Source organism: Vibrio sp. 1CM23M, from assembly GCF_023161755.1.
GTDB lineage: Bacteria > Pseudomonadota > Gammaproteobacteria > Enterobacterales > Vibrionaceae > Vibrio > Vibrio coralliirubri.
On sequence record NZ_JALNTR010000008.1, the window covers coordinates 114,722 to 172,392 of the forward strand.

Annotated in this window: 52 protein-coding genes and 1 pseudogene (1 of these 53 cut by a window edge); 34 read left to right on the forward strand and 19 right to left on the reverse strand. The window is 39.1% G+C overall.

Annotation, left to right across the window (positions count from 1 at the left end; all coding sequences use genetic code 11):
- Positions 1-201 carry the 3' portion of a serine acetyltransferase gene (locus MSG35_RS19565; protein ID WP_248384811.1) on the forward strand. Its footprint begins 282 nt before the window's first position, so only the last 201 of its 483 coding nucleotides appear in the window; the start codon falls outside the window, past its left edge; its stop codon occupies positions 199-201.
- Between the two features lie 154 nt (positions 202-355).
- On the opposite strand, the gene MSG35_RS19570 is transcribed toward MSG35_RS19565, so the two are convergent.
- From MSG35_RS19570 to MSG35_RS19595, 6 genes are read right to left on the reverse strand one after another with little or no spacing between them, the layout of a single operon-like run.
- A complete protein-coding gene (locus MSG35_RS19570) occupies positions 356-1,393 on the reverse strand; it encodes a glycosyltransferase family 4 protein (RefSeq protein WP_248384812.1) in 1,038 nt (345 codons plus the stop codon).
- 3 nt (positions 1,394-1,396) lie between these two features.
- Positions 1,397-2,659, reverse strand: a complete 1,263-nt coding sequence (waaA, locus tag MSG35_RS19575; protein WP_248384814.1) for a lipid IV(A) 3-deoxy-D-manno-octulosonic acid transferase — start codon at positions 2,657-2,659, stop codon at positions 1,397-1,399.
- Between the two features lie 2 nt (positions 2,660-2,661).
- Positions 2,662-3,741 carry a lipopolysaccharide heptosyltransferase II gene (gene waaF / locus MSG35_RS19580; RefSeq protein ID WP_248384815.1) on the reverse strand — a complete coding sequence of 360 codons (1,080 nt, stop codon included), beginning with the start codon at positions 3,739-3,741 and terminating at the stop codon, positions 2,662-2,664.
- A gap of 31 nt (positions 3,742-3,772) precedes the next feature.
- A complete protein-coding gene (locus tag MSG35_RS19585; RefSeq protein ID WP_248384817.1) occupies positions 3,773-4,495 on the reverse strand; it encodes a glycosyltransferase family 2 protein in 723 nt (240 codons plus the stop codon).
- Positions 4,492-6,069: a capsular biosynthesis protein gene (locus MSG35_RS19590; protein ID WP_248384818.1), complete on the reverse strand. Its 1,578-nt coding sequence runs from the start codon at positions 6,067-6,069 to the stop codon at positions 4,492-4,494. Before MSG35_RS19590 ends, MSG35_RS19585 begins: the two co-directional genes overlap by 4 nt.
- A 2-nt stretch (positions 6,070-6,071) precedes the next feature.
- Complete coding sequence (locus MSG35_RS19595) at positions 6,072-6,443, reverse strand: HAD hydrolase family protein (protein WP_171367960.1); 372 nt, start codon at positions 6,441-6,443, stop codon at positions 6,072-6,074.
- 77 nt (positions 6,444-6,520) lie between these two features.
- Here MSG35_RS19595 and MSG35_RS19600 point away from each other — a divergent pair, with 77 nt between their 5' ends.
- Genes MSG35_RS19600 through MSG35_RS19610 form a run of 3 tightly spaced genes read left to right on the forward strand, consistent with a single transcriptional unit; the run spans position 6,521 to position 9,589 of the window.
- Positions 6,521-7,651, forward strand: a complete 1,131-nt coding sequence (locus tag MSG35_RS19600) for a glycosyltransferase (protein WP_248384819.1) — start codon at positions 6,521-6,523, stop codon at positions 7,649-7,651.
- Complete coding sequence (locus MSG35_RS19605) at positions 7,644-8,651, forward strand: WavE lipopolysaccharide synthesis family protein (RefSeq protein ID WP_248384820.1); 1,008 nt, start codon at positions 7,644-7,646, stop codon at positions 8,649-8,651. Before MSG35_RS19600 ends, MSG35_RS19605 begins: the two co-directional genes overlap by 8 nt.
- A complete protein-coding gene (locus MSG35_RS19610) occupies positions 8,648-9,589 on the forward strand; it encodes a glycosyltransferase (protein WP_248384821.1) in 942 nt (313 codons plus the stop codon). Before MSG35_RS19605 ends, MSG35_RS19610 begins: the two co-directional genes overlap by 4 nt.
- Positions 9,590-9,599: 10 nt before the next feature.
- Here MSG35_RS19610 and MSG35_RS19615 read toward each other — a convergent pair whose 3' ends face one another.
- The 4 genes from MSG35_RS19615 to rfaD all read right to left on the reverse strand — a co-directional run bounded on the left by MSG35_RS19615 (position 9,600) and on the right by rfaD (position 13,921).
- A complete protein-coding gene (locus tag MSG35_RS19615; protein ID WP_248384822.1) occupies positions 9,600-10,685 on the reverse strand; it encodes a glycosyltransferase family 4 protein in 1,086 nt (361 codons plus the stop codon).
- A complete protein-coding gene (locus MSG35_RS19620; protein ID WP_248384823.1) occupies positions 10,682-11,863 on the reverse strand; it encodes an O-antigen ligase family protein in 1,182 nt (393 codons plus the stop codon). Before MSG35_RS19620 ends, MSG35_RS19615 begins: the two co-directional genes overlap by 4 nt.
- A gap of 19 nt (positions 11,864-11,882) precedes the next feature.
- On the reverse strand, positions 11,883-12,839 hold the full coding sequence (gene lpxM / locus MSG35_RS19625; protein ID WP_248384824.1) for a lauroyl-Kdo(2)-lipid IV(A) myristoyltransferase: 957 nt from the start codon (positions 12,837-12,839) through the stop codon (positions 11,883-11,885).
- A 140-nt stretch (positions 12,840-12,979) separates the two neighbouring features.
- Complete coding sequence (rfaD, locus tag MSG35_RS19630; RefSeq protein ID WP_248384825.1) at positions 12,980-13,921, reverse strand: ADP-glyceromanno-heptose 6-epimerase; 942 nt, start codon at positions 13,919-13,921, stop codon at positions 12,980-12,982.
- Positions 13,922-14,073: 152 nt separating this feature from the next.
- On the opposite strand from rfaD, the gene MSG35_RS19635 reads away from it, so the two are divergent.
- The gene (locus MSG35_RS19635; RefSeq protein ID WP_248384826.1) at positions 14,074-15,237 is read left to right on the forward strand and encodes a nucleotide sugar dehydrogenase; all 1,164 of its coding nucleotides are present in this window, start codon (positions 14,074-14,076) and stop codon (positions 15,235-15,237) included.
- 124 nt (positions 15,238-15,361) lie between these two features.
- The gene (locus MSG35_RS19640; protein WP_248384827.1) at positions 15,362-16,000 is read left to right on the forward strand and encodes a TetR/AcrR family transcriptional regulator; all 639 of its coding nucleotides are present in this window, start codon (positions 15,362-15,364) and stop codon (positions 15,998-16,000) included.
- Positions 16,001-16,264: 264 nt separating this feature from the next.
- Here MSG35_RS19640 and MSG35_RS19645 read toward each other — a convergent pair whose 3' ends face one another.
- The 5 genes from MSG35_RS19645 to MSG35_RS19665 all read right to left on the reverse strand — a co-directional run bounded on the left by MSG35_RS19645 (position 16,265) and on the right by MSG35_RS19665 (position 20,815).
- Positions 16,265-17,416 (reverse strand): peptidoglycan DD-metalloendopeptidase family protein, encoded by a 1,152-nt coding sequence (locus tag MSG35_RS19645; RefSeq protein WP_248384869.1) that lies wholly within the window; start codon positions 17,414-17,416, stop codon positions 16,265-16,267.
- A 159-nt stretch (positions 17,417-17,575) separates the two neighbouring features.
- Complete coding sequence (gene cysE, locus MSG35_RS19650) at positions 17,576-18,397, reverse strand: serine O-acetyltransferase (protein WP_009847961.1); 822 nt, start codon at positions 18,395-18,397, stop codon at positions 17,576-17,578.
- A gap of 176 nt (positions 18,398-18,573) precedes the next feature.
- Complete coding sequence (gene gpsA / locus MSG35_RS19655) at positions 18,574-19,629, reverse strand: NAD(P)H-dependent glycerol-3-phosphate dehydrogenase (RefSeq protein ID WP_248384828.1); 1,056 nt, start codon at positions 19,627-19,629, stop codon at positions 18,574-18,576.
- Positions 19,630-19,825: 196 nt separating this feature from the next.
- Positions 19,826-20,293 (reverse strand): protein-export chaperone SecB, encoded by a 468-nt coding sequence (gene secB, locus MSG35_RS19660; RefSeq protein ID WP_009847959.1) that lies wholly within the window; start codon positions 20,291-20,293, stop codon positions 19,826-19,828.
- 87 nt (positions 20,294-20,380) lie between these two features.
- Complete coding sequence (locus tag MSG35_RS19665; protein ID WP_016786319.1) at positions 20,381-20,815, reverse strand: rhodanese-like domain-containing protein; 435 nt, start codon at positions 20,813-20,815, stop codon at positions 20,381-20,383.
- A 308-nt stretch (positions 20,816-21,123) separates the two neighbouring features.
- Here MSG35_RS19665 and cysD point away from each other — a divergent pair, with 308 nt between their 5' ends.
- The 15 genes and pseudogenes from cysD (at position 21,124) to MSG35_RS19740 (ending at position 37,271) form a co-directional block, all read left to right on the forward strand.
- Complete coding sequence (gene cysD / locus MSG35_RS19670; protein WP_248384829.1) at positions 21,124-22,038, forward strand: sulfate adenylyltransferase subunit CysD; 915 nt, start codon at positions 21,124-21,126, stop codon at positions 22,036-22,038.
- A 54-nt stretch (positions 22,039-22,092) separates the two neighbouring features.
- Positions 22,093-23,808 (forward strand): SLC13 family permease, encoded by a 1,716-nt coding sequence (locus MSG35_RS19675; protein ID WP_248384830.1) that lies wholly within the window; start codon positions 22,093-22,095, stop codon positions 23,806-23,808.
- A gap of 19 nt (positions 23,809-23,827) precedes the next feature.
- A complete protein-coding gene (gene cysC, locus MSG35_RS19680) occupies positions 23,828-24,457 on the forward strand; it encodes an adenylyl-sulfate kinase (protein ID WP_248384831.1) in 630 nt (209 codons plus the stop codon).
- 2 nt (positions 24,458-24,459) lie between these two features.
- On the forward strand, positions 24,460-25,422 hold the full coding sequence (locus MSG35_RS19685; RefSeq protein WP_248384832.1) for a DHH family phosphoesterase: 963 nt from the start codon (positions 24,460-24,462) through the stop codon (positions 25,420-25,422).
- A 53-nt stretch (positions 25,423-25,475) separates the two neighbouring features.
- Entirely contained in the window at positions 25,476-26,894 is a 1,419-nt protein-coding gene (cysN, locus tag MSG35_RS19690) for a sulfate adenylyltransferase subunit CysN (RefSeq protein ID WP_248384833.1), read from the forward strand.
- Positions 26,895-26,972: 78 nt separating this feature from the next.
- Positions 26,973-27,695 carry an ABC transporter permease gene (locus MSG35_RS19695; RefSeq protein WP_248384834.1) on the forward strand — a complete coding sequence of 241 codons (723 nt, stop codon included), beginning with the start codon at positions 26,973-26,975 and terminating at the stop codon, positions 27,693-27,695.
- Positions 27,692-28,342, forward strand: a complete 651-nt coding sequence (locus MSG35_RS19700; protein ID WP_248384835.1) for an ABC transporter ATP-binding protein — start codon at positions 27,692-27,694, stop codon at positions 28,340-28,342. The genes MSG35_RS19695 and MSG35_RS19700 overlap by 4 nt, the downstream gene beginning before the upstream one ends.
- On the forward strand, positions 28,342-30,729 hold the full coding sequence (locus MSG35_RS19705; protein ID WP_248384836.1) for a glycosyltransferase family 2 protein: 2,388 nt from the start codon (positions 28,342-28,344) through the stop codon (positions 30,727-30,729). The genes MSG35_RS19700 and MSG35_RS19705 overlap by 1 nt, the downstream gene beginning before the upstream one ends.
- Positions 30,726-31,709 carry a glycosyltransferase gene (locus tag MSG35_RS19710; RefSeq protein WP_248384837.1) on the forward strand — a complete coding sequence of 328 codons (984 nt, stop codon included), beginning with the start codon at positions 30,726-30,728 and terminating at the stop codon, positions 31,707-31,709. The genes MSG35_RS19705 and MSG35_RS19710 overlap by 4 nt, the downstream gene beginning before the upstream one ends.
- Complete coding sequence (locus tag MSG35_RS19715; RefSeq protein ID WP_248384838.1) at positions 31,702-32,511, forward strand: glycosyltransferase; 810 nt, start codon at positions 31,702-31,704, stop codon at positions 32,509-32,511. The genes MSG35_RS19710 and MSG35_RS19715 overlap by 8 nt, the downstream gene beginning before the upstream one ends.
- Before the next feature lie 5 nt (positions 32,512-32,516).
- The gene (locus MSG35_RS19720) at positions 32,517-33,716 is read left to right on the forward strand and encodes a sulfotransferase family 2 domain-containing protein (protein ID WP_282449999.1); all 1,200 of its coding nucleotides are present in this window, start codon (positions 32,517-32,519) and stop codon (positions 33,714-33,716) included.
- Positions 33,717-33,718: 2 nt separating this feature from the next.
- Positions 33,719-34,738, forward strand: a complete 1,020-nt coding sequence (locus tag MSG35_RS19725; protein WP_248384840.1) for a hypothetical protein — start codon at positions 33,719-33,721, stop codon at positions 34,736-34,738.
- A gap of 151 nt (positions 34,739-34,889) precedes the next feature.
- Entirely contained in the window at positions 34,890-35,744 is an 855-nt protein-coding gene (locus MSG35_RS19730) for a sulfotransferase family 2 domain-containing protein (RefSeq protein WP_248384841.1), read from the forward strand.
- Between the two features lie 176 nt (positions 35,745-35,920).
- Positions 35,921-36,499: a hypothetical protein gene (locus MSG35_RS19735; protein WP_248384842.1), complete on the forward strand. Its 579-nt coding sequence runs from the start codon at positions 35,921-35,923 to the stop codon at positions 36,497-36,499.
- Positions 36,500-36,507: 8 nt separating this feature from the next.
- Positions 36,508-37,271, forward strand: a pseudogene (locus MSG35_RS19740) (capsular biosynthesis protein).
- An 87-nt stretch (positions 37,272-37,358) separates the two neighbouring features.
- On the opposite strand, the gene MSG35_RS19745 reads toward MSG35_RS19740, so the two are convergent.
- Positions 37,359-39,230, reverse strand: a complete 1,872-nt coding sequence (locus MSG35_RS19745) for a nucleoside-diphosphate sugar epimerase/dehydratase (RefSeq protein ID WP_248384843.1) — start codon at positions 39,228-39,230, stop codon at positions 37,359-37,361.
- Between the two features lie 174 nt (positions 39,231-39,404).
- On the opposite strand from MSG35_RS19745, the gene MSG35_RS19750 reads away from it, so the two are divergent.
- The 11 genes from MSG35_RS19750 to MSG35_RS19800 all read left to right on the forward strand — a co-directional run bounded on the left by MSG35_RS19750 (position 39,405) and on the right by MSG35_RS19800 (position 50,815).
- Positions 39,405-40,349 (forward strand): SDR family oxidoreductase, encoded by a 945-nt coding sequence (locus MSG35_RS19750; protein ID WP_248384844.1) that lies wholly within the window; start codon positions 39,405-39,407, stop codon positions 40,347-40,349.
- Positions 40,350-40,505: 156 nt separating this feature from the next.
- The gene (locus tag MSG35_RS19755; RefSeq protein WP_248384870.1) at positions 40,506-41,051 is read left to right on the forward strand and encodes a sugar transferase; all 546 of its coding nucleotides are present in this window, start codon (positions 40,506-40,508) and stop codon (positions 41,049-41,051) included.
- 217 nt (positions 41,052-41,268) lie between these two features.
- Positions 41,269-42,360, forward strand: coding sequence for a Wzz/FepE/Etk N-terminal domain-containing protein (locus MSG35_RS19760; RefSeq protein WP_248384845.1), 1,092 nt, complete (start codon positions 41,269-41,271; stop codon positions 42,358-42,360).
- A 38-nt stretch (positions 42,361-42,398) separates the two neighbouring features.
- Positions 42,399-43,904 carry an oligosaccharide flippase family protein gene (locus MSG35_RS19765; RefSeq protein ID WP_248384846.1) on the forward strand — a complete coding sequence of 502 codons (1,506 nt, stop codon included), beginning with the start codon at positions 42,399-42,401 and terminating at the stop codon, positions 43,902-43,904.
- Positions 43,904-44,818, forward strand: a complete 915-nt coding sequence (locus MSG35_RS19770) for a glycosyltransferase family 2 protein (RefSeq protein ID WP_248384847.1) — start codon at positions 43,904-43,906, stop codon at positions 44,816-44,818. The genes MSG35_RS19765 and MSG35_RS19770 overlap by 1 nt, the downstream gene beginning before the upstream one ends.
- A gap of 2 nt (positions 44,819-44,820) precedes the next feature.
- Positions 44,821-45,810, forward strand: coding sequence for a nitroreductase family protein (locus MSG35_RS19775; RefSeq protein WP_248384848.1), 990 nt, complete (start codon positions 44,821-44,823; stop codon positions 45,808-45,810).
- Positions 45,797-46,924, forward strand: a complete 1,128-nt coding sequence (locus MSG35_RS19780; RefSeq protein ID WP_248384849.1) for a polysaccharide pyruvyl transferase family protein — start codon at positions 45,797-45,799, stop codon at positions 46,922-46,924. The genes MSG35_RS19775 and MSG35_RS19780 overlap by 14 nt, the downstream gene beginning before the upstream one ends.
- Positions 46,925-46,997: 73 nt before the next feature.
- Complete coding sequence (locus MSG35_RS19785; protein WP_248384850.1) at positions 46,998-48,173, forward strand: hypothetical protein; 1,176 nt, start codon at positions 46,998-47,000, stop codon at positions 48,171-48,173.
- A complete protein-coding gene (locus MSG35_RS19790; RefSeq protein WP_248384851.1) occupies positions 48,163-49,134 on the forward strand; it encodes a glycosyltransferase in 972 nt (323 codons plus the stop codon). The genes MSG35_RS19785 and MSG35_RS19790 overlap by 11 nt, the downstream gene beginning before the upstream one ends.
- Positions 49,135-49,198: 64 nt before the next feature.
- Positions 49,199-50,062 carry a glycosyltransferase family 2 protein gene (locus MSG35_RS19795; RefSeq protein WP_248384852.1) on the forward strand — a complete coding sequence of 288 codons (864 nt, stop codon included), beginning with the start codon at positions 49,199-49,201 and terminating at the stop codon, positions 50,060-50,062.
- A gap of 3 nt (positions 50,063-50,065) precedes the next feature.
- Entirely contained in the window at positions 50,066-50,815 is a 750-nt protein-coding gene (locus tag MSG35_RS19800; protein ID WP_248384853.1) for a glycosyltransferase family 2 protein, read from the forward strand.
- Positions 50,816-50,819: 4 nt separating this feature from the next.
- On the opposite strand, the gene wecA is transcribed toward MSG35_RS19800, so the two are convergent.
- On the reverse strand, positions 50,820-51,884 hold the full coding sequence (gene wecA, locus MSG35_RS19805; RefSeq protein ID WP_248384871.1) for a UDP-N-acetylglucosamine--undecaprenyl-phosphate N-acetylglucosaminephosphotransferase: 1,065 nt from the start codon (positions 51,882-51,884) through the stop codon (positions 50,820-50,822).
- A gap of 1,367 nt (positions 51,885-53,251) precedes the next feature.
- On the opposite strand from wecA, the gene gpmM reads away from it, so the two are divergent.
- Positions 53,252-54,784 carry a 2,3-bisphosphoglycerate-independent phosphoglycerate mutase gene (gene gpmM / locus MSG35_RS19810; protein ID WP_248384854.1) on the forward strand — a complete coding sequence of 511 codons (1,533 nt, stop codon included), beginning with the start codon at positions 53,252-53,254 and terminating at the stop codon, positions 54,782-54,784.
- A 458-nt stretch (positions 54,785-55,242) separates the two neighbouring features.
- Here the strand turns inward: gpmM and MSG35_RS19815 are convergent, their stop codons facing one another.
- Positions 55,243-55,725, reverse strand: a complete 483-nt coding sequence (locus MSG35_RS19815) for a methylated-DNA--[protein]-cysteine S-methyltransferase (RefSeq protein WP_248384855.1) — start codon at positions 55,723-55,725, stop codon at positions 55,243-55,245.
- 142 nt (positions 55,726-55,867) lie between these two features.
- The gene (locus MSG35_RS19820) at positions 55,868-57,211 is read right to left on the reverse strand and encodes an MATE family efflux transporter (protein ID WP_248384856.1); all 1,344 of its coding nucleotides are present in this window, start codon (positions 57,209-57,211) and stop codon (positions 55,868-55,870) included.
- Positions 57,212-57,250: 39 nt separating this feature from the next.
- Between MSG35_RS19820 and MSG35_RS19825 the strand changes: the two genes are divergently transcribed.
- On the forward strand, positions 57,251-57,484 hold the full coding sequence (locus MSG35_RS19825) for a hypothetical protein (protein ID WP_248384857.1): 234 nt from the start codon (positions 57,251-57,253) through the stop codon (positions 57,482-57,484).
- Positions 57,485-57,671: the final 187 nt, after the last annotated feature.

The following is a 57,671-nucleotide window of genomic DNA, read 5'->3' on the forward strand; positions in this document are numbered from 1 at the left end:
GTGACTTTAGGTGGAGCGCATAGAGATAGACTAGGCATGCCTACAGTAGGAAATGACGTGATCATATACTCTGGTGTGGTGGCTGTTGGCGACATAAAAATTGGAAATAATGTCATTATCGGAGCAAACGCAGTTGTAACTAAAGATGTACCGGATAATACAACCGTCGTGGGTCACAACAAATTCATAGAAATGGTGTGAGTTTTAGCAAGCTAATTATCTTGTCATTTTAGCTATAGGTTCACGTTTAGCGATTATAAAACTCCTCCATCAACACTGATCTAAAATCAGCGTGAGCCCTAAAACCGGAAGAATAGTAGTGGCTTACACTATTGTTACTATTCTTCCGTTTATTTTAGTGTTTGGCTAAATGTTTATCAATTGCAGCTAAAGAGCGTGTTGCGTAGTCTATATCATCATAGGTTGCCGATTTACGTGCAGCTTCAACTAAGCTTTGATAAGTATCACGGTTTTCCGCTAATTGAAGTATGCGTTCTGAAAACCAATCTACATCTACAGAAGGGTTTATCCAGTCTTCAAACTCTTCACTTAATATCTCGTGAGCTCCGACGTTTTGCGTCGTAATGACAGGAGTGCCCATAGCGAGCGCTTCTGCTACTACCATGCCAAACTCCTCTAACTTAGCCGGATAGACAAAGATATCTAATGAGCTTAGCCAGAACTCTGGTTTAGAGTTACTCGGTTTGTAGCGAAATTGCTTTAGGGATAGCGTCGGATGCTGACATAATTCTTTGGGGATTCTTTTAGCACCAAGGACAAAGAATGCAATGTCGCCTCTTTCTTCGGCGACCTTTTGGCAAATGTCTAAAAATTCCTTTAATCCACGTTTTTCAAAGTTCCCAGAAGTAATAAAGCCAATGACTTTTTTATAATCTTCTAGGTTTAGAGCTTTTATTGCACGGTTTCTATATTGCGTTTTGGTTTCTAGGTTGAATTTTTGATGATTGTAGCCAGGGTGAATAACAGATATCCGGTCATCTGGGACTCCGAGGTGGACCATCACATTTTTTGCGCATTGTGAGGGAGTGAATATATGATTTTCACTCTGCCTAAGCCATCCTGTGTAACTATTTTCATCGTGTTCAATATTCGTTAATGGAACGTTGTGGATGAAGGTGAGGTCGGCGTTTCGAAGACTGCCTTCATGATCAATAATAGCTGTGTTTTTGGGGGCTTTAACTACCAATCTATCGTTGACGACTTTCGCCTTTTTGGCTATTTGTAAATGTTTAAACCAAAGAGTCCCCCAGCCTTTTTGACAAGTTAACTCAAAAGTTTTACCTAACTTTTTCAATCTCTTTGCTTGCATGACAATGAGCTGGCCTGCACCACTAGAGGTAAATATTTTTCTTCTGTAAATTACTAGTTTCATCAATCAAACCTCTATCATGCCAATTGTTTTTTTGAGAGCCCCTTGATTCTGCTTTACTACACTTAGTGCGTTGGTTCCCATCTGAACACTCTTAGCTGGAGAATCAATTAAACCGAGTATATGGATACTAAGCTCATCGTGTGATTTTATAACTTGGAGCGCTTCAACTTGTATAAGTTGCTGTGCAATATCTGAAAAATTAAAATAACTTGGACCTGTTAGACAAGGCTTTTTTAGTGCAGCAGGCTCAATGAAGTTATGACCTCCGACTTTACCACCCAGTAAACTTCCTCCCATAAAACAAATATCACTTGCGGAAATCAGAGTCATCATCTCTCCCATAGTGTCTGCTAAGTAGACGTTTGTATGGTTACTATAGAGTTTATCGTTTGTTCTTCTTGTTACATTCATTCCTGAATTTTTGCAAAGCGACTCTACGTCATTGAACCTTTCTGGGTGACGAGGAACTAGAACTAAAAGGGCATTCGGTCTCTTTTGTAAAATCAATTGATGCGCAGCAAGGATAATTTCATCTTCACCCTTGTGAGTGCTAGCTGCAATCCATACTGGACGATCTTTCCCTAGTTGCTTACGCAAAGAGTTACCTTCATCAACCGTTTTCTGTGATACATCGATATCAAATTTAATCGAGCCAGTTACATTAATTCGCTCTTTTTGAATACCGAGCCTTATAAATCGGTCCGCATCACCTTGGTATTGGCAAAGTAACGCTGTGATATTTTTTGATAGCAAATTAAAAACATATTGGAATCTTCGATACCTTAGGCAGGAGCGCTCGGAAAGGCGAGCATTGATTACAATAATTGGAATACCAAGCTTCGCCACTTGATGTAGCGTGTTTGGCCACAGCTCAGTTTCAATGATTATCATTTTCGAAGGCTGCACGGATTTTAGAAAGCCGCTTATACACCAAGGGAAATCTATGGGCATGTAGCGGTGTGTGACTAAATCACCGAGTTTATCTATTTGCGCAGCACCAGTACTCGTTGTTGTGGTAACTACAATCTCACGTTGTGGGTTCAGAGCTTTTAGTTCTCGGATGATTGGAGTTGCTGCGATAGATTCGCCTACTGATACCGCGTGGATCCAAATAGAATCGACTCTATCGGTTTTTGGGGTCTGCCCCCAATGCTCTTTCCAGCGAGACCCAAATTTGGGCTTTCCAGGCTTGTTCTTGTACAGAGAAAGCAATAGAAAAGGTGCAACTAACGCTAGTAGGAGCGTATAGATAAAGCGAATCGCCATAATTACGAGTTTACTTTGGAAGTTGTGATAATCGTTTCTAGCCTTTGTTTACTCAGCTCTTGAATTGCATGATTAACTTTTTCTGGCTTTAGCTCAGTCAAGCATTTTAAATGCTCATAGGGGCATTCACGCTTGAAACAAGGACGGCATTCTATTTCAGTATGTACAACGGTGCTGCGTTTCGCTAATGGTGGAGTATAACTGGGTGAAGTAGAGCCGTAGACACCTACAACATCACAGCCGGCAGCACAAGCGACATGCATTAACCCTGAGTCATTACTGACGACAGTCTGACAGCATGCTAATAGATCAACGGCCTCGATTAAGCTTGTTTTTCCCGCTAGGTCGAAGACATGCTCTCTTAATGGCTCGGGGATGTGTGAAATGATTTCCTGAGTCGTAGCACTGTCTTTTGCTGAACCAAATAACCAAACTTGTGCCCCTTTCTTTATTTGAGCGGATGCAACTTCTGCATAATGCGCTGTTGGCCATTGTTTTGCTGGACCAAACTCAGCTCCAGGGCATAGACCTACAGTTGTGCGTTTAGTTTTTAAGTTAAACTTTTCGACAGCAAGCTTCTGTGATTTTTTGTCTATATAGAGATTAGGTTTGGGTAGCTTTTCTAACCCGCCAAGTGCTTCCGAGCCCGTCATTTTTTCTTTTGGGTAGGCTAGTGCAGCATAGCGTTCAGTCATGAATTGGAAGGACTTTTTGTTTGGTCTAATATCATTCAAAAGACCGAAGCGCATTTCTCCCTTCCACCCTGTTCTGACAGGAATTTTGGCAAACCATGGAATTAAGGCCGATTTTGCTGAGTTGGGTAGTACGTAGGCCTCATCGTATTTTCCTTGCAAAGATTTCCCAAGGGAACGGCGCTCTGAGAGTTTGAAATCGCCATGACTAAAAGGTAAAGACAGAGCTTTATTTACTTCGGGCATACGTTCTAGTATTGGCCGACACCACGCTGGAGCCATCACATCTATGACAGCATCAGGTTTTTGTTGTTTGAGAGTGCTATAAAGGCATTGAGACATGACCATATCTCCAACCCAAGATGGGCCAATGACTAAAATTCGTTTCATCGATGTGCTACTTCTTATTCTTTGATTGATACTATTTTTGCTCTAAAAACTCGTAGTATTCATCGGGAACACCACAAAAGATAACCTCGTTGCGGTCTATTAAGTGGTAATGGATATTCTTGTTTCTCTGAATCAAATAGTTATAAAGAGGAGCGACATAGAGTTCTCCCTTATCCCATTGCTCTACAGGCAAAGATAGATAGTGAAGGTAACTATCTCGATAGTCTCTCAGTGACGAAAACTGGTATAGCCCTGTGCAGCACAAATCAGAAATACGTCTTTTTTCTGCGGTTTCAATTACCTTGGTAGTTTTACTGGATACAGGGCGAGCATAAGACCAATTATCCCCTTCACCTGAAAAAACCTCTAGATAGCCATCCCATTGCCCCATCGAAGCCGGATAGTTAAAGCCGGGTCTAAAAGTATCAATATTAAAAATTGTGATAGGTTCATGATCATTACAGTGTTGACTACCTAAATATACTGTCTCTGCTTGGCCCCTCGTTTCCTCGTTCAAAATCTTAATTTCATAAGACACTATACCTAGAGAGGTTGCCTGCTGAGCCACAAACTGAGGAGTGTCCTGAACATCACGAACAATAAATAGGAAATGCTCGGAAGAGAAGTAGTCTTTAAAACTGTTGATTGCGTGAGCGAATAATGTACAACCATGTGCTTCAAGCATGTATTTAGGCTGCTTAAAACCAGCTTTAAAGAAACGAGAACTCAGCCCCGCCATTGGAATTATGATCATTTCTTGTTCTCTAGCATTAGGTAATAGAGTCTGTAGGCGTTAGCCATCAGAGCATCTTGTCGTTCTGGATCATCACTATGTAATGGAAGCATAGATAAAAACAGTTGAATTTGCATTGCATACAATGCTGATTCTGACAAAGCGTAGTGTTTAGTTAATGCATCAATAAACATCTGTTGGATACTGGTTAAATGTTCGGTATCAGCAAGAGAAAAGTTTATTCGATAATCATGAGTATCAACTTGATAATAGCCAGCGATGATCCAATCGTATAATCCGATAACAGAATGACATATTTTTGCTATGTCATATTGGATGTGTCCGTAGATGCTTTGGATATTACTCGAGGTAATTCCTCTCGGGTCGATTACTTTGATTCGATCTTTTCGGAAGTCGTAAAGTGTATTGCTAAAACAAAAATCGCCATGCATTAAGCTTGGTTGTTGGCCTTTGGGTATATCATCCAGAGTGGATTCATAAAGTGCTTTTAAACTCAAAGAGGCTTTGCCGTTAAAGCGCCACGGGAGTTCCCAGTCGTAGCTTCTATCTTGACAAAACTGTTGCAGCCGTTGTTCTGTTTTACCAGAAAATAGAGTGTCTAAGGAGTCAATTGCTGCGTCAAGGGGGGCTCTTTCCTCCTGACATGCAGATAGAAAAGAAAGCATCTGATCTAAGATCTGCTTCCAAGCCATCTCTGGGAGGTGAGCAAATACAAATAGCTCATTAAGAGCGATGTTGTATAAATATTCAAGACGATAAGCAGTTCGTTTATCGACTTTTGTTTCTCCAAGGTACTGTGGGGCAAAATGTTTTAGCGAGCTCGGAAGTGTCTTGAACCAGTTAGACTCAGCTGCGATTTTATTATCTTTTGAGCTACTTTTTTCAATCCAATCAGCAGTAATCGTGAGTTCGTTAAACGCTCGCTGTGTTGTGTAGAGCGCTTTCGAGCGATAATAGGTGTTGATATGACCGAAGTCTAACCAATCATCACATTGGCAAGTTTGGATGCCATTGATATCATGATAAAGGCTTAGGGCTTGTAAAAAGTTCCAATGTGTTTGGCTCAGGCAGCGAATTAAGGTCCTTGGTGAGGCAAAATTAAAGTAACCACTAACGACTTGGCTATGTGCACCAATGTTAGCGCCTTCAGTATCAAGCCATTCAGGTTTTCCTTCATCAACGGTTGCCCAATTGTATGTGCTATCCGTTTTTGATATTGACACAACATCTTGTGTACTCGGTGGAGTTATTAGAGTATCACCATATAGAATGCTTAGATCAGTATCAAAAGAATGCTCAATGAGAGCTAAAGCAGCCATCAAAGATTCACCCAATGATAGGTTGTCAGGAAGTGGCAATAGGGTGACGTTATGTTCTTCTAACCACAAACGATCAAATTCCTGTACCGGGTAAGATTTAGGTACAGATAAATAGATACTCTTTCCTTGCGGAACCTTTGCAACTTGATGTTGAAACAGACGTCGATTACCCAGAGGCAGAAAAGCGGGTGGAATCGAACCAAACTCGGCTCTTAGATCTTGACCAACATAGGCTGCAGACATAATTAAGAACAAGATTAGCGCTCCTCATCAAGCAGATTATAGATCTCATCTAATGACATTTTTCGAAACTCAGATGGACGAATCGCTTTGTCATCGATGTAGAAGCCCTCGTGACCACACCATGGCTTACCAACTAAGATTTCATCATAAGGTACATCATGTTTATCTAGCCATTCAGTAATTATAGGTAAAGTGTGAATGTTTATTTTACCTACATTACCCTCGTAAGTGCGCATATTTCTTGCTGTTGAAATAGTAATACTAAAGCCTTTAGCTCTGTATTCTCGTAGGCGTGAGATAACCTCTAAATCTGGAGATACATTTCTATAATCAGAGGTGTCGGCAGTTGTTATGGTGCCGTCTAGGTCAACAATTAGTCTTTTCATCATAGGCAAAGTATATGTTAGAGGAGAAGATATGTTAGCATTTAGACGTATGTATTTATAGTAAATGAGACCTATAAATGAACACGAAGAAGATAGCGTTTGTGTTAAGTGGTAATTACCACACGAGTTTATACCTTGTGACCTGTGATGTAGTTAAAGAGTTACGTCAAGATGGTTGGCAAGTTGATTATGTTTTTATTGAACGCCCTGAGGAAGATTTAAAGGACAACGATCAGTACGTTGACATCCATGGTCTTAGTAACCAAAGTCAACGTAGTTTGTCTGGCTTTAAGTTTCGGCTCTTAAAGTACATCTTTGGAAGACATATCTATCAGTTTTTGTGTAGCCGATACTTCAGTCGACAGCTGGACTCACACTTGAAAGGTTATGATGCTGTAATAGTTCATGGCTCAATATTTATTAGTTTTAGCTCTATGTCTTTACCGCACTATGGTGTTTTGCATAGCTGTAAGTACGATAACTTCTTAGGAAGAAGGAAAGGACTATCGAAAGTTTTTCATCAGCTAGCCTACCGGTCTGTATACAGTGACAAAAAATTGTTAGCTGTATCTAACTCTGTAAAAGCCGACATGTTAGACAAGATGAGAGCGACGCCAACTAGCCTTGAAACCATTTATAATGGATTTGATTTTTCTGATTTAGCGAGGCGTGCTGAAACTGGTTTTACAGAGAGAGTTCCTGATAAGTTCATTATGGCCGCGGGACGTCCAGATCGAACAAAGCGTTTTGACGTATTAATCCGAGCTTATGCTAAAACGAAGAGAACTCATAAATTGGTGATCTTTGGTGAAGGGCGCAAACTAAAGGAGCTTAAACAATTAGCGAAGCAGTTAGGTGTCATTGACGATATCGTCTTTTGGGGGTTCTGTAAAAACTTGTTACCTTATTATAAAAGGGCCAGTGCCTATATTTTAAGCTCTGATATTGAAGGTTTACCGACTGTTGTAGTTGAAAGTTTGGCGTTAAACACCCCTGTAGTGGCAACGGATGTTGGTGGTGTTGATGAGCTACTTTCTGGTCGATTATCTGAATGGATCGTTCCTAAAGGAGATGTTGACAGTCTTGCTAACAAAATCGATTTAGTGCTGGAGCACCCTCCGAAAGTAGGGCCAGACGACATTTCATTTTTATCAAACCAAGTGGTTAGCAGACGCTACTCTAAACTGATCGAGAAACTTTGTGATTGATTTTAAAGATATAACTGTTGTGGTTCAGGGGCCTGTACAAAATTTTAATGACCGCCCGCAAGAGCCTAATATTACGATTAAATGCTTAAATTCAGTCCGGGAGCATCTACCTGGCGCGCAAATAATCCTCTCTACTTGGCCTGAACAAGATCTCACGGGGTTAGACTTTGATGAGTTGGTCATCTCTTTAGACCCAGGTAGTAATAGCCGTAACTACACGTTAAAAGGTGAACCTCAGAAGTATAATAATAACCGTCAAATTGTATCTTCTGTTGAAGGATTGAAAAGAGTCAAGACTAAATATGCTCTAAAACTTCGTAGTGATAACTATCTAACCTCTAATCACTTTGTAGAGTTGCAGCAAAAGTACTTGAAGCGTGCTGGTGTCGACGCATTTCTTGAAGAGCGTGTTGTGGTTTGTGACGTTTTTTCTAGGAAGTATGCCAAAGGTTATCCAGTTGCTTATCATATAAGTGATTTCTTTTACTTTGGGTTAACCAAAGATGTTCTCTCTTTATGGAACTTTCCGTTATTCAAAGACTTTGAACCGTCAATAAGCCAGCCGATTAGTCCCGGTTATCCAAATTTTATTATAGACTGTACGCAGGCATTGTTTCTTGCTGCTCTCAAACAATTTGATTCATCAATTCGACTTGAGCATTTATTGGATCGTAGCCATAGAGCAATTGAACGTTCCAATCAAATTATTGCAAATAACCTGGTTGTCGCACCCGCTAGTGACTTGGGGCTCGGGTTATGCTTGAAGTTCTTAGGCAAAGCTAGAGTGTCGAGAGTTTCTGGAAAGGTTGCACACATTCAGTTCTTTGAGTGGGAACTCTTGTATAAACGTTATTGCGATCGCGATTATAAAATTGCTAAGTACTATGGGACAAAATTTGGGGTTTTCTTACTACGCTGCATACATGTATTCCCAACTAGGTTTGAAACAGCTAGCAAGTTAAAAAAGAGAAAGAAAAAATATAGTAAGGCTTCGCAATGAAAAAAATACTAGATGATGTTGTTGTCGCGCTGTTTACTTATAACCAAGATGAATATACAAAAGACTCTATCCTGTCGATATTTAACCAAACAGTATGGCCTAAAAAGTTAATGATCTTTGATGACGGTTCAAGTGATTGCACCGAAGAAGTTATTAAAGAAGCTTTAAAAGATAAGCCAATTGGGTTGGATGTGGAGGTGGAAATTAGCCTTAGAAACTCTGGACTGGCAACTCAAATAAATAAACTTCGAGGGCAATTTAGTCAAACACTTATCGTCACTCAGCATTGTGACGATATTGCAGTTCCTACACGCATCGAAGAGCAATACAAGCTATGGAAATCTGAACAAAAACCAACGCTGATTTTAAGTCAATTTGATTGTATTGATGAAGATTCTAATGTTGTATCGGGAAGAGATACTTCAGAAAAGTTTAACTTTGATGTGGACACGCTGATTAAACGAAAAATCATGCCATCAGGATGCTCAATGGCTATAGATAGCTCTTTGTTCAATGACTTCCCTCCGATTGATGCAAGGGTTATTAATGAAGACAGAATTTTTTTGTTTAGAAGTCTCCTGAAAGGAAAGGCTATAAAAATAATGAGTTCACTAATTTTGTATCGCCATGAAGTGGGTAATAGCACACTTAAAATGGAGACAAAGAGCACTTTTATATCATCTTGGCGAACTATATTACTTAGGGAGTCTTATGACTTGCCTATGATTATAAAAGATTGTGGACATGCTGGCGCCCATGAATATATCCCTAAGCTTATCACTCGACAGAAGTATATTGGTTTACTACTCAATTTATTCAATGCTAAGTACGATACTAAAATGGAAGCTTGGCTTGCGTTCTTTTCTGCTAAGCTTCCGTATCGACTAGTCTCTGGCTATAGACATAAGGTTAGGGGGTATTTTAAGAGCATTAAGTGAGGTTAGAGGCTTAAAATAGTGATTTGAAAAAACTAATGTGTTGCTCTGCTGTTGCCTGAGTGGAGAATTCGTCACGAATTCTTCCCTTAGCTTTTTCCCCCATGTCAATTCGTTTGGTTTTGTCTTGACTTAGAAAACGAATTTTTTCGGCGATCGCAGTGCTGTCTTTAACTGGTACAACAAATCCTGATTCGCCATCTAAAAGGAGTTCTTTACCACCCCCAGTCGTTGTAACTATTGATGGGACGCCCATTGCCATTGCTTCAATGATCGTTTTAGGTAACCCCTCTCCACTGATCGATGGTTGGATTTGGATGTCGCTTGCTGCTAGCAGCTCTGGGACATCCTTTCGGTAACCTAAAAAGTGAATACGTTCTGCCATACCGCTTTTTTCTGACAGTAATAGATTTTCGGGTGTATCCATATCTCTCCCAACGAGAGCTAGGTGTAGATTCGGGATATCACGGAGTTGGCGCATGCTGTCTAGAAGTATGTGTACTCCTTTACTTGGTCGTGCATTAGCAATACAAATTACAATAATTGAATCTTTGGAAATACTTAATTGAGCAAGGTCTGCAGGCTTAGCTTGGTACCAACTCATGTCATGACCTTTATAAATGGTTTCGACATTGTCTTTGATTTTCCAAACTCGTTTTTTTACGTCATCAGCTACTGCTTGGGCTACACAGCTAATTCCATTTACTCTTGGGTGTAGGTGCGTTAGATAAGCTGATGGATCATGACGGTAGAGTCCACCAACTGTCCCCCGGTATGTCACTAGTTTGGTCTTTTTAAACCCGATACAAGCAAATGCTGCATTTGGTATGGTCTTAGAGTTCATCGCATAGACGATGTCATATGTTTGATTTTTTAACTCCGTACGTAGGACTTTTATTGCAGATAAACAAATCTTTTTCTTTGGATAACAGTCAATGATCTTTATGTCACAATCTTTGAAGCGGCTAACGTAGTCAGCGTCTCCTTGAGTTACAATCGTAATATTATGTCCAAGACGTGACATTTCAATGAACATCTCTGCTTCAGGTCTAACGCTATTCCATGCATCTTTATAGGAGCTAAAAATTAAAATGTTCATATTAGTTCGTCTTTATTTTTTGGTTTGAAAGAGAGCTGATCATTGCATAACGGAATTATCAACATCATATACATTAAAGTCGTCTCTGCGTACCAAAGTGGTGAATCAGTTAAGCAAGCTATAAAATAGAAGGCGACTAAAGAAAAGATTAAACTACTTTTTTCATTTCTTTTGGTTGCAGCGTAATATAGTGGTACTAAAAACAACATCACTGTAAAAATTAATCCAATAATCCCCATTTTCGCAAAGTTTTCAAAAAATTGGTTATGATACTGATCTGGATTGAATTTAGCTAAACTTGGTTCAACTAACCCTTCATCAACTAAATTTAAAAATACTTTTTTGTGTTCAGAGCCGACACCAACCCAGAGGTTGCGTTTACCAATTTCTGTTGCTGCTTCCCACATTTGAAACCTAAGACCGATCGATGTTCCGTAATCACCTCTTTGAATCGCAGCGTATTCTCTCTCCGTTCTCTCATACCTTTCGGTCACCTGGTCTTGAAATATAAAAGATACAGAAAAGAAGACAATGAGCATTGCCCCTAAAATCCGCCAACGTTTTTTTTGTGTTCTGAGGTAAAAAAAGAGCAAAATCGAGAGTGCACATAATAGAGCTAACCAAATTCCCCTTGTCTCTGAAATTAGTATACTGCTAATTGATAGTAGTGTGGTCGCGATAGGTAGTAATTTCTTTGTCTCTATAAATTGATAAAGAGCAAGGACAGCTATAGTACCACAGAGAGTCGAGTATGGTATTGCATTGAGAAGAAGGTCCCCTCGGTGTGTACCTAAGTACAGCAAGTGATAGCTTATAAAAGCTGTAAGGACAATCGAGCCTATAAATGACATCCACATTAAGGAGCGCTGATTGAGCAACTTTAGAGGAAAAATAATCATAAGCAGTGATACGGACAATGCAGCTCGAAGCATGCTTGGGCTTGCGCTCTGCAATAAGTATTTTAGAGATATGAAAGCAGTAAATAGTAGAAAGATCCAAAATGTATAATTAGATAAGTTCTGCTTTATGCTGTGCTTTGATACAACAGCTAGACTTGCAAAGATAGAGATAAGGGCCACAACGACCATATTCTTTTCACCGCCAGGTAAGATTGCGATGAAGATGAATAAATAAAAATAAGGGAGTAGTATTAAACTATTAATAATATTGTTTTTCATTAATAAAGCTCGTTCGAATCTATACTGCATAGGGGTTTTTATCTATGTCTGGGCGAGTTTTTAATAAACGTAATATCCACATATATTGCTCTGGCTTTTTGCTCACGTAATCTTCAATGCATTGATTCATCATGCGTGCGTCCTGTTCTTCACTGCCTGTGGGGAATGGTAGAGCAGGGTAGAAGTCCAGGGTGTATTGGCCAGTGTTACTGTCGTATTGAGCAAACAAAGGAACTATTTTAGCCTTGCTCAATTTTGATAGACGCCCAAGACCCGAAATTGTTGCTTTTTGAGTTGCGAAGAAGTCTACAAAGACACTGTGTTCACGGCCAAGATCTTCATCAGGGAGGTAGTAACCAAGGTACCCATCACGTACTGACTTGATGAAAGGTTTGATACCACCACTGCGATCATAAACACGACCGCCGTATTGCACGCGCTGTCGGTGCATTAGCCAGTCACTGAGTTTGTTTTTTTGTGCTTTCGCCATCGCAGACACAGGTAAATTGCGTGAAGCTAATAATACCGCTGGGATATCGATGGCCCATGTGTGTGGTACCAGCAAGATCACATTCTCGCCACTGTCTGTAATATCGGTTAGATTGCTCAGGCCGTTTATCGAGGTGTTATTTTCTAACCAATCTTTGCTTTTTAGTGTTAGAGATGCAAACCCCATCAAAAATGAGATAGATGTAACGTATGACTGATAGAGAGTTTCTTCGCGCTGTTCTACAGATTGCTCCGGGAAACACATCTCAAGGTTTACGCGAGCTCGGCGGTTAGCCTTATTCTTGATTTTTACAGCTTGCTTAGCCATAAACTTAGCTAATACTAAACGAATGCTATTAGGTAAGAAGCAGACTAAAGACGATAACAGAACAGCAATCCAAGTGCCCCAGTATTTAGGTGCTAGAAATCCCCATTCAAACTCAGGATTGTAAGCTTTTGGATCAAAATCATTACGTTGTGTGGTCATTCGTTCACTACATTATTTAAATCAGAGAGTTAACTTTATATCGGTCACTCAGGGAATGATTATGTTTACTAGATTATCTATTAATGCACCGCAAAAAGAGGATGCACTAATAGTCTTAATCTGAAATATAAAGCTTACAGCTATGCGTTTACGAGCTTCATGTAATGAGCAACGCCTTGCGCTACCGTTTTAAATGCAATATTACAACCAGCGGCGCGAAGTTTTGTCAGGTCAGCTTGAGTAAACTCTTGGTAAGCACCTTTTAGATGTTCAGGGAAAGGAATCGTTTCGATTTCACCTTTACCATGGTGCTTAATTACTGCTTTTGCAACTTCATCAAAAGACTCAGCATTGCCGGTGCCTAGGTTGAAAATGCCTGAAACTCCGCTTTCTAAGAACCATAGGTTTACTGCTGCAACATCACCGACATACACGAAATCACGCTGGAATGTTTCGCTACCCGCGAACAGTTTAGGGTTTTCACCAGCATTCATTTGGTTGTTTAGGTGGAAAGCAACAGAAGCCATGCTGCCTTTGTGTTGCTCTCGTGGACCGTAAACATTGAAGTAACGGAAACCAGTAATTTGAGGTAACGTCTCGTTATGTGCTGCAGCATCCGCGGTTAAGCGACGAACATAGTTATCAAATTGTTGTTTAGAGTAACCGTAGACATTTAATGCTCCTTCATACTCTTTTTCTTCGATGAAAGTCTCTGTCTCACCGTAAATGGCAGCTGAAGAGGCATATAGGAAGGGGATTTCACGCTCAACACAGTAATGCAATAATTCTTTTGAGTACTCATAGTTGTTAAGCATCATGTATTTACCATCCCACTCGGTCGTTGCCGAACAAGCACCTTCATGGAAAATAGCTTCAATAGGGCCGAAATCATCGCCAGCCATAACTTGAGTTAGGAAGTCGTCGCGATCCATGTAGTCAGTGATGTCTAGGTCTACAAGGTTCTTGAACTTTTTACCGTTCTTGAGGTTGTCGACAACTAGAATATCGTTGTGGCCTGCGTCATTGAGTGCTTTAACGATATTGCTGCCGATCATACCTGCGCCGCCAGTTACGATAATCATATTTCTTCTACTCTTTTGAATACAAAACTATCGCGAGTATAGCAAGGAATGGTAAAGACGAGCTAGTGGAATAATTCCTTAAGCGGAGTATGATATGAGCAGATTAGTCTTAAATAAGTGCGCAATAAGCACTAGAAATTATAGGTATTATCATGAAAATTGCAGTTGCGGGTACCGGTTATGTAGGATTATCCAATGCTATGTTGTTGGCACAAAACCATGAAGTGGTAGCGGTTGATATTGTTGAAGACAAAGTAACTATGCTTAATAAAAAGCAATCTCCAATTGTTGATAGTGAGATTGAACACTTTTTATCGAGTAAGAAGCTTAACTTTAGAGCAACAACAGACAAAGCAGCATACAAAGATGCTGAGTTTGTCATCATTGCAACACCTACGGATTATGATCCTAAAAATAACTATTTCAACACGTCCTCCGTTGAATCTGTTATCAAAGATGTTATGGAAATAAACCCAGATGCTGTAATGGTCATCAAATCAACGGTTCCTGTAGGTTACACCGCACAGATCAGAGAAGATCTCGGTTGTGAAAACGTTATGTTCTCACCAGAGTTTTTACGTGAAGGTAAGGCTCTGTATGATAATCTACACCCATCACGTATTATCGTTGGTGAGTGCTCTGAACGCGCTAAAGTGTTTGCGAATCTGCTAGTTGAAGGCGCAGAAAAAGAGAACATCGATGTTTTGTTTACTAACTCAACAGAAGCAGAAGCAGTAAAACTGTTCTCAAATACCTACCTGGCGATGCGTGTTTCTTATTTCAATGAGCTTGATTCTTACGCGGAAGCGCATGGTTTGGATTCTCGTCAGATCATCGAAGGTGTGGGTTTAGACCCTCGTATTGGTAATCACTACAACAACCCTTCATTTGGTTACGGTGGTTACTGCCTGCCTAAGGACACCAAACAGCTGTTAGCTAACTATCAAGATGTACCAAACAACATTGTGGGTGCCATTGTTGATGCTAACCGCACTCGTAAGGACTTCATTGCAGATTCAATTATTAAGCGCTCGCCTAAAATTGTCGGTATTTATCGTTTGATCATGAAGGCCGGTTCAGACAACTTCCGTGCGTCGTCGATTCAAGGAATTATGAAGCGTTTGAAAGCTAAAGGTATTGAAGTGGTCGTATTCGAACCTGTTTTAGAAGAAGAGCACTTCTTTAACTCGAAGGTTTATTCTGACCTGGAAGAGTTCAAAGCCGTATCGGATGTGATTGTATCCAACAGAATGGTCGATGAAATATCAGACGTTGCAGATAAGGTATACACAAGAGATCTGTTTGGCAGTGATTGATTACAGCGTGATTGATAGAAGGTTAGTTTTAGCGCTTGCTAATTCGACCAGATGTTAACAGCTCGATCTATCCGTTTAGTGGCGATATACTGAGTCACTAAACGGATAGGGATACTAATTACTAATGAAAACACGTGACAAGATTGTTTACGCTGCACTAGAGCTTTTTAATGAGCACGGCGAGCGTAGTATTACGACCAATCATATTGCTGAACATATTGAGATTAGCCCTGGCAACCTCTACTACCACTTCCGCAACAAACAAGAAATTGTCCGTGATATCTTTACTCTCTATTCGACAGAGTTACTTGAAAGATTCACACCGATTCAAGGGCAGCAAGAAAGCCTCACGCTACTAAAGAGCTACTTAGATTCTATCTTCACGCTGATGTGGAAGTACCGATTCTTCTATGCGAACCTACCTGAAATATTGTCACGTGATGAAAAACTCCATTTTGATTACATGGCTGTACAAGAAAAACTGCAAACTAATCTTGTCGACATTATGAGAGCCTTTGTTGAGTTGAACTTGCTCAAAGCAACGGATACGGAAATGAAGTCTATGGTTACTTCTCTTCACTTGATCGCATCGGGTTGGTTAGCTTATCAATCGGCGATGTCTCCAAAAGCTCAAATCACTGAGCAAGTGGTACATCAAGGAATGTTGCAGATGATCGCGACCGTTAAACCGATTGCGACTGCTCAAGGTTTTGAACAGCTGACATTATTGGAAGATGGTGTAAGGGCGTTGAACTCTAAGTAGAAAGAGACGAGTAAGCGAGATACGGGATTTGAAGATCGGGAAAGAGCAGGTTTGAGTGGGGGGGGGGATATGAACCGCGACGTCATTCCCTACAGCGAGGTACGAGCGTGATAGGGAATCTCTCTTTATCCTTGAGGCTAACAATGTAGTAGCGAGATTCCAGATATTTCGTTCCTCAATTCTGGAATGACGAAGCCTGATAAATACAAATTCAGAGATTTTTCGCTCTTCGCATCTCGGTTACTCGAATCCCTCATCTGATCTTTACCTAACCAACCAACTCTTCGGGTTTTGAGCTTGGCTGTTTCGGCGGATTTCAAAGTACAATGATGGACGAGTTTGGCCGCCAGTGTCACCAGCAAGCGCAATCGCTTCGCCCGCTTTAACCTTGTCACCTTCTTTCTTTAAAAGTGCTTGGTTAAAGCCATAGAGCGTCATATCGCCTTTACCGTGGTCAAGTAGTACCACTAATCCATAGCCACGCAGATACTCGGCAAATACCACCGTGCCTGAGTACACCGATTTTACCTGCTGACCGTACTTGGCATTGATCACCATGCCTTTCCAATTAACTTGACCCGTTTGGCTTGAACCATAGCTATGCAGAACTTTGTCTTTGATCGGCCAAGGTAGTTTGCCTTTGCGTTTAGCTAAACCATCCATAGGAACGGCGTTTCGTCTTTCGCGAGCCGCTTTCTCTGCTTTCGCTATTTCAGCTTTTAGGCGCGTTTCATTTCGCTGAAGCTCTGCTAAGTAATTTTTGTCGCCAGAAATATTCTTCTTAATACTACCGACGGTTTTCTTACGTTGTGTTTGGGTTTTGGCTAACGTATCGCGCTTGGTGGTTTGTTGTTTTAGCAGTATTGCTATCTGTTCTTGCTCGAGTTGACGCTGTTTATGGCTCTCTTCTAGTTCAAGTTGCGTCTGTTCAATCGTGTTGATTGTTGCGGAACGCGCTTTGGCAAGGTGCTGGTAATAGTGACTGATGCGATCTTCTTCTACGCCTGTGTTGAGGATGTGAGAAGACGCTTTAGCTCGACTTGTCATGTAGTAAGTCTGAATCAGTTGTTCTAACTTATCGGTATGGACTTTTTTCTGAATAGTAAGCGCTTTAATTTTAGTGTCTAAGTTAGCAATATTTGCATTAGCCGTATTGAGTTGCTTTTTACTGTCTAGAATCGCTTTTTCAAGCGAAGCAATGGATAGCTCTTGTTTCTTGAGGCTTGCTTGTAGACTATCGAGCTTTTTCTGCTGTGAGGATAGGTTTTTTTGTTGGCGAGATATTTCACTCGATACGCCTTTCAGCTCTCCCTGAGAGGCGGAAAATGACGATGTAGACAAAATAGCAACACCAAGACTGGCAGATATCAAAAGAGTCCGGCTAATAGCTCGAATTTGTTTCATCATTATCGTCATTTTGCTCTTATTCATTATCAACAGCTGCTTTTAAATCTTTTCGCATCTCGATTACTCGCATCCCGTGACTGCTCTTAGTTTTTCGAATTTCGCTGAATCGAATCCCGCATCCGCTTTTAAGTTCTTCACATCTCGGTTACTCGAACCCCGAATCTGCTCTTAAATCCCATCACCATGGATGAAGTTCTGAGAGCGACCGTTAAACCCTTGATCCATATCCAAAGACGGCTTGTCAGTTTTCGGTTTTCCAACAATTTTTGCAGGAACACCAGCGACAGTCGTATGAGGCGGTACGGCTTGAAGAACCACAGAGCAAGAACCAATCTTAGCACCTTCGCCCACTTCAATATTGCCGAGGATTTTAGCACCTGCACCAATCATCACGCCTTCGCGGATCTTAGGGTGACGATCGCCGCCTTCTTTACCGGTACCACCAAGGGTCACGTCTTGAAGAATCGATACATCATTTTCTACGACAGCGGTTTCACCTATCACAATGCCTGTCGCATGGTCGAGCATGATCGCTTTACCGATACGAGCTGCTGGGTGAATATCCACTTGGCAAGCAACCGAAATTTGATTCTGTAGGTAAGTGGCAAGTGCAATACGACCTTGCTTCCACAACCAGTTAGCCACTCGGTAACCTTGAAGGGCGTGGTAGCCTTTCAGATAAAGTAAAGGCATCGAGTACATCTCGACGGCAGGATCTCGATTGACCGTGGCGCAGATATCACAAGCGGCAGCATCAATAATCGATTGGTCCTGCTTGAATGCTTGTTCAACCACTTCGCGCACTGCCATTGCAGGCATTGAAGCTGTTTTTAGCTTGTTTGCTAGGATGTAGCTAAGGGCTGCGCCTAAACTTTCATGGTTGATGATCGTGGCATGATAAAAACTCGCAAGCATAGGTTCTTGCTCCGACTGCTGTCGAGCTTCCTTCACAATGCATTGCCAAACTTTTTGTTGTTCACAGTGTTTCATTTTACCATCCATTATTTTTAAGGGGCAGATGCGAGTGACAAGATACGAGTAACGAAAAGCATTGTCGTCGAACGTTTGAAGGCGCTCTTTATCTTTTCGTTACTCGATTACCCGAATCTCGTATCCGCTCTTATTCTTTTCGCATCTCGATTACTCGAATCCCGTATCTGCTCTTTCTATCTTTCTGACTTCTTGTCTCGTGCAAGTAGATCTTGTGCTGCTAAGTGTGCATCTTTCCCTTGATACAACACTTGATAAATTTGTTCAACAATTGGCATCTCAACGCCCATGCGTTCTGATAATAACCAAACTTCTTTGGTGTTGCGATAACCTTCAACGACTTGGCCTATTTCTTCTTGTGCGGTATCTACATCTTTGCCTGCGCCAAGTGCCAAACCAAAGCGACGGTTACGTGATTGGTTATCAGTACAGGTTAGTACTAAGTCACCCAACCCTGCCATGCCCATGAAGGTTTCTGGTTGCGCGCCAAGAGCTGCACCTAATCGGCTCATTTCTGCCAAGCCGCGAGTGATGAGTGCGGTACGAGCATTAGCACCAAAGCCAATACCATCCGACATGCCTGCGCCAATTGCGATAACATTCTTCACTGCGCCGCCAAGCTGCATACCAATGAAATCTGAGTTTGCGTACACGCGGAATGTTTTACCGCAGTGAATTTTTTCTTGAAGCTCTTCTAGGAAAACTTCATCAGGTGAAGCGACAGATATAGCCGTTGGCATGCCCATCGCTAACTCTTTGGCGAAGGTCGGCCCTGATAGAACCGCTAACGAGTAACCATCCCCCAGCACATCGTGCGCGACATCTTTAAGCAGGCGGCCTGTTTCTGGCTCTAAGCCTTTGGTCGCCCAGCAGATGCGAGAGTCTGAGGCTAAGTAAGGTTTAACGCTGTTAAGCACAACGCCAAATACGTGGCTTGGGACGACAAGCAAAAGGTCTCGGCTTGAAGTCACGGCTTTTTCTAAGTCAGATTCAATTATCAGACTTTCTGGGAATTCTATATTTGGTAGAAACTCATTGTTCGCACGCTCTGATTCAAGGCGATTCATATGAACAGGGTCATGTCCCCAAAGAACAACATTGGCACCGTTACGCGCTAGAGAGATCGCTAAAGATGTCCCATAAGAACCTGCGCCAATCACTGTCATCGCAATGTCTTTACCGTAAGCGCTGTCTTTACCGTAAGCGGCTGTCGCGCGAGTTGTTTCTGTCATGCTTCCACCTAAAAATAATGAGGGAAATCGAAGAGTTCTTGAAATGTTTTCTAAATTAAGAAGAAAAAGCTCTCTATCAAAATACAGTGTAAATAAAAAATGCACATCGCAGAAGCTGCGATGTGCATTTAAAAGCTAAGCTTCTTATAACATAAGCTATTTAAGCGTTTGTTAGAGTTAAGTTCTACTGTGAGACTTAAGCCTGTTCGCCTTCAGCTTGTTGAGCTTGGTTTTGTAGGTAGTTCATGAACAAAGCATCAAAGTTAACTGGCGCTAGGTTCAGTTGTGGGAACGTACCTTTAACCACTAGGCTAGAAATCGTTTCACGAGCGTATGGGAACAGGATGTTCGGGCAGAATGCACCTAGACAATGAGCCAGTTGGCCGGCTTCCATTTCGCTAGCAGAGAAGATGCCGCCTTGTTGAACTTCACAAAGGAATGCAGTGTCTTCTGCGTTCTTAACAGTAACAGTTAGACGTAGGATTACTTCGTATACGCCTTCGCCAAGTTCACGGCTTTGAGTGTCTAGGTCCAGTTTTACATCTGGGTTCCACTCTTTTTGAAACATGTCTGGAGAGTTTGGCGCTTCGAAAGATACGTCTTTTAGGAAGATACGTTGGATTGCGAAGTTTTGTTGTGCGTCTTGTTGTGCTGCTTCAGCCATTTTCTTGTCCTTAAAAATTTAAATTAGGTTTGTTCGTCATATCAGCCGAACAAAACCTTAAAGTCATATTCGTGTAATCGGGTCAGCTTACTTCTTGCCTTTAACCAAAGGTAAGTTAGCTTCGCTCCAAGCTACCAAGCCACTTTTCAGTACGCTTACGTTTTCGAAACCTGCTTTAACCAGTAGGTTAGCGCTTTCTTGAGCAGTTTGACCTGTCTTGCATACTACGATGATTGGGTCTGCTTTGTGGCTTTCAAGGCTACCAAAGCTATTTGCTTTGATATCTGACGGCAAAATGTGAACTGCGTCCGTAATATGGCCCTTTTTGAACTCATCCTTAGTACGAATATCAACCACAACACCGTTTTCACGGTTAATCATGTGTGTGGTTTGCGCCGCCGTGATCTCTTTGTAGGCTGCGTTTGATGTCTTGATAACGTTCGCAATGATGGCAACAACCAAGCCGATCCATACGATGGCTAAAATCATATTCTCTTGAACAAATGGAACTAACTCTTGCATGTCTTGAACTCTTATTCGTTATTGGGCGAAAAACTATAGGTCAGGAGTATAGCGAGGTTTTGGGTTTGGTGTATAGGCTTTAGCTCTCAGTCTTTATTACGGAATTTATCGTTGATTTGCCTCTTGAGTTACGAAATGAGAGAATAGTTTGATTTGTTGATGGTTACTGACCCATAGTGCGTAGTGTGGTTTCGCTTAATACTAATGGGCGGTAGCGTGCCTGATTAAGGCGCAACCTGTTGGTTTGATGGCCTTATATGATTAGACGTTAAGTGCTAGTTATTGATAATTAGATATAGAGTATGACAATGAAGATTACCCCTGAAAAAATGACTCACTTAAAGCAATTGGAAGCTGAATCTATCCATATTATGCGAGAAGTGGCTGCTGAGTTTGATAATCCTGTGATGTTGTATTCTGTGGGCAAAGACTCTTCTGTGATGCTTCACCTAGCACAAAAAGCGTTTGCCCCAGGTACACCTCCGTTCCCACTTATGCACGTTGATACCACGTGGAAATTCAAAGAAATGATTGAATTTCGCGATTACATGGCAGAGAAAGTTGGAATGAAGTTGATTGTTCATCAAAACCCTGAAGGTGTGGCTATGAACATTAATCCGTTTGTGCATGGTAGCTCCAAACATACTGACATTATGAAAACTCAAGGTTTAAAGCAGGCTCTAGATATGCACGGTTTTGATGCAGCTTTTGGTGGTGCGCGACGCGACGAAGAAAAATCTCGAGCGAAAGAACGAGTTTACTCTTTCCGTGATGAACACCATCGTTGGGACCCAAAAAACCAGCGTCCTGAGCTATGGAATATTTACAATGGTAAGGTTAACCAAGGTGAAAGCATCCGCGTATTCCCATTGTCTAACTGGACAGAGTTAGATATCTGGCAGTATATATACCTAGAAAATATTGAAATTCCGGGTTTATACCTATCTAAGCCTCGCCCTGTGGTTGAGCGTGATGGTATGTTGATTATGGTTGATGATGAGCGTATGGAACTTAAAGAAGGTGAAGTCGCAGAAGAAAAAATGGTGCGTTTTCGCACTCTTGGCTGCTATCCACTAACGGGGGCTGTTGAATCTGAAGCAACAACTCTCCCTGAAGTTATCCAAGAGATGCTACTGACGACTACTTCAGAGCGTCAAGGGCGTGCCATTGACCACGATAGCTCTGGTTCGATGGAGAAGAAAAAGCGTGAAGGTTACTTCTAATCCGGGCTAGGACTGCTGTCTCGTTACTTTGAATATTACTTGAGTTACCAGAGTATGATTGTCACCGCGTGTGTTCTTGTTGGATTGATTGCAGCATTAATAAGTAATCGCTTTCGAGCTAGTTACGTGTTTATTTGTGCTGTTGCCGTACTCTATGTATTCGGACAAGTTTCTCAAAAAGTCGTTTTCTCAGCAGCTACAAATAGTTCTGTCATCACATTGCTGCTTTTACTGCTTTCTTCTCTTGTGCTAGAAAAGACAGCTTTGCTTAATTGGGCGGCTAAAACTCTATCTCATAGTGATTATTGGCAATCTTTGCTTCGGTTGGGGGGGCTAGGGGCGTTAAGCTCTAGCGTACTAAACAATACTGCAGTAGTAGCAACCCTGATGGGAAGCGTACTAAAAAACCCGTTTCACGCTCCCAAAAAGCTCCTAATACCCTTGTCATATTTCTCCATTCTTGGAGGGACCTTAACCTTAATAGGAACTGCAACTAACCTTGTTGTTAGCGGCTTACTCGAAGGGCAAGGCTACCCTGGATTGACAATCTTCGCTTTCTTCCCGGTAGGTGTATGTTTGTTACTCGGTTGTGGCTTGATGGTGATTATAGTCTCTCGCTTTCTGCCTAATGAACCTGTAAAGATGGAGTCATCTGGAAACTACTTTTTGGATGCGGAAGTTGAGGACGGTAGTAAACTCGCGGGTAAAAGTGTATTGGACAACGGCTTACGTTCTCTAGATGGTCTTTTCTTGACAGAGATAATTCGTGATAAACAGCTTATATCTCCCGTATCTCCAAGTGAAAATATATTAGTAGGGGATAAGCTTGTATTTAGCGGTGACGTTTCTGAAGTTAAGCAGCTTACTTCTTTTCATGGATTAAAGCTTTACGTTGAAGAAGAATTTGAACTTGACAAGAATCTAGTAGAAGTGTTGGTGAGCCCTGAATCTATCTTGATAGGAAAAACTTTAAAACAAGTTGAGTTTCGGTCTCGCTTTGATGCTGCTGTAGTCGCAATTGCACGACAAGGTAAGCGTATCTCTGGCAAGCTCGGGGAATGTATTATTCAGAGTGGTGATAAATTCATTCTTGCTGTCGGAGATGATTTTAAAAAACGACCTAATTTATCGCGAAACTTCTTTTTGTTAAGCGATAAGTCAATAAAAAGCCCTTTATCCAAACCCCAAAATCTATTTGGAATTTTAGGTTTCATCTTTTCCATAGCTATAGCAGCGTGTACTCGTCTAGAACTGATCGAAACCTTGTCTGGTTTCTTGTTGTTATCTTTGGCTTGCAAAATTATTGATGGCACTCAATTAAGACGACGTTTCCCATTTGAACTGTTAACGATTCTTGTATCGGCTTTATGTATTGCCAGTGCATTTTCTAGTAGCGGTCTAGCTTTAGCATTGACTCAATCCTTTGAGTCGGTTGCAGGACATTTATCGCCATCTTGGATGTTGGTCGGCGTGTTGGTTTTGACTATTCTATTAACTGAAATTATGACTAATACTGCTGCCGCCGCCATTATGCTACCAATATCATTAGCATTAGCTACGACTTTTAATATTGATTATTTACCGCTAGCTATGGCTGTAGCCTATGGAGCGAGTGCCTCCTTTATAAGCCCATTTGGATACCAAACAAACCTAATGGTGATGAATGCGGGGGCGTATTCCTTTTTAGATTTTGTCAAAGTCGGTTGGGTGGTTACTATTTCATATGTAGTAATCGCCGCAATTGCTATTCCGATGGTCTTCCCATTTTAGTTTTATATGAGTTGCAATAATGAAATCTCCTTACGTAACAAAAGATAATGATTCTGTCAGCGATGATGTTGTCTGGCATGACTCTACGGTGACGCACGAGCAGCGCGCTAAACAAAAACAGCAGACACCAGTAGTTCTGTGGTTTACAGGGTTAAGCGGATCAGGAAAATCAACAGTTGCTAATGCAGTCGAAAGTAAATTATTAAGTTTAGGTAAGCACAGCTATTTACTTGACGGAGATAACGTACGTCACGGTCTAAATAAAGATCTGAGCTTTAGTGATACAGATCGTATAGAGAATATTCGCCGTATTGGAGAAGTCGCGAAGCTATTTGTGGATTCGGGCATCATCGTATTGACAGCCTTTATTTCTCCTTTCATTGCTGACCGAGAACAAGCCCGAGCGTTACTATCGGCAGGAGAATTCCTAGAGGTGTTTATTGATACACCGTTGTCGGTATGTGAGCAGCGTGACCCTAAAGGGCTTTACCAGAAAGCACGCTCCGGTGAGATTAAAAACTTTACAGGCATTGATTCGAAATATGAAACGCCGCTGAATGCTGAGATTCATATTGAAACAGAGGGTAAATCTATAGAAACATGTGCTGAAGCCGTTATTAATCGATTAGCGAAGTTAGGATATATTTAATTATGCATTACGATGTATTCAATGGCGATGCTGATGGGATTATTGCCCTACTTCAATTACGTAATGCGGAGCCTAAATGCTCAAAACTCATAACAGGTGTGAAACGTGATATTAAGCTTTTACAAAGTGTAGCGAAAGAAAGTGATGTCAGTGGTTGTACTATTTTAGATATATCGATGGAGAAGAACATTGATGCACTTTACAACCTAATTGAAAGAGACATCCCTCTTTTCTATTGTGATCATCACCGTACGGGAGAAGTCCCCCAAGCAGATAACTTTACGGCCCTCATTAACCTAGATGCAAATACCTGCACAAGCCTGTTGATTAATCAGCATTTAGCTGGGCGATATGCTGATTGGGCCATAGTTGGTGCTTACGGTGACAACATGTTCACCAATGCTGAGCAATTAGCTGAGGTTATCGGATTAAATCAGGATGAAAGAGCATTTCTAAAAGAGTTGGGTACTTTAATTAACTATAACGGTTATGGATCGTCAATTGACGATTTACATATCGATCCGGCTGAGCTATTCGAACAACTGATTAATTACCCTTCCCCTTTCGAACTAAAGAGAGATCTAAGTTCTCCTTATTACGATCTCAAAAACGGGTATGAGGCTGATAACCAACACGTTGAATCGATAGTGCCCGCTAATACCTCTAATGTAGCAACGATCTATCAACTGCCTTGTGAGCCTTGGGCGAGACGTATTAGTGGTGTCTTTGGTAATGCATTAGCTAACCAGGCACCAGACAAAGCGCATGCGGTTTTAACGCTGAATGAGAACCAGCAAGACTTCACAGTGAGTGTGCGCGCCCCTTTAAATAATCGAACAGGTGCCGATGAGGTTTGTAGTCAATTTTCGACCGGAGGGGGACGAAAAGCCGCTGCGGGCATTAATGCTCTACCTGTCGACGAGAAAGACAAATTCATTGAAATTTTAAATCACTTTTATAAATAAATTAGGTCGGTTTGAAGAGTAGAAATTCAAGCCTAGAAAAGTAAGGAAAGACCATGTCACATAGTTCAGAACTCATTGCTCAAGATATTGAAGCCTACTTAAAAGTGCATGAAAACAAAGATTTATTGCGTTTTTTAACCTGCGGAAACGTAGATGATGGTAAGTCGACACTGATCGGCCGTTTACTCTTTGACAGCAAGTTGATTTATGAAGACCAGATGGCTGCAATCGAGAAGGACTCTCAGAAATTCAATACCACAGATGAATCATTTGATTTGGCTTTGCTAGTCGACGGTTTGCAGTCTGAGCGTGAGCAAGGTATTACGATTGATGTAGCTTACCGATATTTCTCTACTGATAAGCGCAAGTTTATCATTGCTGACACTCCGGGGCATGAGCAATATACACGTAATATGGTCACAGGTGCTTCAACATGTGATCTGGCTATCGTGATGGTCGATGCTCGTTATGGCATTCAAACACAGACCCGACGTCATAGTTACATCTGTTCGTTATTAGGTATTAAGCACATCATTGTAGCTATCAATAAAATGGATCTGATGGAATACAGCCAGGAGGTTTATCAACAGATTAAAGCGGATTACCGTGAAATGGCGAAAAATTTCAATATTGATGATATTCGCTTTGTGCCTATCTCTGCACTTAAGGGTGATAACGTAGTAACCCCAAGCGAAAAAATGGATTGGTACCCGGGGGCGACATTAATGAAGCTGCTAGAAACGGTTAAGGTCGATAAAGACAAGAACTTGGAACACATGCGTTTCCCTGTACAGTATGTGAACCGACCAAACCTAGATTTTCGTGGTTTCTGCGGCACGTTAGCTTCAGGCCAAGTTCAGGTAGGTGATGACGTTACAGCACTGCCATCAGGTAAATCATCTAAAGTGAAATCGGTATTTACGCACGATGGTGAATTAGAAACAGCACAGCCAGGCCAAGCGATTACCATCACACTTGAAGATGAGATTGATATCTCTCGTGGCGATATGATTGTTCATACAGGCCATGAGCCTAAAGTGACCAATCAGTGTGAAGCTCACCTAGTTTGGATGGGTGAACAGCCAATGCTGACGCACAAAGAGTACCTATTTAAGTTCGCGACAAAGAGCTGTTCAGGCAAAGTGGCTAGTATTGCGCATAAAGTGGATGTGAACACGCTAGAGAAACATGCTGAAGAGGCAGAAAGCTTAGAGCTTAACGAGATTGCGTTGACTAACATAAAGCTTGCTGACAATGTTGCGATGGATGAGTACCAGCAATTGCCGCAAACAGGTGCATTTATTGTTATTGACCGTATTAACAACGTGACTGTTGGTGCGGGGATGGTTAGTGTTATTTCAGATAAAAGAAATAATGCTACTGGTCGTATTTATACCGAAGCAGAAAAAGCATTAAATAAATTTATTCGCCAACAGTTCCCTGAGTGGGGCTGCTTAGAAATAGAAAGCTAGAAAGGTTTGGTTTTAATTTCTATGAATTTGAAAATTAAAAATTATATTCAGTTAATAGATACTATGGCTAGGATGAGAATGAAATCTCAAGCCAATAGATTTATGCTAAGTTATTTATGGTGGTTCTTAGAACCACTTTTATTTGTAGGCATGTTCTTTGTCATATTTGGATATGTGCTAGATCGAGGAGGGGATAGATACTTTGAGTTCCTTGTGGTTGGGAAAATTGTCTTTATGTGGTTCTCTAAAGGTGTAACTATGGGGTCGAATAGTCTGGTGCAAAATAAAGGAATTATTGGGCAGTCATCTATTCCGAAATGGATATTTCCAATTGTAAATACGCTCGAAGCTACCTATAGAACATTAATTGCATTTTTAATATTAGCAATAATTATATTGTTTAATTTTAGTGGTAATTTCCTAATGTGGCTGCAACTAATTCCATTATCATTTATGACACTGTGGTTTATCTTGTCTCTATCCATGGTTTTATCCGTATTAGTTTCTTTTGCTGAAGATATTTCACAAATTATATCATTACTCATGATGGGGATGTTGTTTAGTTCTGGTATATTCTGGGATGTTAACCAAATTAGCAACAGCGAGATCTCTTATTTAATATTTGCCCTCAACCCTCTAGCCTTATACATAGACTCATATAGAGAAGTGCTATTACATGGAGAGATTGTAGACTACTCTAGATTTGGATTTGCAATGTTGACTAATATTATATTTACTTTGGTTTCTATTGGTTTGTTTTATTATGGTAATAATAAAATAACAAGGCGGCTTTTCTCATGAATGAAAACATTGTATTACAAGCTAGGGATTTGTCTTTGAGCTATAAAATAAGAACTAGCTTATTTAACGTGTTTGAGCATAAAGCTATTGACAGTCTTTCTCTTGAACTTTACGAAGGTGAAGTTCTTGGAATAATAGGAAGAAATGGAGCAGGTAAATCTACGTTATTAAAACTACTAGCTGGAGTACTAACCCCAGATAGTGGTGAAATTAATGTGAAAGAAGGATATAGTCGAGCGCTATTATCTCTAGGACTGGGTTTTAATGGTTTTTTGACTGGAAGAGACAATGCAATAATTAGCACTATGTTGAATGGATATTCAAAAAAAGAAGCTGTTAGTTTAGTCGATAATATAAAAGAATTTTCTGAACTTGGAGAATTCTTTGAGCAACCAGTGCGTACCTATTCCAATGGAATGAAATCTAGGTTGGGGTTTGCAACAGGGGTTTTGAACGATGTAGACATACTCATGATCGATGAAATACTGAGTGTGGGTGATAAAAAATTTAAGAAAAAAGCGCAAGATGTCATGTTAGAGAAACTTAGAGGGAATAAAAGCGTACTATTTGTTTCCCATAATACTGAACAGATCAATAAACTCTGTACAAGAGTTGTAGATTTAGACCAACGAAAAGGGGATCAGTAATGAAAGAAAATCCATTTATCATCTGGACGTTCAGAAGAAGTGGCGGAACTAACTTAGCGCATAAACTAATTACTAGCTCCACTTTTGATACTGTTGAGCATGAACCATTTAATAGAGATCGTATATTCAGCTACGTAACCAATCAATGGTTACATAATAGGGATATCGTTGAGTTGGAGCATGCTTTACGAGAAATTCTATCTAGACGTATTAACTTTAAGCATTGTTTGGAAATAATTCCACAAGAAATAAATGAACTTATTGCAAGGTTAAGTATTGAGTATGGATATAAACATTTGTGTTTATATCGGGAGAATTCGCTATCAAGGCTACTTAGCCTACAATATTCAGTGGACACAGGGAATTGGGGCGAGGGTTCTGGCAATAGAGCCACTGTAGACATATCTAATAAATTATTGCCAATAAAAAAATTGATTAAACATGAATTGTCTGCTAGAAAAAATTTAGAGGACATATTTCATTATCTCGAATCAAATACTTCTCAAAATGTTTACTATATAAGCTTTGAATCCATTTTTAAATCTGATAGATTCGAAGGGATTTATTTAGCGAAGCAGTTGTTCTCTGAGTTATGTCCAAATTTTACTATAGATGAAAGTGGCTCTCAAATAGAAAATTTATTTACCAGAGGTAAGCAAGGGACATCCTCTGAGTATAACAAATACGCTAATTATGATGAGTTTAAAATAAAAGCTCAAGAAATTATGACTTTTACACCAATAAAAAAACCAGAGAGACCTTCCATTGTTGTTGACGGTATCAATATACGTTTCATTAACGCTATAAATAAAGGGAAGGTTCATGCTTTGTTGGATGCAAATATCAATAACGAACAAGAGAGTGTTAAAGGCATACTAGAGAATAATAGCTTTCATTTTGAGTACCAAGGAAACTATGTTTCGGAAGAGCTTGAGGATAATATTAACATGAGAACATTAGGAAAAGATCCATTAGTTAGTGTGGTTATACCGACATATAATGTTTCAAGCTATATCAAAAGGTGCTTGGATAGTGTAATAAATCAATCGTATAAAAACATCGAAATATTGGTGATTGATGATGTGGGTCAAGATGATTCTATTGATAAGGTAAAGTCATATGATGATGAACGAATTGAAATAATTACACATGAAAAAAATAAAGGATTGGCCGGTGCAAGAAATACAGGTATTGAGCGCGCAAAAGGACAGTTTATTTTGTTCCTGGATTCTGATGACTATATAGATGATAAGCTCATAGAAAAATGTATATATACGCAGTTTTTGGATGACGTGGATGTCGTAGCCTTTAGTTCTCAACATGTGGATGATAATGGGAATCTTTTCCCTGTAGAATGGTTTGAAAAATATAGTGGTGAGACACACAGTAGCTCTAATATAAAAGAAAGAAATTCTCATAATATTATTGCATGGGACGTCGCTGCATGGAGTAAGCTGATTAGATTGGATTTTTTGAAGGATAATGATATTACTTTTCAGGAAGAGCAACGATACTTTGAAGATCACTATTTTTCAGCTAAGCTTTACTCAATGGAGGCGAACTTTTCATATATCGATGAAAAGCTCCATTATTATTATAGGCGCTCAGATGATAACAATAAGTCAATTACGCAGATCGTTAGTCCTTTAGTAAGTTACTATCGTTCAAGGATGATGAAGGAAGTGTCAACTATGCTTCGAGAGCGTGAAGTTGATTACCGTGATGTTTTTTTTCCTGTGTATTATACTCTGTATAAACATGTAGTTTTTGAAGCTTTTGACTTGAAGGAATACCAACGAGATGTCTACAACAATGTTAGGTTAGCTTTTCGTGGGTTAGAGGGTCTAAGCACCGCCAAAGAAGCAGAGCTTTGGGAGATGGATTTGGCATTCCTAATTCAACACTATTCCTTTGAAGAGTTTACAGCAAAGTTTAAACCTGTCTGGAAGTGGAGCGTTAGCGATCTGAAAGAGTGTTTACCGAATGAACTACAGTGCCAACTACAGTGCCAACTAGATGACTATACTGTCCAACATAAACCAGTATTATCTGTCACACCGGGTCTTATGGTAAGTGCGGTCATATTTGCGTCTCTGTCGGTAGTTAAGTTGCGTTTGATGAATTGGAGAGAGTTCAAACTTCGAGTTAGGGACTTCCATATTATTCGAAAACTAGGAGTAGTTAGCTCGACAAGTGCATCGAAGCTATTAACGATCTTCGACTATGTTACGGGCGGTGAAGAAAAAGGGCATAAGATAAATGACAAATTCAGTGCAAGTAAATACTTGGAAAATAATCCGTCGCTAGAAAGTATGAGTATGGGACTATATTCACATTTTTTGTTTTATGGTAAGGCCCAAAGAAGAAATATAGAAGGTCAAGGTTGAAAGTTTCTATATTAATACCATGTTATAATGCTAGTAAGTATATAAAAGGCTGTATCGACAGTCTCTTATTACAAAGCATGGGTGATTTTGAAATAGTGATTGTTGATGACGGCTCTACTGATTCATCTTTGGAAATTATTAAATCTTATAGTGACAAAAGAATTAAGTTAATAGATCTTGAAAAAAATGTTGGGATAACCAATGCATTGAATGTTGGCTTGAGATATTGTGAAGGCCAATTTATTGCAAGGATGGATGCTGACGATATAGCATTACCATATAGATTAAGTAAGCAAGTTGATTATTTAGAGAAACATCCTGATTATATTGCTGTAGGAAGCTCAATTATTAACTTCGACGAGTTTGGAAATGAATCTCTAATTCCATATCCAGAATCGAATATGGATATCATATCTAATTTGTTTTTATTTGAAAGAACTATATGCCACCCTTCTGTGATGTTTCGAAGAAGTATTGTGACCAACTCTAAACTTGAATATAGTAAAAAATATATACATTGTGAAGATTTGTACTTTTGGTATCAGTTATCAAAGCTAGGAAAATTGCATAACATACAAGAGCCATTAATCAAGTACTATAGACATACCGAACAGATATCTAGTAAATATTCTGATGTGCAATTATATAACACGGAAAGATTATTATTCGACATTTATAAAGACTCAGATATCGAAATTTCTAAGTTTACAATAAGAAAGTTAACTAAACCTAGTACAGCTAATTTTATTAACGATAGTGATATCATAGATATAAAACGTCATTTGACCGATCTTCATATATCAAAGGAGATCGTAGAATCTACAATCAGGTTTAAGTCTATGAAGTTTAGCACTAATTTTGGTAAGTTGGCGATTCTTAAAGCTATAGCTAAGTTTGTTTTATTTAAACGAATTGGAGTGCTAGAGCGTGCTAATTTATTGTTTTGCTTTCTTAAGCTTAAAAGAGTTAAAAATGGATAAATTCAGTGTTTTGATGTCCACTTACCTGAATGACGACCCTTATAACCTTCACTTGTCTATGTCAAGCTTATGTGAGCAGAGTGTTAAACCAAATGAAGTGTTGCTTGTAATCGATGGCCCAATACCAGATGAAAATAGAGCTATTCTTCAATCATTTGTAGAACGACTTAATATTAAGTTCGTTCAACTACCAAATAACGTCGGTCTTTCAAACGCGTTGCGAATTGGTTTAGAAAAATGCAATTACGAATTAGTAGCAAGATTTGACACTGATGATATTTGTGAGAGCACGAGGTTCGAAGAACAGCTCAAAGTTTTTAATTTAGGAAATATAGATATCTGTGGTTCTTTTGCTGAGGTTATTGATGAAACAGGAGTACCTTTAGGAGAGCTTATTGTTCCATCCTCACATTATGATATTAGGAAGCTAATTTGGAGTTGCCCCCTAATACATCCTTCGGTAATGTATCGTAAGAGTAAGATCCTAAAAATTGGCTCATATAAAAAAAATATTAATTATCGACAGGAAGATTATGAACTTTGGATTCGAGCAATGGATGATAACTTAATATTTTTTAATATAGAAAAAAAACTTATTAAGTATCGAAAACCACATGGCTATTATAAACGGAATGGCATGTCAATTGGCATCAATAGATTTAAGATTGGGGTTTACCCTTGGATGAAGTATGATAAAAGACTTCTTTCATTACTTGCTCTCATATACCCAATTGTTAGGCCGATATTGTCTGTGAGTATTATTGAATTTATAACAAAAAAATTCGATCCGAGGAGGCGCTAAACTAGATGTCGATCTTTTCTGAACATGTATTATCGCGATTGCGTTACTCCTCGTTTGTTTTGGAATCAGAACAGGCTATTTATATCGAATGTACAAAGTGTGCATGCTCTAGTGTGAAAACAGCTTTATTAGAATACCTGGGAATTGATATTAGCTGTACCTATACACAAGGCGAATCTTCTTTTCCAATGTCAGTTCACGAACGTTCAAACTACGACATACCATCAATCGCATCGTATGATGTCCATCAAGTCACCAAATTAGTTACAGATTATTATATTTTTTCTATCGTAAGAAATCCTTACGCGAGGATTATATCTTCTTGGTCAGATAAGATTAGGCAAGAGGAGCCTAATTATATAGGAATTTGTAAAGAAATAAGAAAATTCAATAACCTTGGAAGTGACGATGATATTGACTTTAAATCTTTTGTTGAATGGCTTACTTTAACACAAGATCCTCTGAATTGTGAGCCTCATTGGCAATTGCAAACGGAGTTGATATCTTATAAGACGGTACCTATAGACAAGTTAATCTATTTAGAGAGTTTCTCAACGGACATAGACGACCTTCAACTGAGTCAAAGTTTGAAAGATATAATAAACAAAACTAAAGTTAATGAAAGTTTGCCTCTTGAGAAGCATTGGTCTAATTACTATACATCAGAGATCGCTGATAAAGTATATGACTTCTATCAAGATGATTTTATTGCGTTTGGTTACAGCAAGTTGTCCTGGTTAACTGATAAAGAGAAGCGTATTTTCGAACTGGATATTGATGTTGCTATATCTTCTATAAGAGCACGTAACCAAGTTATCTCTTATCTAAACGATAAGCTTTTGGCTTCACCTAAAAAGAATATATTAATTGTAACATCTGATTCCTTAGATTGTGTTGAGTCTAAAATATCATTTAACTGGGTTAATGTTGACTATCTGAATGCGAATGATATTGATGGGTTTGGTGGTTTTTCTACCAAATATGATAAAGTATTTTATCTAACTTCAAAGAATAGCTATCAGGATGTAATTAACTTTAAAAAGATATCCAAATTGTTTGGCTCATTGATAAGTTATTTGATCCTGGAAAATAAACATTCAATTAGAAATATGATTATAAAACATATTTTAAGTAGAGAGAATGTTGAATTTGAATTTCATAGCAATTATGAAAAACTAGTAAGAAAAATAGTATGGAATAACTAACTATGAAGACGTTAGTAGTTCTAACTGGACAGTTAAGATGTATCAATAATTTCTTTTCTTGGTACGTAAAACAAACTGTGGATTCAGACTTGATTGTAGTTACGGATAGTGATCAAGAGTCACTTCTAAAAGAATATAATCATTTAATCTACAAAAAATATTTTATTGATGAGGATGAATATCAGAAAAACTTGATGATATTTTTGCACTCTATCGATGAGGGGAATAAGCTATTGCAGTGGCAAAAGTTATATTACTCCTTCATTGAATGTGGACTGACTCAAGGTAAGTATGACAATGTAATAAGAGTTCGAAGTGATATCGATTACTCAAGTTTTACTTTACTTGATAGAAAAATCACCCCAGGTTCTATATATATGTATACAGATTATATATTTTGTTTTTCTTATGATGATTATAAATATATATCTGAGTTCTTTCTTCATTCTCTGACTAAATATTATGATGATGCTGAATCGTTAAAGATTGATAGTTTAGATATTTTGAAGAGAAACGATTTGAGAGCAGGACGATTTGAGTGGCTGGTTTATCCAAATACTCTTACAGATTATTATCCTAATTTTTCTGAATTGGCCAGATCACTGGATTTAATTCAAGGTAATGAGCTAGACTTCTCTTCAGGAAACTCTTCTTATAGGCTCAATTATAAAGACATAAAGTTTCCAAGTGAATCAGCTTTTGTTCATTACTTAGCTTCAAATCAATATTTTAGATTGAAACTCATTCAGAAGCTCACACTGCTTCCTGAAAGATTAGCGTACTCTTACCCTAATTTGGATTTTAGTAAACGATATTCCTTTAGTGAGCTAGAAAAAAAAGGAACTGTTACAAATAATCCAGAAGCATTGAAGGATATATCCAAGTTGTTTGAAGTTAGAGGGAATTATCATATGGCTTTATATTTTATTTATCAAGCTTATGTTATTAGACCTGAAGGTAATTATATAAAATCCAAGTTCTATGACTTGAAATTTAAGTATTTACATAATGAATTGTTGTAATGTTTTATGCTCATTTAAAATCGAGCAAATTGATTTTTAAATATAGTTTTTCCATTTTTTGGAATCTATTTATGTGAGGGTGGGTTAATTTTATTTATAATAATGAAATGTATGTTCACCTTGTGTTGTAATGTTTAATTTATGGAGTATCATGACTAACCTTCTTCGAGTTTACTTACAAAATGCTTCGCCATACCGTGAAACTTTGTCCTGTATTAACAGTACTTGTGGCTGTCGTGTTTCTAACTTTATATGGGTGTCCCATATTTATAATATTATCTATATTGAGACTCCCAAATGCGCCTGCTCCAGTATAAAGAGCAGTTTAGGTTTGATACCAAACGAAGAAATGTTTATTTTTTCATACTTGATGTTAAATCGACGCTATCTCTTGAAGCCTGATACTCGATTGGCGCTAAGTCCAATAGGGTTTGGTTATCGCCTAGAGTTATCTACATCTGAAGTTGATGGCTTGGTTAATTCAGTTTCTATGAAAATTGAACAGGGCAATTATTGTACTGACCCGATGGGCGAATTTGGTTTTTGTCATTACTTTGGTGATGTTGATACTTTAATAAAAGATAACCCTGACTATAAATTAACTTGTGTTGTTCGTGATCCTATCGATAGGTTTATGTCTGGCTTAAATATGTTCTATGATCCTGATGGATTCAAAAATAGGCGAATTCAACGGGTTAACCACTCTATGGCTCTTAGATCAGACATTAGTAATATTAATGACATTGTTGACGATATAGTAACTTACCCGAATCATCATTTTTCTCCTATTACCGATTTTATTGGCTCTAATACTACTGATATCGAGTTCATTGATATTAAAAATGTGAATGCTTGGTTGTCTCATAATTTTGGTATTGTCAAGCCATTGAGGAAAAATGTAAACAATGGTTATGTATTTGATAGAGAATCTCTAGGAGAGGATACCTTGAATCGTATCAAAGATATTTATAGTAAAGATTACGAAGTTATCGCTAGTATCTCCTAGTTGCTATCGTCTTGAATATCTCTACAACCTTGCACTGAATGAGTTGTTTGTCTTTGCCCGGTTACCAGATATGACAAGGAAGCAAATATTAACCCAAAGTATTATCATTCCTATCTATATGGCACTCAGAACCCGTTGCTAATGAGGTCAAAATCGACTCACTAGGCTCTCTGTTTTTGCAAAAGACGCACCAACGATTGCAAGAGTTTTGTCGCGCTAGGAATTACAACTGGGAACATCAGTGGCAGTTCAATGGTCAGCCATCTCTTAGCCTCAGAGAGCTACATCAAGCAAGTGAAGAATATCTACCAAGCAATGAGACAGCAATCCTCACGCATAGTGACTTATGTTTTAGCAATATCTTGTATGATTTTTGCAAAGACCGGATTAACGTGATTGATCCGAGAGGCGTTACTGCTAGTGATACTAAATCCATTTATGGTCATATTGAATACGATCTAACCAAGATCTGTCACTCTGCCATGGGCTTATATGATTGGGTCATTGCAGGCTATTATCAGGTGAGTATTGATGACTATCAGGTTCAGTTCTCCCTTGCTGATGCGACGCACTCGGTTAGTGCTCAACAGGTGTTTACTGATGCGCTTACCGAACAATACTCTCTGTCACGAGCTTCGTTATATGCCATGCAGATTCAGCTGTTATTATCTATGCTTCCTCTACATAGCGATGACCCACTAGGGCAGGATGCACTGATGGCGAACGCTTTTAGACTCTATTATCTAATGCTTTAGAGCTAGAAATGATCGTAATACCAATGGCGGGGCTAAGTTCATGCTTTTTTAAAGTAGGCTTCGAAAAACCTAAATATATGCTTGAGGCTCATGGGGAAACCTTATTTGAGCATGCTATCAAAAGCTTTGAACGATACTTTAGGTCTGATAGTTTCTTATTTTTAGTCCGCGATGTTCAAGGTACTCGCGGCTTTGTAGAGCAATAGGCTAAGGACTTAGGCATGCAATCGTTTAAAGTATAAGTGTTCGTTGAAGAGACTCGTGGCCAAGCCGAATCTGCTTATCTAGGAGCTGAGCACTATGTTGATGACCAGTAGCCTATCATTATCTTTAACATTGAAACCTTTCGCCAAGGGTTTATTTATCCACCTGAAATCCACCAGCGGGATGGCTATCTTGAAGCTTGCTCCGGAGAGGATGAAAATTGGTCATACGCTCGTCCGGTTACAAAAGGTAGTACTCAGTTATTGAGACTGCAGAAAAGCATCGAATTTCTGAATTGTGCTGTACAGGCCTCTATCAGTTCTCATCTTTGAAGGCTTTTCGTGAAAGCTACCTTAACTACCTATCGCTCCCAAAAGAGCTTTAGGATAAAGGAGAGCTATATGTAACTCCACTCTATAATTATCTAATCCAATAAGGTAATAATATCCACTACCATTTAATTGATCGTAGCGAGGTGATTTTCTATGGTGTTCCTGAGAAGCATTACGAATTCCTAGATAAAAAAGAATCAGAATCTAATTATAAGTTGATTGTTATTTTAGAATAAGTATAGTGGGTTTATGTAATGGGCGTATAGAAAGTGACTCTGACACCCCACATAGTGTAAGAATTGTAACTATCTAGAATATATAGATTAACTCTTTATTAGTGGCTGATATCCTGTTGAAGTATCTATTAGCATACGTTTTATGCACTTAATATCGAAGTCATGGCAACATGCATCCAGTTCTGACAGCAGGGGTTCCATCTCGCTCCAGCTTAGCGTATGCTCCCTTGCTGTCATGATTTTTTGATGACCAGTCCCTTCTACATTGTCACCAATCAACAGCTCTTCATAGAGCTTTTCACCAGGTCTTAAACCCGTAAATTTAATCTCGATATCACCTTCTTCATTTGAGCCTTGTGTAAACTCCTTCATCCCCATAAGATGGATCATGCGTTTTGCTAAATCATGTATCTTTACAGGTTCACCCATATCCAATACAAATACTTGACCATTGTTTCCCATCGCACCCGCCTGAATGACCAACTGTGCAGCTTCCGGTATTAGCATAAAATAACGAATAATATCAGGGTGCGTGACTGTAACAGGACCTCCTTGACGTATCTGTTCCTTAAATAGAGGTACAACAGATCCTGAAGATCCAAGTACATTACCAAAGCGAACCATGGTGAATGTCGTATTCGTTCCAGTACCAGCTAATGCTTGTAGGACCAGTTCGGCTAAGCGTTTACTTGCCCCCATTACATTTGTTGGGCGTACAGCCTTGTCTGTCGAAATTAAGGTGAAGTTCTCTACGCCCGTAGTAATAGCAGCTTGCGCGCATGCGAGTGTACCGTATACATTATTGCGAATGCCTTCAACAATATTGTCTTCAACTATAGGCACATGTTTATAGGCTGCAGCGTGATATAAGGTTTCAACCTTGTGAGCTGTCATGATTTTTTCTAATCGATTCTTACGCTGTACAGAACCAAGAGCGGCAATTATAGTGGTGTTTGACCCGAGTTTATTGACTGTATAAGTGAGTTCTTGGTCTATTTTATAGAGGTTGTATTCATTGAGTTCAAACAGAACTAGTGTCTTTGGCTTTTGCATTAAAATTTGTCGACATAACTCCGAACCAATTGAGCCACCAGCACCTGTGACCATCACACTCTTTGCTGTTATGTTTTGTGAGAGTAGGGCTTTATCTGGATCGACTGGTGCTCTGCCGAGTAGGTCGGCAATGTCTAAATCTTTAATCTCAGTTGCGCTAGCTTTACCCGCAGCAATATCTTCTACGGATGGTACTGACTGAACTGCAATGGGCCAGTTAGATAGTTTTTCTACGAGTCTTAGTCTTTCGCCTTTATTAATATTATTAATCGCTAGCAAGAGTTTTACTGGTTGATAAAGAGATTGAAGATGTTCAAATTCATTTGGATGATGAACTTTTAACCCAAATAAAATATTACCTTTTTTACTTGGGTCATCATCGAGTAGAGTGACGGGGTTGTATTCATCACCGTGTATCAAAGCGTATACAAGTTCACGACCAGTAGCGCCTGCACCGTAGATAAATACGTTTGGTTTTTTTCGCTTTACCATCTGGTCATAGACTGAACGAATTATAATTCTTGGTCCACCCAATGTAAGTATTGCTAGCCCGGCATAGATAAATGGGACACTTCTAGGGATAAAGGTGTGAAAAAAGAATCCGCACATAACTAAGGTTAGAGATGAGATAAACACGGCAAGAAATATATTCCCGACAGCAGGAAACATCATGTAACGTAGTACTGCTCGGTACATCCCCAGTTTTGCGAAGGTGTATACCGTAACTGAAATTGTAAGTAGTAATGTTACCCACTCGTCTAAACCTAGCTCAAATGTGTATGTGCCTAACCTTAAAGCGATTGCTAAATAAATTGATAACGCTATTGCAAATATGTCGTAACCAATACTGATTAAGCGTTTATTTTTCCGCTTGGTGTTGAAAATTGCGCGTATTGGCGTAATCATTATATTCCTTGGTGATTCTCTAATCAGGTTAGTAAGCTGTGGTTTAGTAATATCATAACTCGGATATTTTAATGTTCTTGGGTGCGGTAAGCTAGTTGTAATTGATTAATATGTGGTACTCAATAGTTTTACTGTTGATGCTGTTTGTTATTTGTACAGGTGAGGGTGTTGTTCGTGAAGATATTAGTAACGGGTAGTACGGGTTTTGTTGGTTCTCGAGTTACTGAGTTGTCAGAAGAACGTGATTGGGAAGTCGTCCCTGTAGTACGAAAAGCTAGTCAAATGCGGCCTAATAGCTTTGTTGTGCCTTCTATCGACTCAGCTACTGATTGGTCCGGCGCTTTTGACGGGATAGATTGCCTAGTGCATTGTGCGGCCCGTGTTCACCAAATGAATGAAACTGAACAAGAAGCTAAGGAAGCGTATCATGAGGTTAATACTCTAGGTACACTGAATTTAGCTCGCCAAGCTGCTGTTAATGGTGTGAAGCGCTTTGTATTTGTTAGCTCGATAAAGGTAAACGGTGAACAGACTGAGTGCGGGGAATCGTTTAAACCGAACTTAACCAGTGTTCCCGTCGACCCTTACGGCTTGAGTAAATATGAGGCAGAGGTTGGATTGCGAGAAATAGGAGAAAAAACTGGTTTAGAAGTCGTAATCATTCGCCCTCCTCTGGTTTATGGACCTGGAGTAAAAGCAAACTTTCTCTCTATGATGCGCTGGGTTGATAACGGTATTCCGTTGCCACTAGGCGCAATATATAATAAACGTAGCTTTGTATATGTTGATAATTTGGCAGATCTTATGTTGGCTTGCTGTAAGTACCCCCAAGCCGCTGGTGAGACATTTTTAGTCTCTGATGGCACAGATGTTTCAACCACGCAGTTACTGGTCTCTTTGGCTGCCACGATGAGGAGAAAGTCTCGATTGTTACCGATCCCTATGTCACTGATTGACTTTTCGGCCAAGCTTGTTGGTAAGCCACAGATCTCCCTGCGTGTATGTGGTAGTCTGCAAGTTGATATTTCTCATACTCATAAAATTTTAAGCTGGGTACCTTCTGTTACTTTCGAAGATGGTATCGAAAGAACGGTGCAAGCTTATATAGATACTAAGTAACTCGTCTCTCGTTACTGGGGTAATGGTTAAGTACGTACTTATTTGCTGGATGTAGTGGGATTCCTCTCATTCTGGGTAGTGGTTTAAGCTGTCATTTTGAAGGAGAGGAACGAACGTGATTCAGAATCGTTGATATGTTTATTGAAAGGTTTTAAGTTGATTCGTGTAATAGATTTTTTTGCTGCTCTCTTTGGTCTACTTCTTCTGTGGCCTGTTTTTATAGTGGTTTACTTGTTTGGTTATTTTGATACAGGTGCCCCGATATTTAGGCAAGTCCGCGTAGGAAGAAACCAAAAGCCGTTTACTTTAATAAAATTTCGTAGCATGCCGTTAAATACGAAATCTGTAGCAACTCACCTCGTTAGAGTTAGCTCTGTAACTAAATTCGGGGCTTTTATACGTACAACTAAACTTGATGAATTGCCTCAATTATGGAATGTACTAAAGGGTGATATGAGTCTAGTTGGCCCCCGTCCTTGTTTATTTAGTCAAAAAGAGTTGATTGATGAGAGGGTGTTTAAGGGGGTGTTTGATGCCCGACCTGGAATTACTGGATTAGCCCAAATAAATAACGTTGATATGTCAACGCCTAAAACACTTGCTAGACTGGATGAAAAAATGCTGGAAAACCTTAGTTTAAAAAACTATTTCTGCTTCATTTTTAGAACATTATCTGGCTCCGGGCGAGGGGACAACCTTTAACTTATCTACAATAACCAATTTTGAGTTGTCTTAAAGTCGACATAGCCCCGATTTGGTTGTGGTATTACCCCCATAATCTGCTCGAAGATTAAAGAGATATAGTTTATCATACCCATCTATTGGAAATGACATGCTTGGTTTCACAAACCTTGTCGTCGCTCAAAGGTCACAAGCGTTAGATTGATATCTGGTGCTGATGAGTCTGGAATAATTAAAAATGAAAGAAAGTAACACCCCAAAAGAAATTGACCCTATTGCACTAATTAATGCTCTGATATCTGGGAGGTGGTTGATACTACTTACGAGCTTAATTTTTGCTACAGGAGCAGCTCTATACTCAACCCAAATGGATGAGAGTTATTCAATTAAGGCAAATGTTAAACCAAATAACAATATTACATTAATTGATTGGATTTATTTTGTTCAGCAATATCAGCCAATATTTGATCGTTCTAATGTTAAGGGTGAGCCAGAAAATAATGAATTGATTAAATTCTCTCGTCCTTACCATTTATATGTTCGATTTTTAAATGCCTATAACGATAGAAAAAATAAGATGGATTTTTTTGAGGAGAATTACTTAATTTTCGATGAGGAAAATGATAAGTCTAATGAAGCCTCCGAAAAAAATAGGGACTTAATTGCAAGCCATTCGATAACTGAACTTAAAGCTAACCCTATTACAAAACATCTTATGGGGCCTCAAGAGCTAACATTTAAAAGCTCTTCTTCTGTAGTCGGTTCTAAGGTTCTCAAAGCCTACATCTCATTTGTTAATACTCGCGTTATTGAAGAGTTGCAAGCAGACTTTGCAACTTTGTTATCAACAAGAGGACTTCAACTTGTTAAAGAAAGAGAGCTTATGCTTGCTGAAGCACATAACCTACTCGAAATTGAAAAGCAAAGAACGCAATTCGCATTAGCTTTATCAAGAAATGCTCAAGTGATGGAACCTATGACTCTTAGTAAGGGAGATGCAGTATTTGGAGAGTTGCTTGGAGTCAATCTCCTTTCTGAAAAGGCTAAAATATTAAATAAATTCAAAGATTATCAATTATTTGAGCCAGAAATAGCAAAATTAGATTTATTAATCAATGAAGTGGATAAATATAAGCGCTTTGATGGCGGAGAATTTGACTTATACGATAACGAAAAAAATCATCTAACGATATCAAGTAATAAAACAGCGATGAGTTTGCTGATTGTATTGGGTGTTTTAGTAGGGTTTATATTGTCTGTTTTGTTTGTTGTATTTCGCTTTATCTTAAGAAGCAATGTTAACCCCCTATATGAAAGTTCAAGTGTCTAAATGTTTGAATCTTATAAGTGGCAAGGCGCTAATGACTCATGCGAACTAAAAACAGTATTATTAACATAATTGCTACATATGCAAACTTCTTTGTTGGTACGACTGCAAAATTAATATATAGATATTACTTCATTACAATTTTAGGTGTTGAATATTTAGGACTTAACGCTCTATATACTAATTTGATATTTTTACTATCTGCGGGTGAGATGGGAGTAGCACAAGCCATATCATTTAGCTTGTATAAGCCCTTATCTAAGGGTGATGATAATAAAATTGTCGAGATTGTTGCTTATTTAAGAAAAGTCTACTTTTTTATTGGTTTGGGAGTTTTATTTTTAGGTTTTTGCCTTTTGCCTGTATTACCATTTATATCAAATGAAGTTGACCATCTTTCAGGTGCTTATACTATATTTTTATTATTTGTTGTTAATGCTTCTTCAACCTATTTCTTCACACACAAAAGAATTTTTATTACCGCTTGCCAAAAAGGTTATAAAATTGCTCCTTACTTGATATTGTTCCAATTGATTGATTTGTCGTTAAAAATTTTATTATTGTATATTTTTGAAAGTTTTGAACTGATATTAGTTAGTCAATTATTTATTAAATGTGTTGAATGTTATGTGGTCAATAGATTTATTAGTGATGAATACCCTATTGTGAATACAGAATTAGGCACCCTAACCTCATTAAAAACGAAAAGACAAATAAAAAGTAATATCGTTTCCTTAATCTTTCACAAAACAGGGGATGTGATTTTAAATGGCACCGATAATATCATTGTTTCCAAATACCTGTCATTTGCTATGCTTGGTTTGTTTTCAAATTATATTCTCGTAATGCAAACATTGGTTTCTCTTTTGAGTCAGACTTTTAGTGCAGTGATCTCAAGTGTTGGAAATTTAATAGCAACAAAAGAGCAATCTCATGTTTTGCAAGTACTTAAAGCATTGGAGTTAGCTGGATTTGTTATATTTTCATTCTGCTCTATATACTTGTATTTATACACTGATTACTTTATAAGCCTTTGGCTTGGTCGAGAGTATGTTGTAGAGACTAATTTAGCATTATTACAAGCTATAAGTTTGTATTTATTTGGTATGAGGATTCCTATTAATACCGTTAAGTCTGCTGCTGGATTGTATGTACAAGATAAATACGCCCCTATTATTCAAAGTGTCATAAATTTAGTGATTTCTGTTTATTTAGTACAAGACTATGGTGTTGATGGTGTTATTATTGGAACTATTGTCTCTGGCATCCTTGTTCCACTTTGGGTTAGGCCTATGATTGTCTACCGGAACTTGCTAACCGACAAATCATTAATAAACTATTATTTGAGTATGGTCGGGTATACGGTTGTTTTTCTGTTAACGCTTTTATTCTCTTCATATGCTTTTTTTGAAATAAATTATATTGATAATAAGTTAATTAAAGGGGTGGTATTGTCTCCGATCATTGTTTTTATGCTGGTCATCCCTAACATTTTTCGAAAAGAAATTAAATTTATATACAGAAGAATTGCTAAAAGGTATTTATAATGAACACTCCATTGGTTTCGGTGATATCTCCTTGTTATAATGGGGAGAAGTATATCGGTAGGTTTTTGGAATCTATATTATATCAAGACTATGATAATATAGAGTTAATAGTGGTTGATGATGGTTCAACTGATAATACCCTGAATGAAATGTACAGTTACGAGCCGCTTTTTATTAAAAAAGGTTATAAATATACAATATTAAGCCAAAGGAATCAGGGGCAAGCCTCAGCTATTAACCTCGCTCTTCCGCTAGTTACTGGGGAGTATATTACTTGGCCGGACTCTGATGATATTCTTACCAAGTGTTCAATTTCAAGTAAAGTGAAATATTTAACGGAGCATGATACGCTAAATGTCGTGCGAAGTGACGTTGAATACATTAATGAGAATTCATCGCATCTCTATTATATATCCGATAAGTACAATTTAAGGGCTAAAAATATTTTTGAGGACTTGATTTTTGAAAATGAAGTGTATTTATGCCCAGGCGGTTATATGATTAGAACTAGTTGTTTTGATAAAGTAATTCGTAATCGCAGAATCATTAATTCTAAAGTTGGTCAAAATTGGCAAATTCTATTGCCTATTTGTAGAGATAATGACTGTGGTTATTTGGATAAGGTCACCTATCGATATGTAGTTAGAGAAGGTTCTCACTCTAGGAGTAGCGTGAGTTACTTTCAAAAACGTGTGAAATTTGAAGGTCATCAATCATTATTGTTAGAAATAATTAGAACGTTAGGTGCGGTAAATTATACTGATGCTATTCGACAGAAGTATGTGAAAAAATTCATCTACCTCGCTGTTGACTATGGTAATTTTCGCGAGGCTTTTACCATTCTTCGGAATAATTTCAGCTTCTATAATGTTATGTACATTGTTAAGGCTGCCTTAAACAGATATCGGAAATAGTTATGATTAGTTCCATAAAGCGCATATTAGGACCTTATAGAGAAAAACTTCGTGCTTGGCAGTGTGCAGTTTTTGATTTAAAAAGATTTGACAAGTTCTATTCTAGTAAATACGACTTGGATCTAAATCAAGATAACCTATCTGCTTGGATACTACAAGATAAGCATAGGGTTGAAAAGGCTCTGACATTACCAGAACCTAGATTGAACTTTGGTGAAGTTGCCATTACAAGGTTAATTGGGAATTTAAATTTGCTCCTTATGAGGCATGGTACAAATGAAGAATTCTTCTTTGGCATAGGAGCACTTAGAGCTTATAAAGAGTTTCACGAAAATAGTGGAGTTACGGTTCCTAGCTTCTTCAACGTTGGTGGTTTAGAACGTTACTTCTCGAGTAATGACAGTTCTCGAGTCGGTACGATAAATAGCTCTGATTTAAAGAAAGCACACAAGAACCATTATACAAAAGTTTTTAAAGAGTTCTGTTTAGAAAGGTATAGTTGCCGAAACTATAAACCAGATTTAATCAGTACGGAGGAGTTTGAAAAAGTGATGGAATTAGCGATTAAAGCACCATCAGTTTGTAACAGACAACATTGGAAAGTTCGTGTTTTTACTGGGGAAGAAAAGAATACCGTTCTCAAGTTTCAAAACGGTAATCTAGGTTTTACTGAAAACATACCACATGTTGCTTTAATCGTAAGTGACTTATCGGCCTTCTATAAGGCAAATGAAAGAAATCAGCCTTTTGTTGATGGTGGCATATTCGCGATGAACTTTATTTATGCATTACGTGCTTATGATATTAGTTCTTGTGCATTAAACTGGTGTAATGACGTTTCTGTCGACAAGATGTTTTATGAGCTGGACTATCTTAATGATTCTGAAACAGTTGTGTTAGCAATTGCGTTTGGTTACGAATCAGAAAAAGCTCGTTTGGCTAAGTCACCTAGAAAAAATGTTAAGGAGTTCTATTGCTATGAGGAAGCATAAGGTTGGTATACTCAATTTTCAGTATTCGACACATAATTATGGAGCTGTGCTGCAAGCAGCCGCTTTAGAGCATGTGATCAAAGATGATCTTAATATTTCTGCTGAGCATATTGACTATAAACCACTCCCACTCAACGAAACTTCACAACTTAGACAGTTAGTTGTAAAATTTTTAAGGTATTTAGGTGTAAGAAACCCTAAAAAAAGGCCAGATATTGAAAACGAAGCAGTTTTTGAAAGGTTTAGAAAAGATTTTATAAATCGAAGTCCACAGTCGATTACTGAGAAGAATCGTTTTATTGAACGATGTTCAGAGTACTCTCACGTAGTTGTTGGCAGTGACCAGGTATGGAGAACTAACTACACCAAGCAAAATGCTGATGTATTTTTCTTGCCTTTTAAAGGGCCCCAAAAGGTGTCTTACGCTGCAAGTTTCGGTGTCGATCTATGGGAAGAAAGTAAGTACTTCCAAAATGCAGATTTTATAAAGTGGATTAACGATTTTGACAATGTTTCTGTACGAGAATCTGCAGGTGTAGATATTTGCAAAAAGCACCTAAGTTTTAAAGGTGCTGTACACGTACTCGATCCTACTTTATTGGCTGGAAGGGCTTTTTTTGAATCCATACTTGACTACTATATGATGCTCTCTCCTGAAGGAGAAAGCCAATCGTCTAAAGTTGCTTACTACAAGCTTGATGTCGATCGTTCATTTAGTGACGCTGCATCCCATTTAGCTTCAAAACTTAATACAGACGCTGAAAATTTTTATTACAAATATAACGACCACGGATATGAATATTTTTCAGTACCGGAGTGGCTCAATAAGATTAAGATAAGCAAAGTTATCTTAACCGACTCATACCACTGTATCTGCTTGGCTATATTGTTCAATAAAGAATTCGTGTGTGTATCTAACGCTTCACGAGGTGTCAGTCGCCTAGAAAGCTTATTGGGAGAATTGGGTCTAGAAAGTAGACTCGTCTCCTCTCCTAGCCAAATCTCAGAAGCATTGATTACTCCTATCGACTATACCAGCGTTGAACGAAAGCTTGATGAACTTAGGGTAGACTCTAAAACATTCCTTAAGGTTGCTCTTAATGCGCAGAGTTAATCATATATTTTGTGTCTTAGTATTATTTCTATTCTTGTATACATTTAGAGTGCCTATTTTAGGAAGTTCAGCAGTGATCGCTATAGCTATCTCTCTGGTTTATATTTTATTGGTAAATAAAATAAATGTTCTTTTAAAAATAGTATTCCATAAGAATACTATTTTTTACGTCAGTTTGGTTTCTTTGCCTTTTTTATATTATCTACTTATCACTGTTTACTTTGGTGAAATGGACTTTACTTATTTAACTCAGTATAAGCGATTGCTCTTCTACTTTGGGGGGGCTGCGATAGTCTCCGTTTTTATTGCAAGTTTGATTGATTTCGATAATTATCAACTGGTTAAGCTATTTAGAGCAGTTGTAGTAATTCAACTTGTAATTATGTTAGCTGCATTTTTCTTTCCTGCTTTTAGGGACGTTATTGCATTGACCAAGCCTGACCACCTGGTGGCTGTCGCGAGCAGTTATGGCGGTGGTGGCGTTCGAGGGTTATCTCTTTCTGGACCGCAGTTCTTTGGGTTATCAGTTATATTGTCATTTATACTATTCTTATTGGTTTTAGAAGAGTACAACACTAAAAATAGAAGCTATATCTATGTGTTATACGCAATGATGTTGTTGTTTTTCATGTCGGCAGGACGGGTTGTTTTGGTGGCAGGGTTTGTGTTTTTTGTCTATTTAATATTTCAAAATAGTAGAAAATCTTATTATTTAGTCTTACGTCTATTGGTTCTTTTTATTATCGCAATTACAATCATGATTACGATGTATTTTTATATATTTCCCGAATCTATAAAACTTAGAGTTGATAATTTCACCAGATTTTCTTTTGAATTCATTTACAATTACATTGATAATGGAAAGTTGGAAACATCATCAACAAACCACTTATTTACGATGTACTTCCCTATCTCTTTAGAAACGTTTTTGTTCGGTGACGGTAGATACTCAGATCCAACTACTCGGTATTATATGGATACGGATAGTGGTTATATGCGACAGGTATTGGCTTCCGGGTTTATGAGCTTTTTCGTGTTTTTCTTTTCTACCATTTATATGCTCTATTATTGTGTTAGAGATATAAGTATGAGGAATTCAGATGGTTTTATTGGAATAATGTTGTCATCAGTTTTACTCCTTGCTATTTTTCATTACAAAGGCGAAGTCTTTGGTTACTTTCTAAATTTACATATGATTCTTTGGGTTTTTTATTTCGTATATAGGTGTAAAAAAGAAAATGAGTATTAGTGTTGTTATCCCTGCATATAACTCTGGGGAATATATTGTTGAGGCTTTGGAGTCTGTAATACAACACAACAAGTGTGATCTTGAAGTTATCATCGTAGATGACGGATCTTCAGACGATACAAGTTCGCTGGTTAATGCCTATGCGAAAAAAGATAAGAGGGTGAGGTATGTATATCAAGAAAATCAAGGGCAATCGGTAGCTAGAAATATAGGTAAAGCTCTCGCTTCTAAGGATTATGTCCTTTTTATGGATAGTGATGACACTCATGTAATTGGGTCTTTAGATCGTCTTTATGAAACCGTGGTAACCGACCACTTGGATGGTTTGTTTTTTGAAGCGAAAAATGTAGATGAAATGGATGGCAATTTCGAGATAAAGTTTGATTACTCTCGTCCAACTAAAAAACTAGACAGGATAAGATCTGGTAGAGACTTATTTGTAAGCTTTATCTCAGAAAATACGTTAACTGTTTCGCCGTGCTTGTATTTAGTTAGAAATCACATTGTTAAAACTATTGACTTTTTTCCTGGCATACACCACGAAGATAACTTATTTACTTTTGAGCTTCTTATGTCAAAGAAACTAAAGAGGTGTAAAGTGATTAATGATGTTTTATATAATCGCCGAATACGTTATGGTTCTATTATGACTGGTAAAAAAACAACAAAGCATGTAGATGGATATAAACAAGTTTTTCTGAAAGTTAATGAAATCCTTGAGACCCATCATAAAGGGCAATTTAGTGAGGAACTTCTTGTATGTATACATAAATTTAAGGCTCGTATGCTTTCTAGAATACCAATTGCTTTAATGGAGTCAGGAAATCTATATACACGAAAAGGTATGAAAATAAGAGTATTTCTTTTGAAAAATACCATATACAGCGCCAGTTATTTGTCATACAAACAGTTGTTGTCACTGTTTATACCAGATATTAACCTCGTAAGAAATATTTATTAGGGTGGTTTTCATAAGCGGCATGCGATTTTTATTTAGCGTTTTAATTCGATAGGTTATTCTAATTTTGAAGAAAATTTCTATAATTATACCAACGTATAACTCTAGTGAGTATATAAAATGTCTTCTTGATAGTATTCCGATTAGTAACAACGAAGTTATTATAGTGGATGACTACTCCCAAGATTTGATGGAGTTAAGAAGAATTGCAACGTCTCATCCGAACGTTCGAGTTTTGTCAAACGATAGAAAAAAAGGAGCTGGTTCATGTAGAAATATAGGTGTTCACCATGCTCAAGGTGATTTTTTAGTATTTGCCGATTCAGACGATTATTTTTCAAGTAACATCGTTAAAGTTTTTAGTAATATAGAGAGTTTCATCCCTAAGGGTTGTGATGTAGCTTATTTTAAACCATCTTCAGTATCATCGAATAATGATGTGTCTAATAGGCATAAAACTTATGAGGCTTTAGTTGACTTACACATTAAGAATGATGTCGACTACGTTAGATACTGGTTTCATGTTCCCTGGTCAAAAATTATTCGTCGTGATTTTGTTGTAAAAAATAAGCTGAAATTTTCAGAAACACTAGTATCAAATGATGTAATTTTTTCACTGTCTGTTGGAATTAAGGCTCGGAATATTATATGCCACTCCTTAGCTATCTATACAGTTGTCGAAAGAAGTGGATCTTTGACTCAAGTAGTAGGGTTTGATGTGTTAAGTACAAGGCTTAGTATACTAAGAGAATATAATTCGATTCTTAATGCAAATGGTTTGGCAAGGTTTTCTATTCCTGAGTTTATATATTTGATTAAGATGTTTAGATTAAACCCGAAAAAAACATTTAAATTAATGTTAGAGTCAAAAAATTTTCTCCCTAACTTTACCTATTTTAAATCTAGACTATTAATTAAATCGAGGATGTAATTTATGCTTGTTTCAATTATCACAGCAACATTCAACTCTAGCCATCTAATAAAAGAAACATATGAATGTCTTAATAAACAGTCTTATTCTAATTGGGAGTGGCTAGTAACCGATGACTGCTCAAGTGATAATACTCTTGAGCTAATAAAAAACATATCTAAAGTAGACCATAGAGTTAAAGTGTTTAGTAATTTAGTTAACTCTGGAGCTGCTGTTAGTAGAAATAAGTCATTAGCTAATGCTAGCGGAGATTTTATTGCTTTTATTGATAGTGATGATATTTGGGCGCCAACTAAATTAGAACAGCAAATTGGTTTTATGGAAAGTAATCATTTGGACTTCACATTTACTGCTTATGAATTAATTGACAGCCAAGGTTACAAATTAGGTGTATCCGTAGATGCAAATCAAAAGGGGTCCTTTACCTATGAAGATATGCTTAAAAAAAAGGCTACGCTTGGTTGCTCAACCGTAATGCTTCGCGCAAGCAGATTCTCCGATATATCAATGCCATTACTTCGCACAGGGCAAGATTACGCTACTTGGTTAAAGTTGCTTAAAACAGGTACAAACGCATATATTTTCGACAAGGTATTAACGCAGTATCGAATTTTACCCAACTCAATTTCTAGAAATAAAATTAGGAAGTCAATGAGGCAATGGCAGATCTATAGAAATATCGAAAAACTTTCATTAATTAAGAGTGCTTATTGTTTTTATTTTTATGCATATAGAGCTGTATTTAGGAAGTAATAGCTTATTGTCTATCGTATATTTTTCTTATCTTTGACGTTATTCTCCATATGTTACTTAAAAGTAATAAATAAATTAAGAAGCAAATAAGAAAGCTATACAACATTATGTACTCGGGGATTCCTATCATCTCTCCGTATATTCCTATCCCTGCACAAATCGCAGCAATTGTGCTAATTGTGATTAAAGTTTGAACAGAGGTTAACCCAAGACGTTGAAATATATGATGTAAATGCTCTCTATCTGGCTTAAATGGGGAGCTCCCGCGTCTTATACGTCGAATCATTATTGCAGCCATATCCATAAGAGGGATAGCTATTAGCCATAGTGCAGTTACAGGTCGTAATGGAGGAGCACTGCCATTTTGACTTGAAAGAAGCAACAACCAAATAACGGTAAAACCGATGAGCATACTGCCAGCGTCGCCCATAAACACTTTTCTTGTTCGTCCAAATACCCCTAGATTTAACAGAATATATGGGACGATAACCACCACAAGAACAAGGCAAATATAAGCTAAGTTATGCTGCCCATCATAGTTGAGCATGATGCCAAGCCCACTAAAAGTCACAATAGACAACCCACCTAAAAGTCCATCGATGCCATCAACCATATTAAATGCATTAATAGCTCCGACGACTGCTAGAATGGTTACAACATACCCAAGCCACCCTAGTGTTACAACTTCGCCTGTGCCCAAGATATCACCAATGGTATTGAGCTCAATCCCCCCGATCACCATCATTGCTACAGATAACCCCGCTTGAATAGCAAAGCGAAGTTTGAAACTTAAATCAAACTTATCGTCTAAGGCTCCTACTCCCACGAGAATAAAAATACATGCGACATAAAGTGGTGTTTGGGGCAGGATATTAGGATTATTCAGAAGAAAGTAAAAAATCGAAATACAAATTGATATACCACCGACTAACGGAACTGAATCATTATGAAGCTTACGTGCGTTAGGTTTGTCGACTAAGCCGATTTTCTTGGCAAATTTACGCATGATAAAAATCGTGGCGAGCGAGAAAAAGAAAAGGGATGAGAGGTCTAGAAAGGGAATGAGCACAATTAAGCCTAAGAACATACGTTTGTGCTGATTTTAGTCGATTTAAGTTCGATATAAAAGAGTTACGTAATATTGCTGTGAAATTGCTCTCTTAAGTGTACGTACTTTCGGCTCTATATGGTGATGATTTTTAGAAATGGTGCCCCATATATGAATTGGTATCCATTCAGGTTGTTCAAATATTGAACAGCTTGGTTCTTTAGGAAGCAGCCCTCTGGGCAACTATTAAAGATAGTTAATTCTTTAGTTCATACTTGCTTATTATAGAATCTTTTCGAACACCATCAATTCCTGCGACTATTAGAATCAAAATTCACTACAAGTTATCATACCATCGTTCGTTATTGAGTAATGACTGTGAATTCGATTGACGTACCACGGACTAAACTCGGATACATCATGTTCGTTATTGTGTATAAATGGTATTTTTCCATAATAATGGTGTGAATTTTCGAAGGTTAGGAGTGATAATAACTGGGGTAGTAAAAGGCTCAAAGTCATTGTAATTTGATTACTCATGACTGGTTTCGCGCTAACTTTTCAAATATTAGAGTAAGTTTAATAAGGTCCAAGTGTCTAAAACTTTGGAGGGGGCATAAGTTGCAAGCCCCTCTAATTGTTGATGCTGATACGGGAGTGTCAATCGTTCCAAAGTCCTTTTTTGTTTAATAAAGATATCTAGCTCAGATGTTTGTGGGCGTCGAACACGCCAAACTTAGCCAACGCGTTCCAGCTAAAGTGAGCATCCTCTTCTATAGCGGAACGATATACGCAATAAAGATGTCTTCAACGCCACGTTGACAGGACTCAATTAGAGCACCAATTCAAGATTTAGCACCCATATTTGTGAACCGCGATACGAGGCAGGGTGAGGTCTTCGCACTGTACAGCTTAGCCCAGCTCACCGAAAGTTCGTTGCTAGGTATAGTCACCCATAGATATAATAAATTGTGATTGGTTCTTTTTGACTAGCTTGGAGTCAAACGAGGCAAGGCTATAGCGAAGGTTATCGAGTTCAAACTTTCATCTTCAATTTTTGCTTTTTCCATTGCGGCTATTATTTGACTTAGAAGGTTGGTATTTTTTGTAGGTAAGACGCTCACCCCTTTCCGAATAGAGTATGACCTCAATTGTGGTTTTATTTAACATTAGGCTTTATTAGTTTAGCTGAAGGGTGGGCCTTTGGCTGCTTCCTTGGCGAAAGCTGCAAGTTCTTTTGTTAATAAACTTACAATTCTCAATTCCTCCGCTGACGTTGAATCCTTAGATTTCTTGATCTTCCACTACAGTTTTGACTGTAAACTGTAGTAAAATTACGCTAATTTGTTTTTATACCGATTTATTTTGAATTGAACGAGGTCAGTCCTATGTCAGCTAAGAAGCCAATGGCTCTAGTGATCCTTGACGGTTACGGTTACCGTGAAGACAACCAAGACAACGCTATCGCGAACGCTAATACTCCAGTATTAGACGGTCTTATTGCTAACCAACCTAACACGCTAATCTCGGCTTCTGGCTTAGATGTAGGCCTACCTGATGGCCAAATGGGTAACTCTGAAGTGGGTCACACCAACATTGGTGCGGGTCGCGTTGTATACCAAGATCTTACTCGTATCACTAAATCAATTTCAGACGGTGAGTTCGGCCAAACTGAAACGCTAGTGAACGCTATCGATAAAGCGGTTAAAGCCGAGAAAGCGGTTCACATCATGGGTCTTATGTCACCAGGTGGTGTTCACTCTCATGAAGATCACATCTACGCAGCCGTTGAAATGGCAGCAGAGCGTGGCGCAGAGAAAATCTACCTACACGCATTCCTAGATGGCCGTGACACGCCGCCACGTAGCGCAGAAAACACACTGGCACGTTTCCAAGAACTGTTCGCTAAGCTAGGCAAAGGCCGTGTTGCTTCGCTTATTGGTCGTTACTACGCAATGGACCGTGATAACAACTGGGATCGCGTTCAAGAATCGTACGACCTGCTGACTCAAGCAAAAGCAGAGTTCACATTCGACACAGCTGTAGCTGGCCTAGAAGCGGCTTACGCTCGTGACGAAAACGATGAGTTCGTTAAAGCGACTGAAATCAAAGCAGAAGGCGAAGAGTCTGCCGCTATCGTAGATGGCGATGCAGTTATCTTCATGAACTACCGTGCCGACCGTGCTCGTGAAATTACACGTGCATTCGTGCCTGATTTCGATGGTTTTGCTCGTGACGTTTTCCCAGCGATCGATTTCGTGATGCTGACTCAATACGCAGCAGACATTCCACTGCTATGTGCATTCCCTCCGGCTTCTCTAGAGAACACCTACGGCGAATGGCTATCGAAAGAAGGCAAAACGCAGCTACGTATCTCTGAAACAGAGAAATACGCGCACGTGACGTTCTTCTTCAACGGCGGTAAAGAAGACGAGTTTGAAGGCGAAGAGCGTCAGCTTGTTGCTTCTCCAAAAGTAGCAACGTACGACCTGCAGCCAGAAATGAGCGCACCAGAGCTTACTGAAAAGCTTGTTGCAGCAATCAAAGGCGGCAAATACGACGCTATCGTTTGTAACTTCCCTAACTGTGACATGGTTGGTCACACTGGCGTTTACGATGCAGCAGTTAAAGCGGTAGAGTCGCTAGACGAATGTCTTGGCAAAGTGGTTGAAGCAATCAAAGAAGCCGATGGCCAACTGCTAATCACAGCGGACCACGGTAACGCGGAAATGATGGTAAACCCAGAAACGGGCGGCATCCACACAGCGCACACTAACCTACCTGTTCCACTTATCTACGTGGGCAGCAAAGACGTTGAGTTCAAAGAGGGCGGTAAACTGTCTGACCTAGCACCAACGATGCTTTCTCTGTCTGGTGTTGATATCCCAGCAGAAATGTCAGGTGAAGTGATCGTTAAGTAATAGTTTGGCTCAGCGGTTCACGTTGAGCTTTAACGATTCTGAAAGTCCGCACTTCAAAGTGCGGGCTTTTTTTATAGATGCGAGTAAACGGGATTCGAAGAGCTTAAGGGCTGATGCATGATACGAGTAAGCGGGTCACTTACAGAATGAGAGCTGTTATATATATTCGCATCTCGTTACTCTCATCTGCTCTAGACTGTCATTCCAGAATTGAGGAACGAAATATCTGGAATCTCATGCCACGTATTACTTGTCATATTCGGTGTTCAACATAAAGAGAGATTCCCTATCACGCTCGTACCTCGCTGTAGGGAATGACGTAATGATAAGAGGTACGAGTAGCGATAAGCAATAAAGCCAAAAGCAGAAAGAGAATTCCTTCTTTGCTTTTCGTATCTCGCAACTCGTTTACTCGTATCTATGTCATATGCTTTTCGTATCTCGCATCCCGTATACTCTCATCTTGCTTTTAGAACCGAACGCTCGAAATCCAACAACCACTCTTTGCGGCTCATGCCGCCAGTGTAACCCGTTAATGTACCGTTCGCCCCAATCACTCGATGGCAGGGAACAACAATACTAAATGGGTTCTTGCCATTCGCACCACCCACTGCTCTTACGGCTTTTGGATTGTCCATTCTCTTTGCTTGCTCACCGTAACTGATGGTTTCGCCATAAGGAATGGTCGTTAAAGCCTGCCAAGCGGCTTTTTGAAAGTCCGTGCCTTTTATCGCTCTTAATGGCAAATCGAATTCTGTTCGTTGACCTGCGAAATACTCATCTAACTGTTTCGTCGCCAGTTGGCAAAGCTCATCTGGATTGCTAGTAATGAGTTCTTCGTGATTTATATGGTCAATTTCAATAATCGACACACCATTACTCACAATGATCATCTTGCCAATCGGTGCGTCATAAAGCATTTTGTAAATGGTGTCTTCCATGTCATCTTCCTTCTTCTAGTCTCTTTCTGCTCTCAAGCTCTTCGATACTCGGTTACCCGAATCTCTCATCTGCCTTTTTAGGCTTTTCGCATCTCGGTTACCCGAATCTCTCATCTGCCTTTTTAGGCTTTTCGCATCTCGGTTACTCGAATCCCGTATCTGCTTTAGCCCTTACACGAAGTGCAAAGCAATACCCTGAAATACCGCCGACAATGTTCCCCAAGGCTAAGCCTATAAACAGCCCTTCGACACCATCAATTTGGCTACCTATCCAAGCGAATGGCAAGGTAAAGACAAACAAACGCATGAAGCTCCATTGAAAGGCTTTGAGTGGTTGATGCATGGCATTCATCCCGCTGATCAGCATCATCACAATGCCTTGGAATCCATAGCTAAAGGGAACGACTAACAGGTAATGCCACAATATGCCTCGGACGGATTCTTCTTGAGAGAACAGGGCAGCCAAAGGAATGCTCAACGGCACCATCATTAAGAAAATCAAACCTTGGAACATCACAGCAAAACGCATACTCAGAAACAGTGCCTTAAAGCTGCGTTGAGGGTTGTTTGCGCCAAAGTTCTGCGCCATGAAAGGCGTAAGGGCAGAGGTCAGAGACATCAACACGATGATCAAAATCGATTCAATACGCTGGGCAGCTCCGTAAGCCGCCACGGCTTCGGTTCCTTGTTTAGCCAACATCATCATGATAATGGCGCCAGCAAGTGGATTGAGGGCATTGGAAAGGGCGGCGGGTGTGCCAATGGTTAAGATCTGTCGCCAGTCATCAATGATGATTTTTAGCTTAGGCGGAGCAAGTAGCTTTTCTCGTATGGTTAACACATACAGTGAGCCACACAACGCACCAAACCAACTGAATCCGCTAGCAATGGCTGCACCTTGAATCCCTAGCTCAGGAAAAGGCCCGTAACCGAAGATCAGCAGTGGATCGAGAATGCCGTTAATCAGGCCTGCCAGCATCATGATCTTGGCGGGTGTTTTGGTATCGCCACTCGCTCGTATTGCGCTGTTGCCTGCCATTGGAATAACAAGTAGTGGAATGGCTAAATACCAGACTGTCATGTATTCGGATATCAGTGGCAGTAACTCAGGTTCTGCCCCCAATATGGCGAACATGGGTTCAAGCGTTACAAGCCCCAGAGTTGATGCAAAACCAACAAGCAACACCGCAAGTAATAAACCGTGACAAGTAAAGCGAGCCGCATTTTGTGCGCAGCCTTGACCAAGCAAGCGTCCAATACAGGTCGAAAGGCCTATGCCAATCCCCATAGTGATGCAGTTAATCGCAAAGGTGACAGGGAAGGTAAAGCTCACCGCAGCAAGAGCTTGTGTGCCCAGCAATGAGATAAAGAAGGTATCGACCAGGTTAAACATCAAGATCGCCACCATACCGAATATGGTCGGTATGGTCATGGTACGCAATGTACTCTCAATTGGGGCAGTTAATAGCCCGTGCTTATCTTGCATGTAAAGCGCCGATAGAATCTAAAAGCGTAGGATAAACAGATGCGGGCGGGAAGGGAAGAAAAGCAGATGCGAGTAAACGAGATTCGGGATGCGAAGAGCTTGAATAGCAGATACAAAGAATTAGATGAGGGTAACGAGATTCGAGATGCGAAAAGCAAAAACAAAGAAGGTGATTCTCTTGTCTTCCGCTCTTCGTTACTCGCTTACCCGCATCCCGCAACTGCTCTTAAGTTCTTCGCTACTCGTTTACCCGCATCCCGCAACTGCTCTTAAGTTCTTCGCTACTCGTTTACCCGTATCTCGCATCTGCTCTTATCTTTAAGCTCTTCGCATCTCGTTTACTCGCATCCCGAATCTGCTCTTTCGATCACAATTTTTCCCTTTCACCCCTTGGGATCTTTTACTTCGCCCCAACATACTCTTTAACCCCATGCCAATCGTGGCAACTATCAAATTAAAT

Excerpts from the sequence above, each read along its gene's own strand:
- MSG35_RS19570 (WP_248384812.1), bottom strand. The coding sequence starts at position 1,393 with ATGAAACTAGTAATTTACAGAAGAAAAATATTTACCTCTAGTGGTGCA.
- waaA (WP_248384814.1), bottom strand. The coding sequence starts at position 2,659 with ATGGCGATTCGCTTTATCTATACGCTCCTACTAGCGTTAGTTGCACCT.
- waaF (WP_248384815.1), bottom strand. The coding sequence starts at position 3,741 with ATGAAACGAATTTTAGTCATTGGCCCATCTTGGGTTGGAGATATGGTC.
- MSG35_RS19585 (WP_248384817.1), bottom strand. The coding sequence starts at position 4,495 with ATGATCATAATTCCAATGGCGGGGCTGAGTTCTCGTTTCTTTAAAGCT.
- MSG35_RS19595 (WP_171367960.1), bottom strand. The coding sequence starts at position 6,443 with ATGAAAAGACTAATTGTTGACCTAGACGGCACCATAACAACTGCCGAC.
- MSG35_RS19600 (WP_248384819.1), top strand. The coding sequence starts at position 6,521 with ATGAACACGAAGAAGATAGCGTTTGTGTTAAGTGGTAATTACCACACG.
- MSG35_RS19610 (WP_248384821.1), top strand. The coding sequence starts at position 8,648 with ATGAAAAAAATACTAGATGATGTTGTTGTCGCGCTGTTTACTTATAAC.
- MSG35_RS19615 (WP_248384822.1), bottom strand. The coding sequence starts at position 10,685 with ATGAACATTTTAATTTTTAGCTCCTATAAAGATGCATGGAATAGCGTT.
- MSG35_RS19620 (WP_248384823.1), bottom strand. The coding sequence starts at position 11,863 with ATGAAAAACAATATTATTAATAGTTTAATACTACTCCCTTATTTTTAT.
- lpxM (WP_248384824.1), bottom strand. The coding sequence starts at position 12,839 with ATGACCACACAACGTAATGATTTTGATCCAAAAGCTTACAATCCTGAG.
- rfaD (WP_248384825.1), bottom strand. The coding sequence starts at position 13,921 with ATGATTATCGTAACTGGCGGCGCAGGTATGATCGGCAGCAATATCGTT.
- MSG35_RS19635 (WP_248384826.1), top strand. The coding sequence starts at position 14,074 with ATGAAAATTGCAGTTGCGGGTACCGGTTATGTAGGATTATCCAATGCT.
- MSG35_RS19640 (WP_248384827.1), top strand. The coding sequence starts at position 15,362 with ATGAAAACACGTGACAAGATTGTTTACGCTGCACTAGAGCTTTTTAAT.
- MSG35_RS19645 (WP_248384869.1), bottom strand. The coding sequence starts at position 17,416 with ATGACGATAATGATGAAACAAATTCGAGCTATTAGCCGGACTCTTTTG.
- cysE (WP_009847961.1), bottom strand. The coding sequence starts at position 18,397 with ATGAAACACTGTGAACAACAAAAAGTTTGGCAATGCATTGTGAAGGAA.
- gpsA (WP_248384828.1), bottom strand. The coding sequence starts at position 19,629 with ATGACAGAAACAACTCGCGCGACAGCCGCTTACGGTAAAGACAGCGCT.
- secB (WP_009847959.1), bottom strand. The coding sequence starts at position 20,293 with ATGGCTGAAGCAGCACAACAAGACGCACAACAAAACTTCGCAATCCAA.
- MSG35_RS19665 (WP_016786319.1), bottom strand. The coding sequence starts at position 20,815 with ATGCAAGAGTTAGTTCCATTTGTTCAAGAGAATATGATTTTAGCCATC.
- cysD (WP_248384829.1), top strand. The coding sequence starts at position 21,124 with ATGAAGATTACCCCTGAAAAAATGACTCACTTAAAGCAATTGGAAGCT.
- MSG35_RS19675 (WP_248384830.1), top strand. The coding sequence starts at position 22,093 with ATGATTGTCACCGCGTGTGTTCTTGTTGGATTGATTGCAGCATTAATA.
- cysC (WP_248384831.1), top strand. The coding sequence starts at position 23,828 with ATGAAATCTCCTTACGTAACAAAAGATAATGATTCTGTCAGCGATGAT.
- MSG35_RS19685 (WP_248384832.1), top strand. The coding sequence starts at position 24,460 with ATGCATTACGATGTATTCAATGGCGATGCTGATGGGATTATTGCCCTA.
- cysN (WP_248384833.1), top strand. The coding sequence starts at position 25,476 with ATGTCACATAGTTCAGAACTCATTGCTCAAGATATTGAAGCCTACTTA.
- MSG35_RS19695 (WP_248384834.1), top strand. The coding sequence starts at position 26,973 with ATGAAATCTCAAGCCAATAGATTTATGCTAAGTTATTTATGGTGGTTC.
- MSG35_RS19700 (WP_248384835.1), top strand. The coding sequence starts at position 27,692 with ATGAATGAAAACATTGTATTACAAGCTAGGGATTTGTCTTTGAGCTAT.
- MSG35_RS19705 (WP_248384836.1), top strand. The coding sequence starts at position 28,342 with ATGAAAGAAAATCCATTTATCATCTGGACGTTCAGAAGAAGTGGCGGA.
- MSG35_RS19715 (WP_248384838.1), top strand. The coding sequence starts at position 31,702 with ATGGATAAATTCAGTGTTTTGATGTCCACTTACCTGAATGACGACCCT.
- MSG35_RS19720 (WP_282449999.1), top strand. The coding sequence starts at position 32,517 with ATGTCGATCTTTTCTGAACATGTATTATCGCGATTGCGTTACTCCTCG.
- MSG35_RS19725 (WP_248384840.1), top strand. The coding sequence starts at position 33,719 with ATGAAGACGTTAGTAGTTCTAACTGGACAGTTAAGATGTATCAATAAT.
- MSG35_RS19730 (WP_248384841.1), top strand. The coding sequence starts at position 34,890 with ATGACTAACCTTCTTCGAGTTTACTTACAAAATGCTTCGCCATACCGT.
- MSG35_RS19745 (WP_248384843.1), bottom strand. The coding sequence starts at position 39,230 with ATGATTACGCCAATACGCGCAATTTTCAACACCAAGCGGAAAAATAAA.
- MSG35_RS19760 (WP_248384845.1), top strand. The coding sequence starts at position 41,269 with ATGAAAGAAAGTAACACCCCAAAAGAAATTGACCCTATTGCACTAATT.
- MSG35_RS19765 (WP_248384846.1), top strand. The coding sequence starts at position 42,399 with ATGCGAACTAAAAACAGTATTATTAACATAATTGCTACATATGCAAAC.
- MSG35_RS19770 (WP_248384847.1), top strand. The coding sequence starts at position 43,904 with ATGAACACTCCATTGGTTTCGGTGATATCTCCTTGTTATAATGGGGAG.
- MSG35_RS19775 (WP_248384848.1), top strand. The coding sequence starts at position 44,821 with ATGATTAGTTCCATAAAGCGCATATTAGGACCTTATAGAGAAAAACTT.
- MSG35_RS19780 (WP_248384849.1), top strand. The coding sequence starts at position 45,797 with ATGAGGAAGCATAAGGTTGGTATACTCAATTTTCAGTATTCGACACAT.
- MSG35_RS19790 (WP_248384851.1), top strand. The coding sequence starts at position 48,163 with ATGAGTATTAGTGTTGTTATCCCTGCATATAACTCTGGGGAATATATT.
- MSG35_RS19800 (WP_248384853.1), top strand. The coding sequence starts at position 50,066 with ATGCTTGTTTCAATTATCACAGCAACATTCAACTCTAGCCATCTAATA.
- gpmM (WP_248384854.1), top strand. The coding sequence starts at position 53,252 with ATGTCAGCTAAGAAGCCAATGGCTCTAGTGATCCTTGACGGTTACGGT.
- MSG35_RS19815 (WP_248384855.1), bottom strand. The coding sequence starts at position 55,725 with ATGGAAGACACCATTTACAAAATGCTTTATGACGCACCGATTGGCAAG.
- MSG35_RS19820 (WP_248384856.1), bottom strand. The coding sequence starts at position 57,211 with ATGCAAGATAAGCACGGGCTATTAACTGCCCCAATTGAGAGTACATTG.
- MSG35_RS19825 (WP_248384857.1), top strand. The coding sequence starts at position 57,251 with ATGCGGGCGGGAAGGGAAGAAAAGCAGATGCGAGTAAACGAGATTCGG.